This is a genomic window from Streptomyces sp. SCA2-17 (genome assembly GCF_044336695.1).
Genome location: NZ_CP117521.1, coordinates 5,067,557 through 5,125,227, shown reverse-complemented (window position 1 = coordinate 5,125,227; position 57,671 = coordinate 5,067,557). Strand labels below are relative to the sequence as shown.

At 71.0% G+C, this 57,671-nt stretch carries 46 protein-coding genes and 1 pseudogene (2 of these 47 running past the window's edge); 16 read left to right on the top strand and 31 right to left on the bottom strand.

The genetic code is table 11. From position 1 onward, the window contains the following. On the top strand, positions 1 to 88 hold the 3' end of the coding sequence (locus PS271_RS23165) for a PIN domain-containing protein (protein WP_398387016.1). It extends 293 nt beyond the left edge of the window; only the last 88 of its 381 coding nucleotides appear in the window; the start codon falls outside the window, past its left edge; the stop codon is at positions 86 to 88. Positions 89 to 132: 44 nt separating this feature from the next. On the opposite strand, the gene PS271_RS23160 is transcribed toward PS271_RS23165, so the two are convergent. From PS271_RS23160 to PS271_RS23135, 6 genes and pseudogenes are all read right to left on the bottom strand, one after another. Further along, positions 133 to 1,635, bottom strand: coding sequence for an amino acid permease (locus tag PS271_RS23160; RefSeq protein ID WP_398384272.1), 1,503 nt, complete (start codon positions 1,633 to 1,635; stop codon positions 133 to 135). Between the two features lie 275 nt (positions 1,636 to 1,910). After that, positions 1,911 to 3,863, bottom strand: a complete 1,953-nt coding sequence (gene dxs / locus PS271_RS23155) for a 1-deoxy-D-xylulose-5-phosphate synthase (protein ID WP_398384271.1) — start codon at positions 3,861 to 3,863, stop codon at positions 1,911 to 1,913. Between the two features lie 635 nt (positions 3,864 to 4,498). Continuing rightward, positions 4,499 to 5,785, bottom strand: coding sequence for a sugar ABC transporter permease (locus tag PS271_RS23150; RefSeq protein WP_398384269.1), 1,287 nt, complete (start codon positions 5,783 to 5,785; stop codon positions 4,499 to 4,501). A gap of 176 nt (positions 5,786 to 5,961) precedes the next feature. After that, positions 5,962 to 6,771: pseudogene (locus tag PS271_RS23145) on the bottom strand (ATP-binding cassette domain-containing protein); the annotation flags it as partial. A gap of 11 nt (positions 6,772 to 6,782) precedes the next feature. After that, entirely contained in the window at positions 6,783 to 7,889 is a 1,107-nt protein-coding gene (locus tag PS271_RS23140; RefSeq protein WP_398384268.1) for a substrate-binding domain-containing protein, read from the bottom strand. Positions 7,890 to 8,062: 173 nt separating this feature from the next. Continuing rightward, a complete protein-coding gene (locus tag PS271_RS23135) occupies positions 8,063 to 9,262 on the bottom strand; it encodes an ROK family transcriptional regulator (protein ID WP_398387014.1) in 1,200 nt (399 codons plus the stop codon). A 1,075-nt stretch (positions 9,263 to 10,337) separates the two neighbouring features. Between PS271_RS23135 and PS271_RS23130 the strand changes: the two genes are divergently transcribed. After that, on the top strand, positions 10,338 to 11,984 hold the full coding sequence (locus PS271_RS23130) for an FG-GAP-like repeat-containing protein (protein WP_398384266.1): 1,647 nt from the start codon (positions 10,338 to 10,340) through the stop codon (positions 11,982 to 11,984). Between the two features lie 115 nt (positions 11,985 to 12,099). Beyond that, entirely contained in the window at positions 12,100 to 13,230 is a 1,131-nt protein-coding gene (locus PS271_RS23125; protein ID WP_398384265.1) for an acyltransferase family protein, read from the top strand. A gap of 67 nt (positions 13,231 to 13,297) precedes the next feature. Here the strand turns inward: PS271_RS23125 and PS271_RS23120 are convergent, their stop codons facing one another. The 5 genes from PS271_RS23120 to ngcE form a co-directional block, all read right to left on the bottom strand. Next, entirely contained in the window at positions 13,298 to 13,771 is a 474-nt protein-coding gene (locus PS271_RS23120) for a hypothetical protein (protein WP_398384263.1), read from the bottom strand. Positions 13,772 to 13,896: 125 nt separating this feature from the next. Continuing rightward, positions 13,897 to 14,562, bottom strand: a complete 666-nt coding sequence (locus tag PS271_RS23115; protein ID WP_398384261.1) for a hypothetical protein — start codon at positions 14,560 to 14,562, stop codon at positions 13,897 to 13,899. 93 nt (positions 14,563 to 14,655) lie between these two features. Continuing rightward, positions 14,656 to 15,492, bottom strand: a complete 837-nt coding sequence (locus tag PS271_RS23110) for a carbohydrate ABC transporter permease (RefSeq protein WP_398387013.1) — start codon at positions 15,490 to 15,492, stop codon at positions 14,656 to 14,658. Between the two features lie 130 nt (positions 15,493 to 15,622). Further along, positions 15,623 to 16,540 (bottom strand): carbohydrate ABC transporter permease, encoded by a 918-nt coding sequence (locus tag PS271_RS23105; protein WP_120755849.1) that lies wholly within the window; start codon positions 16,538 to 16,540, stop codon positions 15,623 to 15,625. 179 nt (positions 16,541 to 16,719) lie between these two features. Continuing rightward, entirely contained in the window at positions 16,720 to 18,120 is a 1,401-nt protein-coding gene (ngcE, locus tag PS271_RS23100) for an N-acetylglucosamine/diacetylchitobiose ABC transporter substrate-binding protein (RefSeq protein WP_398387011.1), read from the bottom strand. A gap of 681 nt (positions 18,121 to 18,801) precedes the next feature. Here ngcE and PS271_RS23095 point away from each other — a divergent pair. Both PS271_RS23095 and PS271_RS23090 read left to right on the top strand, forming a co-directional pair. Continuing rightward, positions 18,802 to 22,668 (top strand): GH92 family glycosyl hydrolase, encoded by a 3,867-nt coding sequence (locus PS271_RS23095; RefSeq protein ID WP_398384259.1) that lies wholly within the window; start codon positions 18,802 to 18,804, stop codon positions 22,666 to 22,668. A gap of 105 nt (positions 22,669 to 22,773) precedes the next feature. Next, positions 22,774 to 23,820, top strand: coding sequence for an FG-GAP-like repeat-containing protein (locus PS271_RS23090; RefSeq protein WP_398384258.1), 1,047 nt, complete (start codon positions 22,774 to 22,776; stop codon positions 23,818 to 23,820). A gap of 55 nt (positions 23,821 to 23,875) precedes the next feature. On the opposite strand, the gene PS271_RS23085 is transcribed toward PS271_RS23090, so the two are convergent. Continuing rightward, entirely contained in the window at positions 23,876 to 24,391 is a 516-nt protein-coding gene (locus tag PS271_RS23085; protein WP_398384256.1) for an EF-hand domain-containing protein, read from the bottom strand. Between the two features lie 230 nt (positions 24,392 to 24,621). On the opposite strand from PS271_RS23085, the gene PS271_RS23080 reads away from it, so the two are divergent. Both PS271_RS23080 and PS271_RS23075 read left to right on the top strand, forming a co-directional pair. Continuing rightward, entirely contained in the window at positions 24,622 to 25,143 is a 522-nt protein-coding gene (locus tag PS271_RS23080) for a hypothetical protein (protein ID WP_398384255.1), read from the top strand. Beyond that, entirely contained in the window at positions 25,140 to 26,219 is a 1,080-nt protein-coding gene (locus tag PS271_RS23075) for a cobalamin-independent methionine synthase II family protein (RefSeq protein ID WP_398384254.1), read from the top strand. The genes PS271_RS23080 and PS271_RS23075 overlap by 4 nt, the downstream gene beginning before the upstream one ends. A gap of 118 nt (positions 26,220 to 26,337) precedes the next feature. Here PS271_RS23075 and PS271_RS23070 read toward each other — a convergent pair whose 3' ends face one another. From PS271_RS23070 to PS271_RS23050, 5 genes are all read right to left on the bottom strand, one after another. Beyond that, the gene (locus PS271_RS23070; protein ID WP_398384252.1) at positions 26,338 to 27,597 is read right to left on the bottom strand and encodes a zinc metalloprotease; all 1,260 of its coding nucleotides are present in this window, start codon (positions 27,595 to 27,597) and stop codon (positions 26,338 to 26,340) included. A 72-nt stretch (positions 27,598 to 27,669) separates the two neighbouring features. Then, positions 27,670 to 28,011: a hypothetical protein gene (locus tag PS271_RS23065; RefSeq protein ID WP_398384250.1), complete on the bottom strand. Its 342-nt coding sequence runs from the start codon at positions 28,009 to 28,011 to the stop codon at positions 27,670 to 27,672. A 40-nt stretch (positions 28,012 to 28,051) separates the two neighbouring features. Continuing rightward, the gene (locus tag PS271_RS23060) at positions 28,052 to 28,321 is read right to left on the bottom strand and encodes a hypothetical protein (RefSeq protein ID WP_398384249.1); all 270 of its coding nucleotides are present in this window, start codon (positions 28,319 to 28,321) and stop codon (positions 28,052 to 28,054) included. Positions 28,322 to 28,584: 263 nt separating this feature from the next. Further along, the gene (acnA, locus tag PS271_RS23055; protein WP_398384247.1) at positions 28,585 to 31,299 is read right to left on the bottom strand and encodes an aconitate hydratase AcnA; all 2,715 of its coding nucleotides are present in this window, start codon (positions 31,297 to 31,299) and stop codon (positions 28,585 to 28,587) included. Between the two features lie 212 nt (positions 31,300 to 31,511). Next, on the bottom strand, positions 31,512 to 32,426 hold the full coding sequence (locus PS271_RS23050) for an alpha/beta fold hydrolase (protein WP_398384246.1): 915 nt from the start codon (positions 32,424 to 32,426) through the stop codon (positions 31,512 to 31,514). A gap of 194 nt (positions 32,427 to 32,620) precedes the next feature. Between PS271_RS23050 and PS271_RS23045 the strand changes: the two genes are divergently transcribed. Beyond that, entirely contained in the window at positions 32,621 to 33,178 is a 558-nt protein-coding gene (locus PS271_RS23045) for a Uma2 family endonuclease (RefSeq protein WP_398384245.1), read from the top strand. Positions 33,179 to 33,188: 10 nt separating this feature from the next. Here the strand turns inward: PS271_RS23045 and PS271_RS23040 are convergent, their stop codons facing one another. Continuing rightward, a complete protein-coding gene (locus PS271_RS23040) occupies positions 33,189 to 33,551 on the bottom strand; it encodes a GntR family transcriptional regulator (protein WP_398384243.1) in 363 nt (120 codons plus the stop codon). A 1-nt stretch (position 33,552) separates the two neighbouring features. Then, on the bottom strand, positions 33,553 to 34,563 hold the full coding sequence (locus PS271_RS23035; protein WP_398384242.1) for a hypothetical protein: 1,011 nt from the start codon (positions 34,561 to 34,563) through the stop codon (positions 33,553 to 33,555). A 103-nt stretch (positions 34,564 to 34,666) separates the two neighbouring features. On the opposite strand from PS271_RS23035, the gene PS271_RS23030 reads away from it, so the two are divergent. The 5 genes from PS271_RS23030 to PS271_RS23010 all read left to right on the top strand — a co-directional run bounded on the left by PS271_RS23030 (position 34,667) and on the right by PS271_RS23010 (position 41,919). After that, a complete protein-coding gene (locus PS271_RS23030; RefSeq protein WP_356273962.1) occupies positions 34,667 to 36,196 on the top strand; it encodes a helix-turn-helix domain-containing protein in 1,530 nt (509 codons plus the stop codon). Between the two features lie 99 nt (positions 36,197 to 36,295). Continuing rightward, positions 36,296 to 37,519 carry an arginine deiminase gene (locus PS271_RS23025; protein WP_398384240.1) on the top strand — a complete coding sequence of 408 codons (1,224 nt, stop codon included), beginning with the start codon at positions 36,296 to 36,298 and terminating at the stop codon, positions 37,517 to 37,519. A 140-nt stretch (positions 37,520 to 37,659) separates the two neighbouring features. Further along, positions 37,660 to 38,661: an ornithine carbamoyltransferase gene (argF, locus tag PS271_RS23020; protein WP_398384239.1), complete on the top strand. Its 1,002-nt coding sequence runs from the start codon at positions 37,660 to 37,662 to the stop codon at positions 38,659 to 38,661. A gap of 163 nt (positions 38,662 to 38,824) precedes the next feature. Further along, on the top strand, positions 38,825 to 39,652 hold the full coding sequence (locus PS271_RS23015; protein WP_398384237.1) for an enoyl-CoA hydratase family protein: 828 nt from the start codon (positions 38,825 to 38,827) through the stop codon (positions 39,650 to 39,652). Further along, a complete protein-coding gene (locus tag PS271_RS23010) occupies positions 39,649 to 41,919 on the top strand; it encodes a bifunctional salicylyl-CoA 5-hydroxylase/oxidoreductase (protein WP_398384235.1) in 2,271 nt (756 codons plus the stop codon). Before PS271_RS23015 ends, PS271_RS23010 begins: the two co-directional genes overlap by 4 nt. A 110-nt stretch (positions 41,920 to 42,029) precedes the next feature. On the opposite strand, the gene PS271_RS23005 is transcribed toward PS271_RS23010, so the two are convergent. Together PS271_RS23005 and PS271_RS23000 are read right to left on the bottom strand one after the other, a co-directional pair. After that, a complete protein-coding gene (locus PS271_RS23005; protein WP_398384233.1) occupies positions 42,030 to 42,878 on the bottom strand; it encodes a PaaX family transcriptional regulator in 849 nt (282 codons plus the stop codon). A 20-nt stretch (positions 42,879 to 42,898) separates the two neighbouring features. Continuing rightward, positions 42,899 to 44,551, bottom strand: a complete 1,653-nt coding sequence (locus PS271_RS23000; protein WP_398387009.1) for an AMP-binding protein — start codon at positions 44,549 to 44,551, stop codon at positions 42,899 to 42,901. A gap of 222 nt (positions 44,552 to 44,773) precedes the next feature. Between PS271_RS23000 and PS271_RS22995 the strand changes: the two genes are divergently transcribed. Further along, entirely contained in the window at positions 44,774 to 45,967 is a 1,194-nt protein-coding gene (locus PS271_RS22995; protein ID WP_398384232.1) for an acyl-CoA dehydrogenase family protein, read from the top strand. Between the two features lie 62 nt (positions 45,968 to 46,029). Continuing rightward, positions 46,030 to 46,413, top strand: coding sequence for a RidA family protein (locus PS271_RS22990; RefSeq protein WP_398387007.1), 384 nt, complete (start codon positions 46,030 to 46,032; stop codon positions 46,411 to 46,413). 33 nt (positions 46,414 to 46,446) lie between these two features. On the opposite strand, the gene PS271_RS22985 is transcribed toward PS271_RS22990, so the two are convergent. From PS271_RS22985 to PS271_RS22955, 7 genes are all read right to left on the bottom strand, one after another. Continuing rightward, positions 46,447 to 46,917 carry a hypothetical protein gene (locus PS271_RS22985; protein ID WP_398384230.1) on the bottom strand — a complete coding sequence of 157 codons (471 nt, stop codon included), beginning with the start codon at positions 46,915 to 46,917 and terminating at the stop codon, positions 46,447 to 46,449. 304 nt (positions 46,918 to 47,221) lie between these two features. Continuing rightward, positions 47,222 to 49,816, bottom strand: a complete 2,595-nt coding sequence (locus PS271_RS22980) for a polynucleotide kinase-phosphatase (RefSeq protein ID WP_398384229.1) — start codon at positions 49,814 to 49,816, stop codon at positions 47,222 to 47,224. After that, positions 49,813 to 51,279, bottom strand: coding sequence for a 3' terminal RNA ribose 2'-O-methyltransferase Hen1 (locus PS271_RS22975; RefSeq protein WP_398384227.1), 1,467 nt, complete (start codon positions 51,277 to 51,279; stop codon positions 49,813 to 49,815). The genes PS271_RS22980 and PS271_RS22975 overlap by 4 nt, the downstream gene beginning before the upstream one ends. Before the next feature lie 34 nt (positions 51,280 to 51,313). Next, the gene (locus PS271_RS22970) at positions 51,314 to 52,039 is read right to left on the bottom strand and encodes an NUDIX hydrolase (protein ID WP_398384225.1); all 726 of its coding nucleotides are present in this window, start codon (positions 52,037 to 52,039) and stop codon (positions 51,314 to 51,316) included. 64 nt (positions 52,040 to 52,103) lie between these two features. Next, positions 52,104 to 53,630 (bottom strand): hypothetical protein, encoded by a 1,527-nt coding sequence (locus tag PS271_RS22965; RefSeq protein WP_398384223.1) that lies wholly within the window; start codon positions 53,628 to 53,630, stop codon positions 52,104 to 52,106. A 223-nt stretch (positions 53,631 to 53,853) separates the two neighbouring features. After that, positions 53,854 to 54,726, bottom strand: coding sequence for a homocysteine S-methyltransferase (gene mmuM / locus PS271_RS22960; RefSeq protein ID WP_398387005.1), 873 nt, complete (start codon positions 54,724 to 54,726; stop codon positions 53,854 to 53,856). 148 nt (positions 54,727 to 54,874) lie between these two features. Next, positions 54,875 to 55,798 (bottom strand): LLM class F420-dependent oxidoreductase, encoded by a 924-nt coding sequence (locus tag PS271_RS22955; protein ID WP_356274074.1) that lies wholly within the window; start codon positions 55,796 to 55,798, stop codon positions 54,875 to 54,877. A gap of 247 nt (positions 55,799 to 56,045) precedes the next feature. On the opposite strand from PS271_RS22955, the gene PS271_RS22950 reads away from it, so the two are divergent. Beyond that, positions 56,046 to 56,396, top strand: a complete 351-nt coding sequence (locus PS271_RS22950) for a hypothetical protein (RefSeq protein WP_398384221.1) — start codon at positions 56,046 to 56,048, stop codon at positions 56,394 to 56,396. Positions 56,397 to 56,407: 11 nt separating this feature from the next. Here PS271_RS22950 and PS271_RS22945 read toward each other — a convergent pair whose 3' ends face one another. From PS271_RS22945 to PS271_RS22935, 3 genes are all read right to left on the bottom strand, one after another. Beyond that, on the bottom strand, positions 56,408 to 56,866 hold the full coding sequence (locus tag PS271_RS22945) for a DUF6099 family protein (RefSeq protein WP_398384219.1): 459 nt from the start codon (positions 56,864 to 56,866) through the stop codon (positions 56,408 to 56,410). Positions 56,867 to 56,995: 129 nt separating this feature from the next. Next, on the bottom strand, positions 56,996 to 57,346 hold the full coding sequence (locus PS271_RS22940) for a nucleotide pyrophosphohydrolase (protein WP_398387003.1): 351 nt from the start codon (positions 57,344 to 57,346) through the stop codon (positions 56,996 to 56,998). A gap of 49 nt (positions 57,347 to 57,395) precedes the next feature. Beyond that, positions 57,396 to 57,671 carry the final stretch of an AAA family ATPase gene (locus PS271_RS22935; protein ID WP_398384218.1) on the bottom strand. It continues 939 nt past the right edge of the window, so 276 of the gene's 1,215 nt are visible here — the last part of the coding sequence; its start codon lies off the right edge, out of view; it ends in the stop codon at positions 57,396 to 57,398.

The window sequence follows — 57,671 nt, the reverse complement described above, 5'->3', positions numbered from 1 at the left end:
CGTCACGGCCGACCGCGAGCTGCGGGCACGCGTGACCGCGCTCGGCGCGGAGGTGACCGGACCGAGCGCGGTAGCGGTGGACGCCTGAGGCCCTGAAGCCCTGAAGCCGTAAGGCCTTGAAGCCCTGAGGCCTTACGGGACCCGGCTGTGCCGCTTCCCGTACACGAAGTACAGCACGCAACCGAGGACCATCCACACCGCGAACCGCAGCCACGTCTCCGCGGTCAGATTGAGCATCAACCACACCGAGGCGACGACCGACAGGACGGGCACCGCGGGCACCAGCGGGGTGCGGAAGGCGCGCGGCAGGTCGGGCCGGGTCCGGCGGAGGATGATGACGCCGAGGGCGACGACGACGAACGCGAAGAGCGTGCCGATGTTGACGAGTTCGGCGAGGACGTCGATCGAGGTGAATCCCGCCAGGACGGCGACGACCACGCCCAGCAGGATCGTGGAGCGGTAGGGCGTCCCGTACTTCGGGTGCACCCGGGAGAAGATCCGCGGCAGCAGCCCGTCGCGGCTCATCGCGAAGAACACCCGGCTCTGGCCGAGCAGCAGGATCATGCAGACGGTCGTCAGGCCGACGGCGGCGCCGAAGCTGATGAGCCCGGCCCAGAACGGGTGCCCGGTGGCCTTGAAGGCGTCGGCGAGCGGGGCGTCCGTGGACAGCTCGCTGTACTTCTGCATGCCGGTGACGACGACGGACACGGCCACGTAGAGCAGCGTGCAGATGGCGAGGGAGCCGAGGATGCCGCGCGGCACGTCGCGCTGCGGGTTGCGGGTCTCCTCGGCGGCGGTGGCGACGATGTCGAAGCCGATGAAGGCGAAGAAGACCACGGCGGCGGCCGAGAAGATGCCCATGACGCCGAAGTTCGACGGGGAGAAGCCGAAGATCAGCTGCACGAGCGGCGCCTTGATGTCACCGCCGGCCGTGGTGCTCTGGGACTTCGGGATGAACGGCTCGTAGTTGGCGCCGTTGATGAAGAAGGCCCCGACGATGATCACGATGAGGACGACGGTGACCTTGACGGCGACCACGACGGCCGTCACGCGCGAGGACAGCTTCATGCCGAGGACGAGGATCGCCGTCAGCACCAGGACGAGGATGCAGGCGAGCAGATCGAAGCCGAAGCGGCCCTCGTGCGTGCCTTGCAGGACGACGGGCAGGTGCCAGCCCGCGTTGTCGAGGAGTGAGCGGATGTAGCCCGACCAGCCGACGGAGACGACGGCGCAGCCGAGCGCCAGCTCCAGGATCAGGTCCCAGCCGATGATCCAGGCGGGCAGCTCGCCGAGGGAGGCGTACGAGAAGGTGTACGCGGAGCCGGCGACCGGCACGGTGGAGGCGAACTCGGCGTAGCACAGCGCCGCGAGCCCGCAGACGACGCCGGCGAGGACGAAGGCCAGGGCCACCGACGGGCCGGCATTCTCCTTGGCGACCTTGCCGGTGAGGACGAAGATGCCGGTGCCGATGACGACGCCGACGCCGAAGACGGTGAGGTCGAGGGCGGTGAGGGACTTCTTGAGCGCGTGCTCGGGCTCCTCCGTGTCCCGGATGGACTGCTCTACGGATTTGGTACGGAAGACCCCGCGCTTGCCGCGGCGCTCCCCGAGAGGTTGCTGTTCGCTCGTGCTCATCGGCCCACCTCCACCTGCTCGCGTCTCATGGCCGTCTGGTGCTCCTGGCCGTCGCCCACCGGGAACTGAGCGAGTGTCCGCGATGATCCGGGCCGGACAGGGGCCTGACCGGCCACCACCTCCAGGATTCACCCGATGGGACGCACCGGTCCATATGCAGACGGGCCGGTCGTACCACCCGGATAGGTGGTACGACCGGCCCGGTCTGTAAGGGGCGCGGGGAACTGCGCGATCAGCCACGTACGACGTGCAGCCGACCGGCGGAGAGCGGAAACCTAGTCGCGCACGGGCTCCACGGCAGCAGCCTCACCGGCGGCCTCCGCCGCCTCGGGCGCGTCCTCGAAGCGCCCGTCCAGCTTCGCGACAAGCCCCGTAACCTGCCGGGCGATGTCCGGCGCGGTCAGCCCGATCTCGGCCATGACCTCCTTGCGGGAGGCATGGTCGAGGAAGCGCGGCGGAATGCCGAAGTCACGCAGCGGCAGGTCGACGCCGGCGTCGCGCAGCGCCTGGGCGACGGCCGAACCGACGCCGCCGACGCGGCTGTTGTCCTCGACGGTGACGACGACGCGGTGCTCGGCGGCGAGGCCGGGCAGGGCGGGGTCGACCGGCTTGACCCAGCGCGGGTCGACGACCGTGGCGGAGATGCCCTGCTTGTCGAGGAGGTCGGCGATCTCCAGGCACATCGGGGCGAGCGCGCCGACGGAGACGAGGAGGACGTCGGGGCACTCCACGCCCTCGGCGGGCTTGCGCAGCACGTCCATGCCACCGACGCGGCCGACGGCCTCGACGGCCGGGCCGACGGTGCCCTTGGAGTAGCGCACGACGGTGGGGGCGTCCTTGACCTCGACGGCCTCGCGGAGCTGGGCGCGGACCTGGTCGGCGTCGCGCGGGGCGGCGATCCGCAGGTCGGGCACGACCTGGAGGATCGACATGTCCCACATGCCGTTGTGCGAGGCGCCGTCGTCACCGGTGACGCCGGCGCGGTCGAGGACGAACGTGACGCCGCACTTGTGCAGGGCTACGTCCATGAGCACCTGGTCGAAGGCGCGGTTGAGGAACGTGGCGTAGACGGCGAAGACCGGGTGCAGGCCGCCGGTGGCCAGGCCGGCCGCGGAGGTGGCCGCGTGCTGCTCGGCGATGCCGACGTCGTAGACGCGGTCGGGGAAGGCCTTGGCGAACTTGCCGAGGCCGACCGGCTGCATCATGGCCGCCGTGATGGCGACGATGTCCTCGCGCTCCTTGCCGAGCTCGACCATCTCGTCGGCGAAGACGGAGGTCCAGCTGGCGCCGGAGGAGGCGACCGGGAGGCCCGTGTCGGGGTGGATGGCGCCGATGCCGTGGAAGCGGTCCGCTTCGTTCTGCTCGGCGTGCTTGTAGCCGCGGCCCTTCTGGGTCAGGCAGTGCACGAGGACGGGGCCGCCGAAGCGCTTGGCGCGCTGCAGGGCGGACTCCAGGGCCTCGATGTCGTGGCCGTCGATCGGGCCGACGTACTTCAGGCCCAGGTCCTCGAACATGCCCTGCGGGGCGATGAAGTCCTTCAGGCCCTTCTTCGCGCCGTGCAGCGTCTCGTACAGCGGCTTCCCGACGACCGGGGTGCGCTCCAGGATGTCCTTGCCGCGGGCCAGGAAGCGCTCGTAGCCGTCCGTGGTGCGCAGGGTGGCGAGGTGGTTGGCGAGGCCGCCGATGGTGGGCTCGTAGGAGCGCTCGTTGTCGTTGACGACGATGACGAGCGGGCGGTCCTTGGCGACGGCGATGTTGTTCAGCGCCTCCCAGGCCATGCCGCCGGTGAGCGCGCCGTCGCCGATGACGGCGACGACGTGGTCCTTGCGGCCCCGCACCTGGTTGGCCTTGGCGAGGCCGTCGGCCCAGCCGAGCACGGTGGAGGCGTGGCTGTTCTCGATCACGTCGTGCGCGGACTCGGCGCGCGAGGGGTAGCCGGACAGGCCGTCCCTGGCGCGCAGCTTCGAGAAGTCCTGGCGGCCGGTGAGCAGCTTGTGGACGTACGCCTGGTGCCCGGTGTCGAAGAGGATCTTGTCCTTGGGCGAGTCGAAGACCCGGTGCATGGCGATGGTCAGCTCGACCACGCCGAGGTTGGGCCCGAGGTGACCGCCGGTCTTGGAGACGGCGTCGACGAGGAAGGTGCGGATCTCGGCGGCGAGCCGGTCGAGCTGCTCCGGGCTGAGCCGGTCCAGGTCGCGCGGTTCCCTGATGCGGGTCAGCAGGGCCACCCGTGCCTCCTCTTCGTCGAGCTGTCGGCTTGTAGAGCGTGTAGAAGTCTTGAGGAACCTCTAGATCCGTCGAGTCTAATGTTCCGCCCGCCGTGGCGATGAACGGGTGATGCGACCTGAGTCACCCGAGCGGACGTACGAGCGGCCTGCGGCACGGCAAAACGGCCCATAGGGCGCGGGACGGGCGGGGCGACGGTGGCTGGTCCAGCCCTATCGGGTCCGATTCGTACGTACGGCTGTACGGCGGGCGCGGCGGGCGTCCGGGCCTCGCATACCGGACCGGGCCCCCTTCGGACGTACGTCCGTATGGCGCGCGGCGACCCGACCGCGCCTTGCCATGGACGCGGGCTGCACGCCCGCGCCCCAAAGGGGCGCGGGGAACTGCGCGACCAGCCACGACGGACCGGCGGACAGCGAAGGCGAGCGGGCTGGAGCCCGTACAGGCGGGCGCACCCGTACGGCGAGAGGCCCGCACAGCGGGGGCACCCGCATGGCGAGAGGCCCATACGGCGGAGGCCCGTACGGCGGGCGCCCCCGGACACAAAGGCGCCGCCGTCCGCCGCCCCAGGCGGACGGCGGCCGGCGGCGCCCCATGAGCAGAGCGCACCCCGCAGGGCTTACGCGCCCCGCAAGGCCTACGCCCGCCCCGCGGTCTTCTGCGTCCTCCGGGACACGGAGTCAATAACGACCGCAGCCAGCAGCACCGCACCCGTGATCATGTACTGAACGGCCGAGGCGATGCCCAGCAGTGCCATCCCCGACGCGATCGACTGGATCACCAGCACGCCCAGCAGGGCGGACCAGGTCTTGCCGCGCCCGCCGAAGAGGCTCGTGCCGCCGATGACGGCCGCGGCGATCGCGTTCATCAGGAGGCTGCCGGCCCCGGAGGACTGGTTCGCGGCGTTGATCTGCGACGCGAGGAACATGCCGCCGACGGCCGCCATCGTCCCGGAGAGGGCGAAGACGGAGATCCGGACCGCGGCGACGTTGATGCCGGCGCGGCGCGCCGCCTCGACGCTGCCGCCGAGGGCGAAGACCTTCCGCCCGTACGAGGTGCGGCGCAGCACCAGGTCCAGCGCCACGACGACCCCGAGGAAGATCACCACGGCCAGGGGCAGGCCCTTGTACTGGTTGAACAGCCACGCCACCACGTACGCGGGCACGGCCAGCGCCACCGTGCGGAGCACGATCTCGCTGAGCGGCCGGCTGGGCACGCCCGCGGCCTCGCGGCGCCTGCTGTCGCGGAAGGACACCAGGAAGAACGCGGCCACGGCGACCGTCGCCAGCCCGTACGCGGCGGCGATGTCGGTGAAGTAGTGGTTGGTGAGGCCCGCGACCAGCCCTGAGTCGTCCAGGTTGATCGTTCCGTTGGAGCCGAGCACCTGGAGCATCAGGCCGTTCCAGCCCAGCAGGCCCGCCAGGGTGACGACGAACGCGGGGACGCCGATCCGGGCGAAGAAGAAGCCGTGCAGGGCGCCGATCACGGTGCCGGAGAGGATCGCCAGGACGAGCGCGAGCCACTCCGGCATGCCGTGGCTCACGTTCAGCACGGCGAAGACGGCGGCCGCGAGCCCGCTGACCGAGCCGACGGACAGGTCGATCTCGCCGAGGATCAGCACGAAGACGATGCCGACCGCGATGAGGCCGGTGCCGGCGGCGGTGACGAAGAGGTTGTTGAGGTTCTCCGCGCCGAGGAAGGCCGAGTCCCGCAGCTGGAAGACCAGGGCGATGACGATCAGGCCGACGACGACGGGGAGGGAGCCGAGCTCGCCGCTGCGCATCTTGCGGCGGAATTCGCCCCAGTAGCCGGCGAAGCCTTCCTCGCGGACGAGGAGGCGGGGGTCGACGGCGGGGAGGGCGTCGTGCGCGGGGGCCTGGCCGTTGGTGGGCTCGGTGGACGACGTGGGCAGGTCGGTGCTCATGCGCCCGCCTCCTTCTCAGGCTTGCCGGTCTTGCCGGCCGCGTCGGCGGGGTCAGCCTCGGCGACCGGGGCGACCGGGGCGACCGGGGCGGCCGGGACGGTCTGGGCGGCCGGGGTGGTCGGACCCGCCTCAGCGGCACCGGTGGCCCCCACAGCTCCAGCAGACCCCGCAGCCCCCGCAGCCCCCGCGGAGCGGTCCCGGCGCCGGGTGACAGCGTTGTCGGTGGCACCGGTGATGGCGGAGATGATCTCTTCCTGGGAGGTCGACCGGACGTCGAAGGTCCCGTTGTTCCGGCCGAGGCGCAGCACGGCGACGCGGTCGGCGACGGCCTTCACGTCGGCCATGTTGTGGCTGATGAGGATGACCCCGAGGCCGCGCTCGCGCAGCCGCTCGACCAGGTCCAGGACCTGCGCGGTCTGCTCGACGCCGAGCGCCGCGGTCGGCTCGTCCAGGATGACGATCTTGGGTTCGCCGAGCAGCGAGCGGGCGATGGCGACGGTCTGCCGCTGCCCGCCGGAGAGCGAGGCGATGGGGATCCGGACGCTGGGGATCCGGATAGACAGGGTGGAGAGCAGCTCGCGGGCGCGGCGCTCCATCTCGACCTCGTCGAGCACCCCGGCGCGAACGATCTCGCGGCCGAGGAAGAGATTGCCGACGACGTCGAGGTTGTCGCAGAGGGCGAGGTCCTGGTAGACGGTCGCGATGCCGAGTTCCTGGGCGGTGTGCGGCCGGTCGACGGTGACCGGCTTCCCCTCCCACTCGACGACGCCGTCGTCGGCGGGACCGACGCCGGCGATGGTCTTGACCAGGGTGGACTTGCCGGCGCCGTTGTCACCGACGAGGGCGACCACCTCGCCGGCGCGGATCTCCAGGTCGACGTCGGTGAGCGCCTGGACGGCACCGAAGCGCTTGGAGATGCCGCGCAGGGCGAGGACGGGGGTGGCGGACGCCCCGGGGGACGTGGTGGCGGACTGGGTTTCGGGCATCTGCGGAATCCCTACTTGATCCCGGCGGAGTCGCACTGGGACTTGTACTTGTCCGTGCAGATCTCGTTGCGGTTGAAGAAGCCTTCCTGACCGACGTACTTCGCGATGTCGCCCTTGGTGAGCGCGAAGGGGGTGACGATGATGGAAGGGATCTTCTTCTGCGTGCCGCTGTCGACGGTGGACTTGGCGATGCCGTCGAGCTTCTTGCCCTGGGCGAGCGCGACGGCCATCTCGGCGGCGGCGTCGGCCTCGGGCTTGTACGGCTTGTAGACGCTCATGAACTGCTCGTCGGAAAGGATCCGCTGGACGGCGGAGAGCTCGGCGTCCTGGCCGGTGACGGGCGGGAGCTTGTCGAAGCCGGCGCTCTTGAGGGCGGTGATGATGCCGCCGGCCATGCCGTCGTTGGCGGAGTAGACGCCGACGATGTTGTCCTTGCCCAGCGAGGAGATCGCGCCCTTCATGTTCTCGTTGGCGTTCTCCGGCTTCCACTCCTTGGTGTCGTACTCCTTCCCGATCTTGACCTTGCCGTCGAGGACGGAGTGGGCACCGTCCTTGTACATCTTGGCGTTCGGGTCGGTGACGGAGCCGTTCATCATGACGATCTGACCCTTGGAAGCGTTGTCGCCGAGCTCCTTGAGCAGCGACTCGCCCTGGATCTTGCCGACGCGCTCGTTGTCGACGGAGGTGTACGCCTTGACCGGCCCCTCGGCCAGCCGGTCGTACGCGACGACGGGAATTCCCTTGTCGTTCGCCTTCTTCACCGAAGAAGCTATCGACTTCGCGTCCACCGAGTCGACGATCAGCGCGTCGACCTTCTTGGTGATCATCGTGTCGACCTGCTGCTGCTGGACGGAGGCGTCCTGCTTGGCGTTCTCGTAAAGGACGACGGTGTCGGCCCCCGCCAATTCCTTGATCTTCTTCTCGATCAGCGGCTTGTCGAAGCGCTCGTAACGCGCGGTCTGGTTCTCCGGGAGGAGGAGCCCGATGGTGAGCGGGCCCTTCTTCTCCTTCGTGGAGTCCCCGCCGCCGGCTTCCTTGGCGCTGCCGCAGGCGGCGAGCCCGGCGGCCATCGACACGGCCGCCACGGCCACGGCTGCACGACGCATATGCGTGTTCACTTGCAGAAACCTCCCTGACGAGGCCGCGTCATTGCGGCCGAGGTGGCTGGAAGTCAACTCGGCCGCCAAGGGGCCGTCAAGAAGTAAATCCTTAACGAGATGGCAACGGTGCCATTCGTTATCTACGTGAACTCAAGGGGGCAGGCTCATCCCCCATGGGGGTAGCACGGGGATCAAGCAGGCAACGAAGCCCCGACCGGAGCATGCCCGTCGAGCAGTGTGGAATCACCCATCTCGCTCAGTACGAGCGCGAGCGCCCCGAGCACCTCCGCCCGTCCGCCGAGCGCACCGGGGACGACCTCCAACTGCCGGGCGGCGCTGGGGATGGCGTACCGGGAGACGGATTCGCGGATGGGCCCGAGGATGAGCTCACCGGACGGCGCAAGATCGCCACCCAGTACGACCCGGCGAGGATTGAGCAGATTGCACAGGTTGGCTACACCACTACCGATGTGCCGCCCGACATCCGAAATGACCCGTCGGCAGCCGGGGTCACCTTCGCGCGCGAGCTGGACCATACGGGCGACGGTGAGATCGGCACCGTGGGCCGAATGGAGCAAAGGCAGGACATACCGGGCAGCCGTAAAGGTTTCAAGGCAACCGCGGTTGCCGCAGCGGCACACAGGCCCCGACTCGTCGAGAGTGATGTGCCCGATCTCACCGGCGGTGCCCCCGGGCCCCCGGTAGATCTGCCCGTTGATGACCAGCCCGGCGCCGACACCGCTGGCGACCTTGATGTACGCAAGATCGGCAGCCCCGCGCCCGGCCCCCCACACGAGCTCACCGAGCGCGCCGAGGTTCGCGTCGTTGTCGACGTGCACGGGCACGCTCAGCCGGGCGGCCAGCTCGTCACGGGGATTGGCGCCGGCCCATCCCGGCAGAATCGCGGTCGACCCGAGGGTGCCGGTCTCGACGTCGATGGGCCCGGGCACGCCGAGCCCCACCCCGATGATCTTCCCGGGATCGATCCCGGCATCCCCGATCAGCCGCCTGACCAGCTGCTCGGCCCGGTCGAGCCCCTGCGCGGCGGAGGCGTCCACGTCGAGCGGCTCGGCGTCCTCGGCGAGAACGCGCTGCGCGAGGTTCCCGATGGCGACCCGCAGATGGGTGTGCCCGAAATCCACCCCGACGACGACCCCGGCATCCCCGGACAGCGACACGCTCCGCGCCCGCCGCCCCCCGGACGAGGTGGGCGTGACCTCCACGGTCCCGCCGTCCTTGAGCTCCCGCACGATGTTGGAGACCGTGGCGGCCGACAGCCCGGTGGACCGGGCGATCTCCGCCTGCGTCAGCGACCCCGCCCTGCGCACCGCACGCACGACCCGCTCAAGGTTGGCCCGGTGCAGCGACGACTGCGACCCCGGAGTCTCCACGCCCATCCACTCCCGCCTAGCCGGACACGGCACGACCACCGTCCCCGTACCGGACCACAGCTCTGGAGCCCGGCATCCATACAACATATGAACTCTAAGCTGAGCCGCCCGGCGGATCCCCCGTCAAGGCCTTGAACCACATCGGGGCCGCCATGGTACGGAAGGCGCCGTACGCGGGCGGCCGGAACGACCGAGACGCGAGGGCGCCCGTCCGGCGCCGGACCCGTTCCGTCCGGAGCATGACCGACCGGCGGCTACGGAATTCGACGCGGCTCACAGGCCGCCTCCGCCGAACACCGGGCCACGAACATGCACATGACACCATTTCAGGTGCACTGACCCCCTTCGATCCATACTGATTCAGACCGTATGGTATGTTCACCCATATCACCTGTCACCCCAGGATTACTCATAGCTACCACCGCGGAAACCCGAGGTTTCCGGTGTCGGCAGACCGATCCCGAGGCCTTCTGAAAACCGACAGGTGGCTGAGCCGTCCGCGTCTTCGTGACTGCCGACGGTGAGGTCGCGGATGTCCGTCTCGGCCAGGGAGACGGCAAGCGGTCGGCCGGGGAGCAAACCCCCCGACGGCGCTGCCGTCGTGGAGGAAGATCAGCATGCCTGCCATATGTCCACGTACCGCGTGGATGACAGGGTCAGCAGTAGCGCGGACGGGCGCAGGAGAGTTCGCCGGTAAAGAAGCGGCAGACCTGCTGGTCCGGCGAACAGGCAGCCCGGCAGGTATTCACCGGGGCTTCAGCGCCTCCCGGCCATTCGAGGACGAGACCAAGCTCCGCCCGGAGAGGCCCGCCCGGCGATTCACCCGAGCCCTCACAGCCGGGGCGTTCGTCGACGGCTTCGTCGGCAACGGGGACGCGAACGGCGCGCACGGTGAAGAGGGCTTCCCCACGTAACGCCCGGGCCGCCGCGATACGGCGGAACTGAAGGGCCTGCCGCCATCAAGGTTGCGGAGGCCGTGCACGACGTGCCCAGCCATGGTTGCCACGAGGTGCCCACTCGCACGGCGAGGAAGTACTCGGGTCCCTTGAAACAGATGTGATAGAGAGTCATCCCTTTGAAGAGAAGAACCCGTATCAGACCGTCGTCGGCGCGACCGGTCGCACTCGCGCTGACTGCCGCCCTCGCGGCCGGCCTGATGGCCACCGCTGCCGTGGCCGCCGACAAGCGGCAGGCGTACTCCTCCGCCGGCAGTCACTCGGTCGTGCCCGCCGTCGCCGCAAAGAACTGGAATCTGCCGCGGCTCGCCGTGATGCCCCTGGGCGACTCGATCACGCACGGCGCCGGCAGTTCGACCGAGTCCGGATACCGCGCCGAATTGTGGAACCAGTTGGCCTCGCACACGGATCACCTGGACTTCGTGGGTTCCAAGCAGAACGGCCGGCTCCCCGATCTCGACCACGAAGGACACTGGGGCTGGAAGATCGGCGGCCTGTCCTACAACATCGACCGGTGGCTGCCGGCAGCACAGCCCAACGTGGTGCTGCTGCACATCGGCACCAACGACATGCACGACCCCTACCAGCCGGACACGGCCCCACAACGCCTCGGTGAACTCGTCGACAAAATCATGTCGGCCGCTCCTGAGATGACGGTGCTGGTCTCTTCCCTGGTCCCCTCCACGGATGCAGACACCCAGAAACGCATCGAGAAGTTCAATGCCGCGGTGCCGGAACTGGTGGCGGCACGGCAGAAGAAGGGCCTGCACGTCGGCTACGTCGACATGGGGGCGGTGACCACTCAGGATCTCGCGGACGACCTGCATCCCAAGGACAGCGGCTACGTCAAGATGGCGGACGCCTTCTACAACGGTGTCGCCCGTGCGGCTGCCGACGGCTGGATCCGGCAGCGTGTCGACGTCAAGCCCGCTCCCCCGGAACTCAAGTCGCCCGCCGGCGACTACCGCGTCGACATCAACGCCGACGGCAGGGCCGACTACCTGGTCGTGCAGGACAACGGCAGTGTCAAAGCCTGGCTCAACAAGGGCGGCGACGGCCGTGGCGGCTGGGAGGCGTTCGGTACGTTCGCCACCGGAGTCGGCGAACCCGGAAGCAGAGTCCGCTTCGCCGACATCAACGCCGACGGCAAAGCCGACTACCTCACCGTCCAGGACAACGGCGTCGTCAAAGCCTGGATCAACAACGGCGGCACCGGCCACGGCGGCTGGACCGAATTCGGCACCTTCGCCACCGGAGTCGGCGAACCCGGAGACAGAGTCCGCTTCGCCGACATCAACGCCGACGGCAAAGCCGACTACCTCACCGTCCAGGACAACGGCGTCGTCAAAGCCTGGATCAACAACGGCGGCACCGGCCACGGCGGCTGGACCGAATTCGGCACCTTCGCCACCGGAGTCGGCGAACCCGGAGACAGAGTCCGCTTCGCCGACATCAACGCCGACGGCAAAGCCGACTACCTCACCGTCCAAGACGACGGCGTCGTCAAAGCCTGGATCAACAACGGCGGCACCGGCCACGGCGGCTGGACCGAATTCGGCATCATCACCACCGGAGTCGGCCAGTCCGGCAGCAGGGTCCGCTTCGCTGACGTCGATGGCGACGGCAGCGCCGACTACCTCACCCTCCACGACGACGGCGCGCTGGAAGCCTGGATCAACAAGGGCGGACGCGGACACGGCGGATGGGAATATTTCGGCATCTTCGCTACCGGTGTCGGCGAACCCGGAAGTAAAGTACGAATCTAGCGCTTGTGCGGGCCCTGGAGTGCACTGTTCCAGGGCCCGCACAGCGCTCTTGTAAGGCTCTGCGGCGCAACAGGTGTCGCAGCACTCGCCTGGTCTTCATTTGGGATAACCGACAGTGAGCCTGACCTCTTCCATAACCACCAAGCCGTCTGTCGCGTCCCCCGTCTCACGGGTGCGGCTGGACTCGCTCACGGGCCTCCGGTGGTACGCGGCGCTGCTCGTCGCTTGTTTTCACTTCGCCTACGAGGAGGCGTCGACCGGCACCTCCCTGCATGTCTTCCGGCTGAAAGAGGTCGTCTACGCCGGGCCCTCGGCGGTGTCGTTCTTCTTCATCCTCTCCGGGTTCGTACTCGCCTGGTCGGCCCGTCCCCGCGACACCGTCACCGGGTTCTGGCGGCGTCGCTTCGCCCGCATCTACCCGAGCCATCTGGCGACCTTCGCCGTCGCCGTCCTGACGATGCTCTGGATGGGCAAGGCCCTCGACGCCCGCATCGGGCTGGTGAACCTGAGCCTGACTCAGTCCTGGATACCCAACCGCAAGGGCTGGTGGTTCGGGTACAACGGCGTCTCGTGGTCGCTCAGCTGCGAATTCCTCTTCTACCTGACGTTCCCCTTCGTGGTGAAGGTCATCAGGCGGTTCTCCACCCGCGGCCTGTGGACGACGGTGGTTATCGGCAACCTGTGCGTGGTCCTGGCGCCGCTGGCCGCGAGCCACATCGCGAAGGCGAGCGGCTGGGACCCCAAGTTCATGCTCTACATCTTCCCGCCGGTGCGCCTGCTCGAGTTCGTGATCGGCATCGCCGTCGCACTGCTGGTGAAGAGCGGATCCTGGCGCGGACCGGGCCTGACCGCCAGTCTCGCCCTTTCGGTCTTCGCCGTCCTCGGGCCGTCCCACCTCCTGCCCTTCGACTACCACTGGGCCGCCGACACGGTCATCCCGTACACCCTCACCATTGCCGCGGCCGCCGGCGCCGACGTCCGTGGAGAGCCCTCCCCCTTCAGGAACCGGATCAACGTCTACCTGGGTGAAGTCTCCTTCGCTTTCTACCTGGTGCACGAGATCGTCATCTTCAGCGTCGACCACTTCCTCACGACGCACCACTTCACCATTCCTCTGACCCTGCACTTGGGCTTGGTCCTATCGATCTCGTTCATCGGCGCGGTGCTCCTGCACGAATACGTGGAGAAGCCCGGTGTGAAACTCCTGTCCAGCAGCCGGCGAAAGTCGCGGCCTGCCACTTCCTGACCGCCGGGCCTGAGCCCCCGGCCTGCCGTCCGAGGCCGGTCGGGGGCTCAATGCTGCTGGGGTGCTTTCAGACCGGGACGGGCAGGCCCTGGCGGCGGAGGTTGTCCAGCATGGGGGTGAAGCAGTTCTCGGCGTAGGTGCCGTCAGCGCGCAGGAACTCGGTCAGCGGTCCGCCCTCGGGCGTGAAGAAGGTCCAGCCGGGAATGGGCCGCTCGCCGTCCGCTTTGAGGAAGACGCTCACCCCCTGCTCCACCAGCCAGTCCAGGACCAGCATTCCTATCCCCTCCATGCTGTCCTCCGGCTCGAGATCCGGCGCCCATGGGCTCTCGTCCATGGGCAGCCCCGCGCCCCTCAGCCGGGGCAGGACAACGCGCATGCACTCCGCCACGGTGGCCTCCTCGGCCGTGACGCTCTGCCGCAAATCCGTGGAGACGCTGAGGCCCGGGGAGACCCGGAACGTCCACTGCGGTGTGTGGGCGGGTGATTGCCGGCCACTGGCCGAGATCGTGACGACCGCTCCCCGCTCGGCCAGCCACTGCATCAGAAGTAATGTTTCGTCCTTGTCGAAGCCCGGAGCTGTTTCCGGTAATTGCCGGCACGTAGGCCACGGTCGTTTCCTCCGGCGGTCACCCATGTGCCGCGCTCCCCTCATCCCCTGCTGACCACTCATACACATATGGCGTATAGCGCACCAGAATACGCATTCGTGTGGTTTGGTATTGATACGTCACAGACGACCGCCTTTCCTTCGACATCGTGGGTCATCCAGGGTCGCAGGATGGCGCGGCCCATCAATGAAGGGCGATCCGAATGCGAAATGTTGTGCGTGCAGCGCTGGTGGTTCTCTGCGCGACCGGGGCCGCGCTGCCTGTCCTCCCGGTGGCGCAGGCGGCCGCTCCCTCGACCCCCGCCGACTGCCGGTACGTCTATACGAACGGGCGTCCCGGGCCGAACGGGGAGAACAGAGGCAGTGGCGTCTACGACGAGGGGGACCGTGACGCCGAGGGCCGCGTCTGCCGCAACGGCTGGTGGGTGCATCCGTACGAGGTCCACCACCACGACGACGACCGCCGGGATGACGACCACGGCCGGGACGATCACGGCCGGGACGACCACCGGCGCGATGACGACCACCGCCGGGACGATGATCACCGCCGTGATGACGACCACCGGCGTGACGACGACCACGGCCGGGGCGACGACCACGGTCGCGGTGATCACCGCCACGACGATGATCACTGGCGGGACGACGACCACCGCCGCGACGACAACCACCATCGCGACGACGACCGCCATGACCACGACCATGACCACGATCGCGACCACGATCACGACCGGGACCACAACCACGGGCGCCGCCCGTAGAACGGTGCCACGGGCTGAAGGAGAAGCCTCCCCGGTGCCCCTCCGGAGGGTGCCGGGGAGCTACTTCAGGGCCCCCGCCGTCAGGCCCGCCTGGACCTGCCTCTGGAAGACAATGTACGCCGCCAGGACCGGGAGCATGGCGATGACCAGGCCCGCGAAGAGGCCCGACCAGTCGCCCTTGTAGCCCTGGCTGACGGCCAGGGCCACCAGGCCCTGGGGCAGCAGCTTCTTGTCCTCATCGCCCACGTTCAGGACCGCGGGCAACAAGTACTGGTTCCACTGGCCCAGGAAGTTGAAGATCCCGACGCTGATCAGGCCCGGCTTGGCCATCGGCAGCATCACCTGGAAGAACGTACGGGTGTGCGAAGCCCCGTCGATCAGGGCCGCCTCCGCGACCGACGACGGGAGCGTGCGGAAGAAACCGCTCAGGAAGAAGATCGTGAACGGGAGCGAGTACGCGATGTAGACCAGGATCAGCCCGTGGTACGTGTCCAGCAGCTGCATGTTCTTCATGACGAAGAACAGGGGGACCAGGGCCAGGATCACCGGGAAGCTCATCCCGCCCACGAACAAGTAATAGATGAAGCGGTTCCCCGGGAATTCGAACCTCGCCAGGACGTACGCCGCCATCGAGCCCAGCAGCATCGTGCCCAGCAGCGAACCCGCCACCACCACGACCGAGTTGAAGAAGTACTCGCTCATGTGCGCCTGCGACCACGCCCTCGACCAGTTGTCGAAGTGCAGGCTCGTGGGCAGCGCCCAGGGCGACGTGAAAATGGACTTGTCGTCCTTGAGCGCGCTCATCACCGCCCACAGCAGCGGCAGCGTGACCATCAGGGCCCACAGGATCAGCACCCCGTGCGAGAAGACGTTGAGGACCTTTCCCTCGGTGCCCATGCGCCCTTCGGGGGAATCCACCACGGGGGGCCCCGGGACCACCGGGGACGGGGACGCCGCCTTGGTCCCCGCATCGTCCGCCACGCCGTCCACCGCGCCGCTCTCCGCGCTCTTCTCCGCGCCGCCCATCTCAGAACTCCAGCCGTTCGCGCCGGCCCAGCTTCATCACGATGCCGGCGAAGATCATGGTGACGATGAGCAGGGCGACCCCGAGCGTGGTCGCGTATCCGGCCTGCCCGTCCCGGAACGCCTTGGTGTAGAGGAGATAGGCGAGCACTTCGGTCGAGTAGTCCGGACCGCCGGGGCCCACCGTCATGATCTGCACGACCGCGAATCCGTCGAGCGCCATGATGCCCATGTAGACCCAGCCGGTCTGGACCGTGTCCCACAGCAGGGGAAGCGTGATCCTGAAGAATGTCTGGATGCGGTTCGCGCCGTCCAGCAGCGCCGCCTCGTAGAAGTCCTTCGGAATCGAGCTCATGCCCGCCGAGAACAGGACGACGTAGAAGCCGACGTTGCTCCACACCATCACCGCCATCACGCACCACAGCGCGAGATCCGGGTCACCGAGCCAGTTCGGCTGTACGGAGTCCAGGCCAACGGCGCTCAGGAAGGAGTTCAGCGCGCCGCTGTTGGGGTTGTACGCGAACTGGAACAGCAGGGCCACGATGGCGATCGACAGAACCTGCGGGAAGAAGTACACGACCTTGTAGAAGCCCGAGCCACGGACGCCCGCCACCGCCGCGTTCTTCCGCCTCCGCCCGCCCACGTTGAGCATGAAGGCGAAGAAGAGCCCCAGTCCGAGCGTCACCAGCGGCAGCACCAGCAGCAACAGGACGTTGTGGCCGACCGACGTCCAGAAGACGTCGTCGGCGAACATCTTCCGGTAGTTCGCGACCCCGACCATCTTGAAGTCGGGACTCAGGCCCGTCCAGTCCGTGAACGAGTAGTAGATCGCCTGGAGGAACGGCGAGATCACGAACACCGCGTAGATCGCCAGGGGTACGGCCAGGAACCCCACGATGAAACGGTACTTACCGTGCTGCATTGCCTTTCGACCCCGATCTCCCGCGGGCGCGGAGCGGCGGACGCGGGGCCATCCCGTTCCCGCAGCGCCGCCGCCGGTGACGTGCCTCAGAGCGGCCCTCAGTGCCTCAGTGCGTAGCCGCAGTGCCTCAGCACGTGCCTCAGTGCGTGCCCTCAGCCCATGCTGCCGCTCGCCTGCTCCTACTTGTGGCGGTACTTCTTGATCGAGTCATCCGCGCGCACACCGTCCGCGAATTTCTGGATTTTGGCGATCGTCTCGTCCGGGGTCATACGGCCGGCCATCATCTCGCCCAGCGCCGCCACGCCGATCTTCTCCTTCTGGAGGGCGACGTACCAGTCCTGGATCCGCGGATTGACCACGTTCTCCCCCGCCTTGGCGAGCGCCTCCTGCGAGGAGCTGAGGCCCGGCGGCAGCGTGAGCCCTTCCGTCCCGCCGTTCAGCGACGTCAGCGACGAGACCTGCTTGATGAAGTTCTGCGACGACTTCTTGCCGAGCATGATGCGCAGCAATTCCATGCCGCCCTGCGGGTTCTTCGCGTTCTTCGGCACGATGAACGGCTCGCCGCCCGAGGCCCAGATCGTGCCGAACGGCATCTTGTCGCGCTTCGCGTCCAGACTCGACGGCGCGCCGACCGCCATCTTGAAGTCGGCCGGCGTGGTCTTCTTCGACTCGTTCTCCACCCACGACCCGTTGGGGATGAACAGCGCCTTGCCCTGGTTCCAGGCCGTCTGCGACTCGATGTGGGTGAGGCCGGGAGTGCCCTGGAGGATGTAGCCCTTCTTGTAGAGCTCGTAGTACGCCTCGAAGGCCGCCTTGACGGCCGGGTCCTTCCAGGCGTTCGGCTCCAGGTTGTCGATCCGGTCGAGGACCTCCCGGCCGCCGATCTTGGCGATGAAGGGGTAGAGGCTGAACGGCAGGTAGTACGGGAACTTGCCGGGGTAGGTCCAGCCGGCGATGCCCTTCTTCTTCGCCTTCTCGCAGACGGCGAGCATCTCGTCCCACGTCTCCGGATACTGCGCGTCCAGCTTCTCCAGCGCCGTCTTCGAATACCAGACGCCGTAGACGGTGTACGCGTAGTAGAGGATCCAGGTCTCCTCGCCCTCGAACCGGCCCATTTCGACGACGCCCGGCCGCAGCGTGTCCCGCACCTTCTTCGACGGGTCGTCGATGGACGGCGCGTCCAGCAGCGCATTGAGGTCGGTCAGCTGCTTCTTCCCCACCAGGGTGCCCATGTCCATTTGCTTGGCACCGGAGTTGTCGATCAGGTCCGGCGGTGTGCCGCCGTTGAAGCGGGGCTGGAGCTGGGTCTGGATCTCCTGGGTGGCCGCGTGCTTGATGTCGGCCTTGGGATACGCCGCCTTGTACTCGGCCTCGGCGTCCTTGGCGTACTGCTGGCCGAAACCGCCGTCGAAGATGACGACGTCGAGCTGCGCGGACTCGTTGACCGCGAGCGGGTTCTTCTCGCTCTTCGTCCCCTTGTCGACCTTGTTGTCGTCGCTGCCGCCACCCGACGCACAGGCGCTCAGCACGCCCATCGACGGCACCGCGATCAGGCCGATCGCGGCCGCTCTCCTGATCAGGTCGCGCCGGCCGAATCCGCTGATCTCCCCGGTCTGCCCGGACCCCCTGAACGCCCTGAACGCCCCGGACTCGCCGGACTCCCCGGACTCCCTGAATTCCCCTGTGGATCCCATGCTCAAGGCCTCGCCTTCTCCAGGACTCGGGCGGTGGACCGGTTACTCCCCTTGTGCACAAGAATCGACGAAGGGCCCGACACCGCTGGTCGGTTGAAGCTTGGTGTGGTGCTTGGTGTGCTGGGCGTGCTGGGTCTACTGGATGTGCCTGACGTGCCTGATGTGCGTGCCGGGAGCGGTGACTTGCCCGCGGCGTTCCCCTCCTTGCCGCGATCCCCCGGATCCGCCGCGGCGGCCCCTCGGAGCCTCCCCGGTCGCCGACAGGTATAGTCCATTTCTCACCAACTGGGCAAGATCGGGAGCAGCTTCCGCCCTCAGTCTTTCTCTACTTGAGACCTGCCCGTCGCCCCCGTGGTGACGACACCAACCCCGAGACCCTTGACACCATCCGTCTCTCAAGTCCTACTTATCTCTGCGCGGCTCACTTGACAACGTTGTCTGCACGTTGCGAGACATGGGAGACAAGCGATGCGACAGGGACGGCGGTATCGGCTCAGATCCCGGCCCCGGCGACACCGATGGCCTAATCCCACCCGCCCCCTCGTACTCCTTCTGGCCGTCACCCTTATGACGGCCATTCAGATTCCTCAAGCCACCACCAGCGCAGCCACCCCCACCGCAGCCACCTCCACCACAGCCGCCCCCACCACCCCCACCGACCATTTCTCCTCCTCCTTCGAACGCGGCGACCCCCAGCCCGACTGGCGCAACACCGTCGACACCGCCCCCGACGGCCGCAAGCGCGCCGCAGGCGTGGACGGCAACGACACGCGCGGCATCCCCGGCAACGTCAGCGACTCCGTCACCGACGTCCGGGCGAGCGGCGAGAACGCCGGCTCGGGCGAAGTCAAGGAGAACCTCGTCGACGGCGAGAGCACGACCAAATGGCTCACCTTCGAGAAGGCGGGAGCCTGGCTGGAGTTCGACCTCGAAGAGCCGGTCACCGCCGTCCGCTACGCCCTGACGTCCGCCAACGACGCCCCCGGCCGCGACCCGCGCGACTGGGTCCTCCAGGGCTCGCAGGACGGCAAGAACTGGACGCCGCTGGACACCCGCAAGGGCGAGACCTTCGACAAGCGCTTCCAGACCCGCGAGTTCACCTTCACCAACACCACCCCCTACGGCCACTACCGGCTCGACTTAACCCGCAACAGCGGCGAGGACATCACGCAGCTCGCCGAGGTGCAGCTGGCGCCGGACTACACCGGTCCGCCGCCGCCCTCCGACATGCGCAGCTACGTCGACGGCGGCCCCAAGGGCTCCCCCACCGCCAAGGCGCGCGCCGGCTTCTCCGGGCGCCGCGCCCTGCGCTACGGCGGCGTCCACCAGGCCACGGGCCGCGCCTACTCCTCCAACAAGCTGTTTTCGGTCAGCCTCCGCGTCACCCCGCGCACGGTCCTCTCGTACAAGGTCTTCCCCTCCATGCCCGAGGTCGACCTGCGCTATCCGGCCACCCACGTGTCCCTGGACCTCGCCTTCACGGACGGCACCTATCTGAGTGACCTCGGGGCGGTGGACCAGCACGGCGCGCCCCTCTCGCCCCGCGGCCAGGCCGACTCCCGCACGCTCTACGCCAACCAGTGGAACAACAAGGAATCGCGCATCGGGGCCGTGGCCGCGGGGAAGACGGTGGCCCGGATCCTCGTCGCGTACGACTCCCCCGCCGGGCCGGCGCCGTTCCGCGGCTGGGTGGACGACGTCTCCCTCGCCCCCGCGCCCGCCGAGAAACCCCTGGCGCACCTGGCCGACTACGCCGTGACGACGCGCGGCACCCACTCCAGCGCGAGCTTCTCCCGGGGCAACACCTTCCCCGCGACCGCCGTCCCCCACGGCTTCAACTTCTGGACGCCGGTCACGAACGCGGGCGCCATGGACTGGCTCTACCAGTACGCCGCCGCCAACAACGCCGACAACCTCCCCACCATCCAGGCGTTCAGCACGAGCCACCAGCCGAGCCCCTGGATGGGCGACCGGCAGACCTTTCAGGTGATGCCGGCCCTCGCCCCCGGGAGCGGCCCCCCGGACACGAGCCGCACGGCCCGCGCCCTCCCCTTCCACCACGCCGGCGAGACGGCCCGCCCCCACTACTACGGCGTCACCTTCGACAACGGCCTCAAGGCGGAGATCGCCCCCACCGACCACGCCGCGATCATGCGCTTCACCTATCCAGATGACGGCACAGCCGGCGGGGCGGCCGACCGGGCCCCTGACAATGCCGCCCTCATCCTCGACAACGTCCGCAACCAGGGCGGCCTCACCCTCGACCCCGAGAGCCGCTCCTTCACCGCCTACTCGGACGTGCGCAGCGGCCTGTCCGTCGGTGCGGGCCGCATGTTCGTCTACGGCGTCCTCGACACGCCCGTCACGGCGAGCGGCGTGCCGAGCAGCGACACCAAGTCCGGCACCACCGGCTACCTCCGCCTCGCCCCCGGCCGCGACCGCACCGTCACCCTCCGCATCGCGACCTCCCTCATCGGCACCGAGCAGGCCAAGGCCAACCTGGAGCAGGAGATCCCCGAAGGCACCTCCTTCGGCCGGGTCCACGACCGCGCCCGCGCCGCCTGGGACGCCCTCCTCGGCCGGGTCGAGGTCGAGGGCGCGAGCCGCGACCAGCTCACCACCCTCTACTCCAGCCTCTACCGCCTCTACCTCTATCCGAACTCCGGCTCCGAGAACACCGGCACCCGCGCCCGCCCGCGCCGGCGCTACGCCAGTCCCTTCTCCCGCCCCGAGGGGGAGAACACCCCCACCCGTACGGGCGCGCGGATCGCCGACGGCGAGGTCTACGTCAACAACGGCTTCTGGGACACCTACCGCACCACCTGGCCCGCCTACTCGCTCCTCACTCCCCAGCAAGCCGGGCGCCTCGTCGACGGCTTCGTGCAGCAGTACAAGGACGGCGGCTGGATCTCGCGCTGGTCCTCCCCCGGCTACGCCGACCTGATGACGGGCACGAGCTCCGACGTGGCCTTCGCCGACGCCTACGCCAAGGGCGTCTCCTTCGACGCGGAGGCCGCGTACGAGGCCGCGCTCAAGAACGCGACCGTCGTGCCGACGCAGCCCGGCGTGGGCCGCAAGGGCATGGAGACCTCCCCCTTCCTCGGCTGGACGAGCACGACCACCCGCGAGGGCATGTCCTGGGCCCTGGAGGGCTACCTCAACGACTACGGCCTCGCGACGATGGGCAAGGTCCTCTACGAGCGCACGCACAAGGCGCGCTACCGCGACGAGTCCGCGTACTTCCTCAACCGTGCCCGCAACTACGTCAAGCTCTTCGACCCCGCCGTCGGCTTCTTCCAGGGCCGCAACGCCGACGGCTCGCGGCGCCTGCCGCCCGGCCGCTACGACCCGCGCGTCTGGGGCAACGACTACACCGAGACCAACGGCTGGAACTTCGCCTTCCACGCCCCGCAGGACACCCGCGGCCTGGCCGGGCTGTACGGCGGCCGCGAGGGCCTGGCCAAGAAGCTCGACCAGTTCTTCGGCACGCCGGAGACGGGGGCGCCCGAGTTCGCCGGCTCGTACGGCGGGGTCATCCACGAGATGACCGAGGCGCGGGACGTGCGGATGGGCATGTACGGCCACAGCAACCAGGTCTCGCACCACATCGCGTACCTCTACGACGCCGCCGGGCAGCCGTGGAAGACGCAGGAGAAGGTGCGCGAGGTGCTGTCCCGCCTCTACCTCGGCAGCGAGATCGGGCAGGGTTACCCGGGCGACGACGACAACGGCGAGATGTCGGCGTGGTACCTGTTCAGCGCGCTGGGCTTCTACCCGCTGGTGATGGGCGGCGGCGAGTACGCGATCGGCTCCCCGCTCTTCCGGAAGGCCACGCTCCATCTGGAGGGCGGCCATGACGTGGTCGTGAAGGCCCCGCGCAACAGCGCCCGCAACGTGTACGTGCAGGGCCTGCGGGTCAACGGCAAGGCCTGGCGGTCGACGGCGCTCCCGCACGCGGTCCTCGCCAAGGGCGCGACCCTGGAGTTCGACATGGGCCCGAAGCCGTCGTCCTGGGGCAGCGGCCGCAACGACGGCCCGGCGTCCATCAGCAAGGACTTCACGGCCCCCGTCCCGGACGCGGACCTGACCGCGCCGGGCGCCTCTCCCCTCACCGACGACACGTCGGTCACGGACGTCTCCTTCAGCACGGCCCTGCTCCAGGTGCCGTCGGGCGGGCGCGTGACCTCGTACACCCTGACCTCGGCGGACCGGGCCAAGGCCCCGGACGGCTGGGTGCTGGAGGGCTCGCGGGACGGCACCGGCGAGTGGGCGGAGGTCGACCGGCGTACGGGCGAGGCCTTCGCCTGGGACCGGCAGACGCGCGTCTTCTCGGTGGCACGGCCCGGCACGTACCGGCACTACCGGCTGCGGGCGGCGGACGGCGGCGACCACGTCCTCGCCGAGATCGAACTATTGGGGGCGAGGTCCGCATAAAGCCTCTTGACCCGTAAAGGAAGTGTGAAACGATCGCGAGGATCCAGTGGCGTGCCCCTGACAGGGGCACGCCGCTTTTCACTGAGACCTCCTTGGAGAACCCACGTGGCTCACCTCCCCGGCCGCCCGCGCGCTCGCGCGGTGCAGCGCATCGCCACCGCGGCGATAGCCGCCGCCCTGGTCGGCACCACCGCCGGCACCGCCCTGGCCGACGGCCCGAAGCCCCCCTCCGCCGGGCGTGCCGCCACCGCGGCCGAGCGCGCGGCGAAGCTGCCCGCCGGCACCTCGTTCCAGCACCGCTCCGAGGCGCTGCGCGGCGAGGCGAAGTCCGGCGACTACCCGAAGACCGGCGCGGTCGCCCCGAAGGCCCCGCGCCTCGCGGCCCCCCGCAAGGGCGTCAAGGCCGACGGCCCCACCGCCGAGGCCCCGTTCCTCCCGCTGAGCGCCGTCAACAACGACGACCTGTACTTCTACTGGCCCGACGGCAAGGGCGGCATCACGCCCAAGGAGTTCGTCACCAACGGCTGGAGCGCGATCAACTCCGCCGCCCGCGTCGACCACGACCGGGACGGCATCGCCGACGGCCTGTACGTCCGCGACAACGCGCAGAACATCATCTACGCCCCGGCCGGCGGGAACACGAGCATCGTGGCGGACGACTGGGGTCAGTACGACCAGTTCATGTCCCCCGGCAACCTCGGCGGCGGCAAGGAGTCGGACATCCTCGTCCGCGACCGCGAGGGCGTCCTGTGGCTCTACCTCGCCTACCCGGACGGCACGCTCACCGGCCGCAAGAAGGTCGGCCCCGGCTGGAACCAGTTCACCGAGATCGCCGGCCGCGGCGACCTCACCGGTGACGGCAAGGCCGACATCGTCGCCCGCGACAAGGACGGCGTCCTGTGGCTGTACAAGGGCACCGGCGACTACACGAAGCCGTTCGAGTACAAGCAGCGGATCGGCGGCGGCTGGAACCAGTTCAACAAGCTGGTCGGCACGGGCGACGTCGACCTGGACGGCAAGGCCGACCTCGTCGCGCGCGACAAGGACGGCGCGCTGTGGCTGTACCGCGGCACGGGCCGCACGGACCAGCCGTACGACTACAAGGTGAAGATCGGCAACTCCGGCTGGAACCAGTACAGCCTGATGTTCTGACGTAGCGACACTTCACAGCACGCGCGAGCGCTGCTCCTGCCCCGGGCGTCCGGCCTCACGCAGGGGCAGCCCGGGCGTACAAGGCTTCTCCCGCGGGGGAGTCCTCCCCCGCGACGTGCGCGCGGACCGAGGCCAGGTAGTCCGCACGGACGACCCGGCCGTCACCGTCACCGTCCAGCGCGGCGAAGGCCGATTCGATGTTGCCGGCCGGGTTCCCCAGGGCCGTGCGCAGCGTCGTGAACTCCTTCAGGTCCAGGGCGCCGTCCCCGTCGGTGTCGGCGAGGTCGAAGAGGCCTCCGAGCACGGGCTCGCAGACGGTGTCGAAGGCCTCGGCGCCGGCCCAGGCCGCGTACTCGTCGAAGGTCACTCCCCCGTCGCCGTCCGCGTCCATCGCCGCCCACGCCCGCGCACCGTTCGCGCGTGCGGCGATGACCAGGGGGTCGTCGTCGGACCGTCCGGTCGCCAGGGTCACGCGCTCGACCCGCGCCGCGTACTCGGCTTTGGAGATGACTCCGTCGCCGTCCGCGTCCAGCATGGCGAAGACGAGTCGCTTGGCAGCAGTTCCGTCCATCGGAGCACCTTCTGTCAGGTCGTGTTCCCGGTCGGCTGTCGGCTGTCCCTACCCGGAACACCGTGGTCCGACTCCGCCGGGGTGGCGCGCACGCCCCGCGCGCAGGGCGGAGCGTGCGCGGCCGGGCCGCTGCGAGAGCCGGGGACGGCGGAGGCGTGCGGGGGTAGTCACAAGGCCGGCAGTGCAACCGGTTCCCTGGAGGGCTCGTGGTCGGCGGACGTGGTGCGGCAGTGGCATGGAGTGTTCTGGCCCTGGTGGGGTCGTCGTTGGTGTGGTCCCCGGCCGGGCAGGCGGATGCGGACCGGCACAGAGAGGGCGTGGTGCTGTGCACGGGCAGCAGTGACAGCACCTACGATCCGCCGCTGACCCTCGCGCCACGCGCGACGCACGTCTCCGTCAACGCCCGCTACACGTGCAGTGTCGCGCCGGGCCGGAACGTGACGGCCACCGGGACGCTGGACGGGGTCTCGCCGTCGGCCTCCTGCCTGACCCTGGGCAACGCCGCCCGCCTCACGGAGACCGTCCAGTACGCCGACGGTGAACGGTCGCTGATCGCCTACGACGGCGGCGGCACCTACCGCGTCGCCGGCGGACAGGTCCTCAGGCTGACGGGCCGGGTCGTCAAGGGGCGCGGGAAGGGGCAGCAAGCGGAGCGGACGGTCTCCGCCGTGTCCTCCACGCTCCCCACCGAATGCCTCTCTTCCGGCCTCCCGGGAAGCAGCGGCCGAGCGCAGCTGGAGATCCGGCCATGACCCACGCCTCCGCGACGATTCCCACCGAGCCCATCGGCAGCGTTCCCCGCCCCGCCGAGCTGCTCGCGTCCATGGCCGCCCATGCCGCCGGCCGGATCGGCGACGAGGAACTCGCCTCCGTCCAGGACCGGGCGGTCCGCGACACCATCCACCGCCTGGAGGAGATCGGCTCGCCGGTGGTCACCGACGGCGAGCAGGCGAAGCCCAGCTTCGCCACGTACCCCCTGGCGGGGCTGGACCGGCTGGCACCCGACGGCGTCGTCATCCCCTTCGCCGACGGCCACCAGCGGCAGCTGCCCCGGCTGACGGCAGGGCCGCTGCGCTACGGCGTGCACGCCGAGCGCTATCTGCGCGCCGCGCTCCGGCACGCGACGGTCCCGGTCAAACAGGCCGTCATCGCCCCTTCGGCACTCAGCCTGCTCTACCCGCCCACCCCCGTCGACGGGTATCCGCGCGAGGCGTTCCTCGACGATCTCACCGCCGAAGCCGAGGCTGACATCCGCGGCTGCCTGGACGCCGGGGCCCACGTCGTCCAGCTCGACTTCACCGAGGCCCGTCTCGCCCTGAAGCTGGATCCGTCAGGGGGCCTTCTGGAGGATTTCATCGCGCTCAACAACCGTGTCCTGGAACGTTTCTCCGCCACCGAGCGGGCCAGGATCGGCGTACACACCTGCCCCGGGGGCGATCAGGACTCCACGCACAGCCTCGACGTGGACTACGCCGGTCTCCTGCCCGCTCTGATGCGGCTCAGGGCAGGGGTGTTCTACGTCCAGCTGGCCAGTGAGCCGGATCCGGACAAGGTCCTCGGCGTCCTCGCCGACCATCTGCCCGGCCACGCCCGCGTGTTCATCGGGGTGACCGACCCGGTCGACCCGTGCGTCGAGACCGCCGAGCAGGTCCGCGACCGGGTCCTGGCCGCGGCCCGGCACCTGCCCGTCGACCGCCTGGGCACCTGCGACGACTGCGGCTTCTCGCCCTTCGCCGACGACACCTCCACCTCGCGCGACACCGCCTTCGCCAAGATCCGCGCCCGGATCGAGGGCACCGCCCTGGCCGCCCGCGAGCTGAACGGCTGACCGCGCCGGGCGGCGGGCGGCGGGCGGCTCGTCCCGGGCGACCGCCGCCCGCCGCCGGGCCCGCAAGGGCGAGCTCCGCGGCCCGGAGCGGGAGACCGGTTCTCCGCGCCTTTCCCCGCTACCCGCGCCGCTCTCCGGGCCGGCACCGGCTCCGGGCCGCGCGGACGAGCGAGCGCACCGGCCGCCACAGGGCCAGTGCCAGACCCGCCACGGGCAGCGTGAGCAGCACGACCTGCAGGCTTGCCGCGACCGTGCCGAGGACCGGGTAGCCGGAGGCGCCCGCGTGCTCGGCCAGGAGCCGGATCGTCTGCCAGTCCGCACGGAGCAGCTGGGGCAGGTTGGCGACCACCATGCCCAGTTGGAGAAGCAGCGCGGGCACCAGGAACAGGACCCACGCCGCGACCACGATCTGCGGCCATCGCTTGAGCGCGCGGAGCCGCTCGTCCTCCGGGCGCCGCAGGACGACCCGCTTGAGGATCGGGGCGATGTACTTGAACAGGTCGGGGATGCCGACCAGGTCGGCGATGATGTAGTAGCCGTCGAACCGCAGCGTGGGCAGGAGCTGCTGGATCATCTCCAGGTGGACGGAGAGGACGGCCACGAGCAGCAGCGGGCTCCCGTTCGCCCCGTACAGCGCCAGCAGGCCGAGCACGAAGAGCGCGTTGAAGTAGACGCCGCCCAGGTCCGCGCGGATGCGCCCGCCGCGGCCGAGCCGGTACGAGTTGGTGATGTCGGTGTAGAACGCGGGCCACACCAGGTAGATGCCGCAGCCCATCCGGCCGGGCCGGACGCCTCCGTAGCGGCAGGCCGCGCCGTGGCCCAGTTCGTGAAAGACGCACGAGGCGATGGCCAGGGCCAGGACGAGCAGGACGTCGGCGGGCGACGACAGGACGGACTGGAGCGCCGTACCGGTGTCCTGCGTCGTCCACAGCCATGCCTCGCCGCACACGAACGCGACGAGCATTCCGGCCACGAGCGCCGGGCGGAACAGCCAGGCGAAGACGCCGGAGAGGAACCAGGTGACGTCCTCCGGGACGACCGCGAGGCGGAACCGGAAGGCGAGGAACGGGTCGTTCTTGCGCGTCGGCGGGGGCGGGGAGCCGTCGCTGTAGGTCGTGATGCCGAGCGGGGCGAGCTTCTTGTCGAGGAGGAAGACGATGTGGTCCGCCGTGAACCGCCGCCCGGTCTCGCGGCTGAGCTGTTCGGCCACGCGCGCCACGGGTCGGCCGTCCAGTGCCCGCGCGACCTGGTAGAGCAGCGGGGGGAGCCGGACGATCTGCCCGTCGGGGCGGCAGACGAGATGCGGCGGTTCGCGGTAGCCGGAGTCCTCGAACTCGCCGACCAGCTCGGTGCCGGCCACCAGCGCGGGCAGTGTCATTCTGCGCTCTCCGTAGGGGGCGGAAGTACGGGGAAGGGCCGGACGCGTCCGGCCCTTCCCCTCGTACGTGCGTCAGTGGCTGGCGACGGCCGCCGGGATGCAGGTCAGGTCGTTGCTCGGAGCCGTGGAGGGCAGGCCGAGCGAGCCGAACAGACCCGGCGTGCCCGGGTGGGACGAGGACTGGCACGCCGACATCGCCACGGTGCCGTGGTCGTGCGGCTGCGGGGCGAACACGCCGCCGCCCGTGGCCGCCGCGGAGCTGCTGCTGGAGCTGCCGGCGCCGGCCCCGGAGCCTCCGTCGCCGTCCCCGGCGCCGAGGGCGAGCGGGGTGGCCAGGATGCCCATGACCGTGCGCTCGGGCAGCAGCTCGCCCGCGACGCCGTCGAGTTCCTCGAAGCTGATGGCGTTGTCCATTCCGTTCCCCTTTTCTGATTCGCTGATTACGGGTCAGTGCTCATCGGGTGGAGATGGCCGCGGGAATGCACGTCGTCGTATAGCCGGGGTCCTGGGACGCGAGCCCCAGGAAGACGAGGAGCGGAGGACTTCCCGCGTTCTGCCGGTACTGGCAGGCGTAGGCGACCGTCGTGCCGTGGTCGGACTTCACCATGACCGGGTGGACCGGCTGGTCGGTGCCCGCCGGCAGCACGCTCGACAGCGCGAGCCGCGGGGGAAGCTCCTCGCCCGAAAGGCGTTCGAGTTCCCCGAAAGTGACGGCGGATTCCATAAGTGTTCCCTCCCTGGGGGACGACATCGTCCCGGCGTCGATCCCCGCCGGAGCCTAACCGGGAGTGGAATGCCCGACACTTCGCCAATCCCCTGATCACCCTGTCGGGTTGGGATTTGCCCCAGGGGAGTGCAGGGGCGAACGCCCGTGCCGCGCGAGGCCCTGTAGACGCGCGAGGCCCGCATCCGTAAACGCGCGAAGGCCGCACCCCGTACGAGACGGGGTGCGGCCTTCAACCGCTACAACTGCGTTGCCGGAACCGCTTACTTGCGGATCAGGTTGCGCAGCACGTACTGCATGATGCCGCCGTTGCGGTAGTAGTCGGCCTCACCGGGGGTGTCGATGCGGACGACCGCGTCGAACTCGACACCGGTGTCGGTGGTGACCTTGACCGTGCTCGGCGTGCGGCCCTCGTTGAGCTCGGTGACGCCCGCGATGGAGAAGGTCTCCTCGCCGGTCAGGCCGAGCGAGTCGGCCGACTGGCCGGCCGGGAACTGGAGCGGCAGGACGCCCATGCCGATGAGGTTCGAGCGGTGGATGCGCTCGTACGACTCGGTGATGACGGCCTTGACGCCGAGCAGCGCGGTGCCCTTGGCGGCCCAGTCGCGGGACGAGCCGGAGCCGTACTCCTTGCCGCCCAGGATGACCAGCGGGGTGCCCTGCGCCTGGTAGTTCTGCGAGGCGTCGTAGATGAACGACACCGGGCCGCCCTCGACGGTGAAGTCGCGGGTGAAGCCGCCCTCCGTGCCCGGCGCGATCTGGTTGCGCAGGCGGATGTTGGCGAACGTGCCGCGGATCATGACCTCGTGGTTGCCGCGGCGCGAGCCGTAGCTGTTGAAGTCACGGCGCTCGACACCGTGCTCGGTGAGGTACTTGCCGGCGGGGGTGTCGGCCTTGATGGCACCGGCCGGGGAGATGTGGTCGGTGGTGACCGAGTCGCCGAGCTTCGCCAGCACGCGGGCGCCGGTGATGTCGGTGACCGGGGTGGTCTCCATCGTCATGCCCTCGAAGTACGGGGGCTTGCGGACGTAGGTGGACTCGCTGTCCCACTCGAAGGTGTTGCCGGTCGGGATCGGCAGGGCCTGCCACTGGGCGTCGCCCGCGAAGACGTCCTGGTAGGACTTGTTGAACATGTCCTCGCCGATGGCGTTGGCCACGACGTCGTTGACCTCGGCCTCGGAGGGCCAGATGTCCTTGAGGAAGACCGGGTTGCCGTCCTGGTCGGTGCCCAGGGCGTCGCGCGTGATGTCCACCTTCATGGAGCCCGCGATGGCGTACGCGACGACCAGCGGCGGGGAGGCCAGGTAGTTCATCTTGACGTCGGGGTTGATCCGGCCCTCGAAGTTGCGGTTGCCGGAGAGCACCGAGGTGACGGCGAGGTCGTGGTCGTTGACGGCCTTGGAGACCTCCTCCGGCAGCGGGCCGGAGTTGCCGATGCAGGTGGTGCAGCCGTAGCCGACGAGGTTGAAGCCGACCTTGTCGAGGTACGGGGTCAGGCCCGCCTTGTCGAAGTAGTCGGTGACGACCTTCGAGCCCGGGGCGAGGGTGGTCTTGACCCACGGCTTGCGGGTCAGGCCCTTCTCGACGGCCTTCTTCGCGACGAGGGCCGCGGCCACCATCACGTACGGGTTCGAGGTGTTGGTGCAGGAGGTGATCGCGGCGACGGTGACGGCGCCGTGGTCGATCTCGTAGGTGCTGCCGTCGGGGGCGGTGACGGTGACCGGGTTCGACGGGACGCCGTTGGCGGCGGCCGGGGAGTCGGAGGCCGGGAAGGACTCCTCGCCGGCCTCGTCCGCGGTGGAGACGTAGTTGAGGACGTCGCGCTCGAACTGGGTGGCGGCCTCGGCGAGGACGATGCGGTCCTGCGGGCGCTTCGGGCCGGCGATGGAGGGGACGACCGTCGACAGGTCGAGCTCCAGCTTCTCGGAGAAGTCCGGCTCGGCGGCCGGGTCCAGCCAGAGGCCCTGCTCCTTGGCGTACGCCTCGACGAGCGCGACCTGCTGCTCGGAGCGGCCGGTGAGCTTGAGGTAGTTCAGGGTCTCGCCGTCGATCGGGAAGATCGCGGCGGTGGAGCCGAACTCGGGCGACATGTTGCCGATGGTGGCGCGGTTGGCGAGGCTCGTGGCCGCGACGCCCTCGCCGTAGAACTCGACGAACTTGCCGACGACGCCGTGCTTGCGCAGCATCTCGGTGATCGTGAGGACGAGGTCGGTGGCGGTGGTGCCGGCCGGGAGCTCACCGGTCAGCTTGAAGCCGACGACGCGCGGGATGAGCATGGAGACCGGCTGGCCGAGCATCGCGGCCTCGGCCTCGATGCCGCCGACGCCCCAGCCGAGCACGCCCAGGCCGTTGACCATGGTGGTGTGCGAGTCGGTGCCGACCAGCGTGTCGGGGTAGGCCTGGCCGTTGCGGACCATGACCGTACGGGCCAGGTGCTCGATGTTCACCTGGTGGACGATGCCGGTGCCCGGGGGGACGACCTTGAAGTCGTCGAAGGCGGTCTGGCCCCAGCGCAGGAACTGGTAGCGCTCCTTGTTGCGGCCGTACTCCAGCTCGACGTTCTGGCCGAAGGCGTCCTTCGTGCCGAACTTGTCGGCGATGACGGAGTGGTCGATGACCAGCTCGGCCGGGGACAGCGGGTTGACCTTCGCCGGGTCGCCGCCGAGCTCCTTGACGGCCTCACGCATGGTGGCGAGGTCGACGACGCAGGGGACGCCGGTGAAGTCCTGCATGATCACGCGGGCCGGCGTGAACTGGATCTCCTGGCTGGGCTGGGCCTGCGAGTCCCAGCTGCCCAGCGCGCGGATGTGATCGGCGGTGATGTTCGCGCCGTCCTCCGTGCGGAGCAGGTTCTCCAGCAGCACCTTCAGGCTGTAGGGAAGGCGCGCGGAGCCCTCGACCTTGTCCAGCCGGAAGATCTCGTACGACTCGTCGCCCACGCGCAGCGTGCTGCGGGCGTCGAAGCTGTTCGCCGACACGACAGTCTCCTTCATGCATGAATTCGCGTACTGCGGCCATCCTGCCGCCCCGCGGTCCCGCCGTTCCGATAAGGTGTGCCTTAGTTAGGTACGCCTTACTAGCGCGACAGCGGTACGCCTCTCGGTAGATATCTCGATGTCGAGATAACTCTAGTACATCGGCGGGGAACGGTCATGTCCTGACGGCCCCGAGCGGCTTTCGCCTGCCCGGCTCACGCGCGTGCGGCCGCCGCGTCCACCTCGTCCAGGAACGCCGGCACGCGGCTGTTCAGCACGTTCACCGGCATGCCGTGCCCGGCGCCGGGCACGGTCTCCGCCCGGACGCCCGGAATCAGCCGCCTGACCCGCTCCCCGGCGCGCCGCGCGTCCACGACCCGGCCGGCCCCGCCGAGCAGGATCAGGGCGGGGACGGTCACGGAGCGCAGTTCCTCGCCGGTCATGCGCTGCGGTTGCGGAAGCCGGATGCGGAAGCCCCGGATCGCCTGGAGGGAGAGCTGCGCCTGCGCCTCGGCCTCCGCCGGAGCGGCGCCCGTGTCGCCGATCATCCGGGTGAACCAGCGGTGCTGGAGCTTCTCTGAGCCGCTGAGGAACGCGGCGGCCGCGCCCAGGACGAAGCCGGGCTTGAGCGGGGCCAGGGCGCGGGGCGGCTCGTAGACGGCCACCGAGGCGACCCGGGCTGGCCGGCGGGCAGCGTGCTGGAGCGCGACACCGCCGCCGTACGAGTGACCGACGAGGTGCGCCCGTTCCAGGCCGAGACCCGCAAGGACCTCTTCCAGCCAGTCGGCGGTGCGGTCCGCGGTGCGGATGGGGGCCGTCTGGGTGCTGGACCCCGGCTCACCCACCCGGTCGACGGCGAACACGGGACGCCCGCCGGCGGCGAGGGCGGCGACGTGCGGTGCCCATTCGGCGGGCGTGGCGCTCTGACCGTGCAACAGGACGACCGGGGTGCCGGCGCCGCCGCCGAACGTGTGCACGCGGGTGCTCCCGAACGACGTCACGACGTCCTGCTGCCCCCGCGGCTCGGGCCAGAAGGCCATCGCCTTGTCGTAGGCGGCGAGGATGCGCGCACGGGCGGCCTCGTTCGCGAAGGAGCTGATCTGCGCGGCTGTCTCCGCCTTGCCTGCCATGGGCGTTCTCCCCCTGCGGCGGCACGTTCGGCCGCCGCGTGTTCGATCATGACAGGGGGTGGATTCCGCAACTCACGGGGATCTAGTTCGCCAGTACGAGTGACCGTTGGGCCGAATGGGCGGGTCACCGACGCCGGTCGCTGTAGACCTTGGAGAGTCGTCATGCTGCAGTCACGATGTCCGTAGGAGGACTGATGAGCGCACAACCTCACTCTTACGCAGCCGACGACCCCGAAACCGCACTGAAGTATGCGATCCAGCACATCCGGGGGGACGACCGGGCGCAGATCGTGGAGGGGGTCATCGAACGGGCCGTGCCGACATGGGACCACGAAAACGTAACGGATCTTATTCGCGAACAGATCGGCCCTGTGCTGCGGAAGCTCGGCTGCAGGGCAGGGGCGGGAAACCTCGATTTGCCGGGCAGCCCGAACTGGTACGTCCCGGACCTGGCGGTGGTGCCTCGGGAGCTCGCAAAGGGCGGTGACGCCCTGGTCCCCGATCAGACCCTTCTCATCGTCGAAGTCACCTCCGACTCCAACGGAGACACGGACAGAGTCACGAAACGTCGCCGCTACGCCGAATACGGCGCACCGCTGTATCTACTGGTGGACCACCAGGAACGCACCTGCACGCTCTTCAGCGAGCCCGGAGAGCTCGGCTACACCCGCACGGAAGGCCCTCACCCCTTCGGCACACCCCTCCGGCTCCCGGAGCCCTTCAACCTCGAACTCGACACCACCGGGTTCTGACCCGCGGTTCCTACCTCCCCGCCAGCCCGCCCCGTACGAGTTGGACCAGTTCCTCGTCCGAGACGCCCAGGGCGCGGGCGTCGGCCACCAAGGCGCGGACGCCGTCGGTGAGGCGGGCTCGGCCGGGGGCCGCCGGGTCGGGGGTGACCACGGCGCCGCGGCCGCGGCGGAGTTCGATGAGGCCCTCCTCCCGCAGGCGCTGGTAGCCGCGGAGGACCGTGTGGACGTTGACGCCGAGGGAGTCGGCGAGAGCGCGGGCGGCGGGGAGGCGTTCGCCCGGGAGGACGGTGGCGTCGGCTATGGCGCCGCGCACGGCGGCGGCGATCTGGTCGCCGAGCGGCACCGGGGAGCCGTGGTCGAGGCGGACGAGCATCTCAGCCTCCAGCCGTGGTGCCGGTCGTCGTGCGGTCGCGTGCGGCCAGGGCGTCGAGGAGCGCGGCGGCCGTGGCGGCGTCGTCGACGGTGACGACGAACTCGCTGCCGGTCGTCAGCCGGACCACCACGGCGGGGCCGGAGCGCAGGGCGAACCCGCTGCGGCCGGGGACGGCGCGGTAGCCCCAGCCGCCGAGGTCGCGCAGCGGCTCCACGTCACGGTGGCCGGCCTCCGCTATCCGGTCGAGGGGGATGCGGACGCGGGGGCGGGGCAGGCCGAGCACGTTCACGGTGAGGCCGTGCCGGTCGACGGTGACGCGGACGGCGAAGCAGGCGCACAGCACCACTCCCCCGACCGCGAGCCCCAGGCCCGAGACCCAGCCGGCAAGCGGGACCAGGACCGCGCCGGCCGCCAGGAGCGCCCCGCCGCCGACGAGCACGGGGCGCGAGCCGGCCCTGCGGGTCCAGAGCACGCTCTCGCCCTCGCGGAGCACGAAGCGGGGCGCCGGTTCCGCGGCGGCGTCCGGCTCCGCCCGCGGCGTCGCGGGGCGGCGCCCGCCGGCCGGCACGCCGAGGCCCGCAGCCACGGCGGCGACCGCCACGGCGATGCCGAGCGCCCCGGGGCCGAGCCGGGCCCCGTCGGCCGTATCCGCCCCGGCATTGCTCGCGACGACGGTCACGGCCAGCGCGCCGAGGAGGCCCGCGACGCCGCAGCCGAGGCCGACGAGCAACCGGTGGGCGCGCGACGCGTACATGAGGCCCGTCGCGTACACGAGGCCCGTACAGAGCAGCGCCGTGACGAGGAGCATGCCGAGCATCTCGTACGGGAAGGCGCCGAGCGTCGTGAAGCCGTCGGCGCCGCCGGAGCCGGAGAAGTGGGTGGCGACGAGGTCGGGCAGGGCGTCGCGGCGGACGAGAAAGGCCGTCAGGAAGGCGGCGCAGGCCAGCAGATGGGCGGCGGCCACGACGAGGGGCGCGCGCAGACCGCTCACCGGCCGCGGGGACACAGGCATGGCACCTCCGTGGCACCTCCGAGTTGTACGCATCGTAATAGAACAACCAATGGCCAGAACCGCCATGCGGATGAAATCTCATATGTGAGATAACGTCTACGGCATGACCGACGCATACCTCGCCCGTATCGGCAAGCTGATCCGTGACGCCCGGCAGCACCGAGGCTGGACCCAGTCGCAGCTCGCGGAAGCCCTCGGCACCAGCCAGAGCGCCGTGAACCGCATTGAGCGAGGAAATCAGAACATCAGCCTTGATATGATCGCCCGCATCGGTGAGGCGCTGGACAGCGAAATCGTCTCCCTCGGTTACGCCGGCCCCATGCACCTCAGGGTGGTCGGCGGCCGCCGCCTCTCCGGCTCGATCGACGTCAAGACCAGCAAGAACGCGTGCGTCGCCCTGCTCTGCGCCACGCTCCTCAACGCGGGCCGCACCACCCTGCGCCGGGTCGCCCGGATCGAGGAGGTCTACCGGATCCTGGAAGTGCTGGGCAGCATCGGCGTCCGCACCCGCTGGATCAACGACGGCAACGACCTGGAGATCGTGCCGCCCGCGGAGCTCGACCTGGCCGCGATGGACACCGAGGCCGCCCGCCGCACGCGCAGCGTCATCATGTTCCTCGGCCCGCTCCTGCACCGCATGGACCACTTCAAGATCCCGTACGCGGGCGGCTGCGACCTCGGCACCCGCACCGTCCAGCCGCACATGACGGCCCTGCGCCACTTCGGCCTGGAGGTCACGGCGACGGACGGCACGTACCACGCGCAGGTCGACCGTTCGGTCGCACCCACCCGGGCGATTGTGCTGACCGAGCGCGGCGACACCGTGACCGAGAACGCCCTCCTGGCGGCCGCCCGGCACGACGGCGTCACCGTCATCCGGAACGCCAGTTCGAACTACATGGTCCAGGACCTCTGCTTCTTCCTGGAGGAGCTCGGCGTCCGCGTCGAGGGCATCGGCACCACCACCCTCACCGTGCACGGCGTCGCCACCATCGACCGCGACGTGGACTACGCGCCCTCCGAGGACCCGGTCGAGGCCATGAGCCTGCTGGCCGCCGCCGTCGTCACCGAGTCCGAACTGACCATCCGGCGCGTACCGGTGGAGTTCCTGGAGATCGAGCTCGCCGTCCTGGAGGAGATGGGCCTCGACCACGAGCGCAGCCCGGAGTACCCGGCGAACAACGGCCGCACGCGCCTGCTCGACCTGACCGTGCGCCCCTCCAAGCTGCGGGCGCCGATCGACAAGATCCACCCGATGCCGTTCCCCGGCCTCAACATCGACAACGTGCCGTTCTTCGCGGCCATCGCCGCGACCGCCCAGGGCCAGACCCTCATCCACGACTGGGTCTACGACAACCGCGCCATCTACCTCACCGACCTCAACCGCCTCGGCGCCGACGTCAAGCTCCTCGACCCGCACCGCGTCCTCGTCGAGGGCCCCACGCGCTGGCGCTCGGCGGAGATGATGTGCCCGCCGGCCCTGCGCCCCGCCGTGGTCGTCCTCCTGGCCATGATGGCCGCCGAGGGCACGTCGGTGCTCCGCAACGTGTATGTCATCAACCGCGGTTACGAGGACCTCGCCGAGCGCCTCAACTCCATCGGCGCCCAGATCGAGATCTTCCGCGACATCTGACCCCGGCACCCCGGCCGCCGGGGCCCCCGGCCCCGGCCCGGTGAACGTTTCGTCGTGGTGAACCGGACCATCGCGGGTGATCGGGGCCAGGATGGTGGTATGGGATTCCATGTCGATTCCGAGGCCGGGCGGCTGCGCCGCGTCATACTGCACCGCCCCGGCCTGGAACTGAAGCGGCTCACGCCCTCCAACAAGGACGCTCTGCTCTTCGACGACGTGCTGTGGGTGCGCAGGGCGCGCGCCGAGCACGACGGGTTCGCGGACGTGCTGCGCGAGCGCGGGGTCGAGGTGCACTTCTTCCAGGACCTGCTGGAGGAGAGCCTGACGGTGCCGGAGGCGCGGGAGCTCGTGCTGGACCGGGTCTTCGACGAGAAGGAGTACGGGCCGCTGGCCACGGGCCACCTGCGGGCCGCGTTCGCCCGCATGCCGGCGGCGCAGCTGGGCGAGTGGCTGGTCGGCGGGATGACCAAGCGGGAGTTCCTGGAGCGGCACAGCGAGCCGGTCTCGGTGCGCTTCCACGCCATGGAGCTGGACGACTTCCTGATCAACCCGCTGCCCAACCACCTGTTCACCCGCGACACCTCCGCCTGGATCTACGACGGCGTGTGCGTCAACGCGATGCGCTGGCCCGCACGTTGGCACGAGACCGTGCACTACGAGGCCCTGTACCGCTACCACCCGCTGTTCTCGGACGGCGGCTTCCACGTCTGGTCGGAGGGGCAGGCGGCCTACCCGTCGACGATCGAGGGCGGCGACGTGCTCGTGATCGGCGAGGGCGCCGTGCTGATCGGCATGAGCGAGCGGACCACCCCGCAGGCCGTGGAGATGCTCGCCCACCGGCTCTTCGCCACCGGCTCGGCCCGGACGATCGTGGCGCTGGACATGCCCAAGCGGCGCGCGTTCATGCACCTGGACACGGTGATGACCATGGTGGACGGGGACACCTTCACGCAGTACGCCGGGCTCGGGACGCTCCGTTCGTACACGATCGAGCCGGGCGTGGGCGAGCGCGAGCTCAAGGTCACCGACCACCCGCCGGAGCACATGCACCGCGCGATCGCGGCGGCGCTGGGCCTGGACTCGGTGCGGGTGCTGACCGCGACGCAGGACGTGCACGCGGCGGAGCGGGAGCAGTGGGACGACGGCTGCAACGTGCTGGCCATCGAGCCGGGCGTGGTGGTCGCCTACGAGCGGAACGCGACGACCAACACGCACCTGCGGAAGAACGGCATCGAGGTGATCACCATCCCGGGCAGCGAGCTGGGGCGGGGGCGCGGCGGTCCGCGGTGCATGAGCTGCCCGATCGAGCGGGACGCGGTCTGAGAGCGTGAACCTGAGAGCCTCAGCCTGAGAGCCTCAGCCTGAGATGCGTCGCCCGCGCGATTGCATAGTGATACATGTGTTCGTATAGTTTCACTTTTCCGCAGTCGTGAGCACCCGCGAGCAAGCTAGGAGTCCACCCCATGGCGACAGACCTCAAGGGCCGTCACTTCCTCAAGGAGACGGACTTCACCGCCGAGGAGTTCCACAGCCTCGTCGAGCTCGCCGCCGAGCTCAAGGCCGCCCGGCAGACCGGCGCCGAGGAGCAGCGGCTCCTCGGCCGCCACATCGCCCTCGTCTTCGAGAAGACCTCGACCCGGACCCGCTGCGCCTTCGAGGTCGCGGCGGGCGACCAGGGGGCCCGTACGACCTTCCTCGACCCCGCGGGCTCGCAGATCGGGCACAAGGAGTCGGTGAAGGACACCGCCCGGGTGCTCGGCCGGATGTTCGACGCCATCGAGTACCGGGGGCACGGGCAGGAGGTGGTCGAGGAGCTCGCCGCGCACGCGGGGGTGCCCGTCTACAACGGCCTGTCGGACGAATGGCACCCCACGCAGATGCTCGCCGACGTGCTCACCATGTCCGAGCACACGGCCAAGTCCCTGGACCACGTCACCTTCGCCTACCTCGGCGACGCCCGCTACAACATGGGCAACTCCTACCTCATCACGGGCGCCCTCCTCGGCATGGACGTGCGCATCGTGGCACCGGAGGAGCTGTGGCCCGCCCCCGAGGTCATCGCGCAGGCGCGGCTCCTCGCCGAGGCGAGCGGGGCGCGGATCAAGCTCACGGAGGACATCGCCGAGGGCGTGAAGAGCGCCGACTTCATCGCCACCGACGTGTGGGTGTCGATGGGCGAGCCCAAGGAGGTGTGGGACGCCCGGATCGCCCTGCTCGGGCCGTACGCCGTGACCATGGACGTGCTGCGCGCCACCGGCAATCCGGCGGTGAAGTTCCTGCACTGCCTGCCCGCCTTCCACGACCTGGAGACGAGCGTCGCCCGCGAGATCCACGAGCGGCACGGGCTGACCTCCCTGGAGGTCACCGACGAGGTCTTCGAGTCGCCGCACTCGATCGTCTTCGACCAGGCGGAGAACCGGATGCACACGATCAAGGCCGTGATGGTCGCGACGCTGGCCGGGTGACCGGGCCCGGACCGCCCCGGACGACGAACCCCGGTACGGGGCGGTCCGGGGCGGTCCGGAGCAACTCCCGTTCTATCGCGTACTCGTGACGACAGTCACGACCCGGTGATAACTTCACAGCGCAGGCACGTACCAGCCCCCCGGCTGAAGGAGGCCGCGCTCCATGAGTCCGTTCACCGGCTCCGCGTCCCGTACCGAGGAGTGGCGGCACCTGCGCCTGAGCCTCGACGCCGGCGTCGCGACCGTCACCCTCGCCCGCCCGGACAAGCTCAACGCCCTCACCTTCGGCGCCTACGCCGACCTGCGCGACCTGCTGCCCGAGCTGGCCCGCGACGGCTCCGTGCGCGCCCTCGTGCTCGGCGGCGAGGGTCGCGGCTTCTGCTCCGGCGGCGACGTCGACGAGATCATCGGCGCGACGCTGGCCATGGACACCGGGCAGCTCCTCGACTTCAACCGGATGACCGGCCAGACCGTACGGGCCCTGCGCGAGTGCCCGTTCCCCGTGGTCGCCGCCGTCCACGGGGTCGCCGCGGGCGCCGGCGCCGTGCTCGCGCTCGCCGCCGACTTCCGCGTGGCCGACCCGACGGCCCGCTTCGCGTTCCTCTTCACCCGGGTCGGCCTCTCCGGCGGCGACATGGGCGCCGCCTACCTCCTCCCCCGCGTCGTCGGCCTCGGCCACGCGACGCGGCTGCTGATGCTCGGCGAGCCCGTACGCGCCGCCGAGGCGGAACGCATCGGCCTGATCAGCGTGATGTCGGAGGAGGGGCAGGCGGGCGACGCGGCGCGGGCCCTCGCCCGCCGCCTCGCCGAGGGGCCCGCCCTCGCGCACGCCCAGACCAAGGCCCTGCTCACCGCCGAGCTCGACATGCCGCTCGCCGCGGCCGTCGAGCTCGACGCCGCCACCCAGGCCCTGCTGATGAACAGCGCCGACTACGCCGAGTTCCACGCCGCCTTCACCGAGAAGCGGCCGCCGAAGTGGCGGGGACGATGACGCCCGCCGGAACCCCGGCACCCACCGCCCCGCGGGTCGCCGTCATCGGCGGCGGCCCCGGCGGCCTCTACGCCGCGGCCCTGCTGAAACGTCTCGCCCCGGAGCGCGACGTCACCCTCTGGGAGCGCAACGCCCCCGACGACACGTTCGGCTTCGGCGTCGTCCTCTCGGACGAGACCCTCGGCGGCATCGAGAGCGCCGACGCGGACGTCCACGCCGCCCTGTGCCGCGAGTTCGTCCGCTGGGACGACATCGACGTCGTCCACCGCGGCACCACCTTGCGCTCCGGCGGCCACGGCTTCGCCGCCCTCGGCCGCCGCCGGCTCCTGGAGATCCTCCACGAGCGCTGCCACGGCCTCGGCGTCCGCCTCCGCTTCCGCACGGAGGCGCCGCCCGCCGCCGAGCTGGCCCGTACCCACGACCTCGTCATCGCCGCCGACGGCGTCCACAGCCGCACGCGCGAGGCCCACGCGGACCACTTCCGGCCCGTCCTCACCACGCACCGCTGCCGCTACATCTGGCTCTCCGCCGACTTCGCCTTCGACGCGTTCCGCTTCGAGATCGCCGAGACCGAGCACGGTCTGATGCAGCTGCACGGCTACCCGTACCGGCAGGACGCCAGCACCGTCATCGTCGAGATGCGCGAGGAGGTCTGGCGCCGGGCCGGCCTCGACCGCTGCGACGAAGAGGGCACGCTCGCGGCGTGCGGCAAGTACTTCGCCGACGCCCTCGGCGGGCGCCCCCTGAGCTCCAACCGCTCCGCCTGGACGGCCTTCCGCACGGTCGTCAACGAACGCTGGCACCACGGCCGTACGGTCCTGCTCGGCGACGCCGCCCACACGGCGCACTTCTCCATCGGCTCCGGCACGAAGCTCGCCGTCGAGGACGCCCTCGCGCTCGCGCAGGCCCTGGAGCGGCACCCGGACGTTGCCGGCGCGCTCGCCGCCTACGAGGCCGAGCGGCGCCCGACCGTCGCCTCCACGCAGCGCGCCGCCCGCGCGAGCCTGGAGTGGTTCGAGGACCTCGCCGTGCACGCGGACCAGCCGCCCCGCCGGTTCGCCTTCAACCTGCTCACCCGCAGCCGCCGCGTCACCCACGGCAACCTGCGGCTGCGCGACCCGGGGTTCGTCGCCTCCGTCGAGGACGAGGCCGGCGTGCCGCCCGGCACGCCCCCCATGTTCACGCCCTTCCGGCTGCGCGGCCTGACCTTGCGCAACCGCGTCGTGGTCTCCCCCATGGACATGTACTCCGCCGTCGACGGCACCCCCGGCGACTTCCACCTCGTCCACCTCGGCGCGCGTGCCCTGGGCGGGGCGGGCCTCGTCATGGCCGAAATGGTGTGCGTCAGCGAACAGGGCCGGATCACGCCCGGCTGCACGGGCATGTACGCGCCCGAGCACGAGCGGGCCTGGAGCCGCATCACCGGCTTCGTCCACGACCAGGCGCCCGGCACGGCGATCGGCCTCCAGCTGGGGCACGCGGGGCGCAAGGGCTCCACGCGGCGGATGTGGGAGGGCATCGACCAACCGCTCCCGGACGGCAACTGGCCGGTCGTCGCGCCGTCGGCGCTCCCGTACCGGGCCGGCGTCAACCAGACCCCGCGTGCCTTGTCGGTGGCCGAGATGGACTCCATACGGGAAGAGTTCGTACGCTCGGCGGAGGCCGCCGCCCGCGCCGGGTTCGACCTCCTGGAGCTCCACTGCGCGCACGGCTACCTGCTGTCCGGCTTCCTCTCCCCGCTGACGAACCAGCGCGACGACGCGTACGGCGGCGGGCTGGAGGGGCGCCTGCGCTACCCGCTTGAGGTGTTCGACGCGGTACGCGCCGTATGGCCCGCCGACCGGCCCATGACCGTGCGCATCTCCGCCACGGACTGGGCCGACGGCGGCACGACGGCCGAGGACGCCGTGGCCGTCGCCCGCGCCTTCGCCGCCCACGGGGCGGACGCGCTCGACGTCTCGACCGGCCAGGTCGTCGCCGACGAGCGGCCCGCGTTCGGCCGCTCGTACCAGACGCCGTTCGCGGACCGGATCCGCCACGAGGTGGGTGTCCCCGTGATCGCCGTCGGCGCGATCTCGTCGTGGGACGACGTCAACTCCCTCGTCCTGGCGGGCCGCGCCGACCTCTGCGCGCTCGGGCGTCCCCACCTGTACGACCCCCACTGGACGCTCCACGCGGCGGCGGAACAGGAGTACGCGGGCCCGGGGGCGGTGTGGGCGGCGCCGTACCGGGCGGGAAGCCGCCGCCCGCCCACGGGCCGGGGCTGAACGCCGGGCCGGGGCCGGCCGGCCCTCCCCCGCCGCAACGGCGGCGCGCCACGGCAGGCCTGTCCGGCGGTGCCGCACGAGCCGAAGCCCGTCCGGCACCGCCGGCGGTGTCATGTGAGTTCCGCGCTCACGAAGCGCGCCCCCGCCTCCCTCAGCCGCGCGTGCAGCGCGCCGAAGACGCGTGCTGAGCGTGCCCCCGGCCAGTCTTCGGGCAGGAGGCCGCCCGGGAGACCGGGATCCGCGTACGGGAGGTGGCGCCAGGAGTCCAGGGCGAGGAGGTAGTCCCGGTACGCCTCGCGCGGCGGTACGACCCGCCGCCGCGCCCACCGCCGCAGCACCGGCTCGTGCGCGGTCAGGAACGCGCGGTGCTGCGCGGCCAGGGCGTCGAGGTCCCACCAGCGGCCCACCGCCTCCGCGGTCGGTTCGAAGCCGAGGTGGGAGCCCTTGAACAGGTCGACGTACGGGGCGAGCCCGAGCCGCTGGAGCGTGTGCCGCGTCTCGTCGTGCACGTGCGCCGGGGCGATCCACACCCCCGGCGCCGCCGTGCCGAAGCCGAGCCGCGCGAGCCGGGAGCGCAGCAGGTGCCGCTTGTGCCGCTCCTCCTCGGGCACGGAGAAGACCGCGAGCAGCCAGCCGCCGGCCGTCCGCCCGGGGGCGCGGCCGTAGACGCGGCGGTCGCCGTCGTCGAGCAGCTGCCGGGCGGCGTCCGAGAGCCCGTACCCCGCGGCGCCGCCGGCCGTGCGGCCCGCGACGAGCAGCCCGCGCCGTTTGAGCCGCGAGACGGCCGACCGCACCGAGGGCGAGTCCACGCCGACGGCACCCAGCAACCGGATCAGGGCCGCGATCGGCACGGGGCGGCCGGGCGCGTGGCGGGCGCCGCCGCGGCCGTACGCGCCGTAGAACGTGACGATGAGGGACCGGGGAGTGTGGAGAGGAGGGAGTGGTTGCTGGTCAGTCACGGGGAAACTGTAAAGCTCCGTCAAGAGCCGTCACGCAGCCGGAATCGCTGCAACTTGCCGGTGGGCGTGCGGGGCAGGGCGGCCAGGAACTCGATCTCGCGAGGGCACTTGTAGGGAACGATCTCCTTTTTGGTGAACTCCCGCAGCTCCGCGACCGTTTCCGCCGTCGCCGGCACCCCGTCCCGGAGCACGACGAAGGCGACGACGATCTCGCCGCGCCGCTCGTCGGGGCGCCCGACGACGGCCGCCTCCAGGACGTCGGGATGGCGCAGCAGGGCCTCCTCGACCTCGGGCCCCGCGATGTTGTACCCGGCCGAGATGATCATGTCGTCGGCGCGGGCCACGTAGCGGTAGTGGCCCGTGGTCTCGCGGACGTACGTGTCGCCGGTGAGGTTCCAGCCGTCACGCACGTAGTCGCGCTGCCGCTCGTCGGCGAGGTAGCGGCAGCCGGTGGGGCCGCGCACGGCGAGCAGCCCGGGTTCGCCGTCCGGGAGGGGGCGGCCGTCGGGGCCGAGGACGCGCGCCTCGTAGCCGGGGACGGGCAGGCCGGTGGTGCCGGGGCGGATCGCGTCGTCGGCGGCGGAGATGAAGATGTGCAGCATTTCGGTGGCGCCTATGCCGTTGATGACGCGCAGCCCGGTGGCCCGGCGCCAGGCGTCCCAGAGGGCCGCGGGGAGGTGTTCGCCTGCGGAGACGCAGCGGCGGAGCGAGGAGATGTCGTACGAGCCCGGGGCACCGGACCGTTCCTCCAGCCGCTCCAGCATCGAGCGGTAGGCGGTGGGGGCGGTGAAGAGCACGGAGACGCGGTGGCTCCGGATGTCGGCGAGGAGCTGTTCCGGGCCGCGCCAGTCGGTGAGGAGCGTGGCGGCGCCCGCGCGGAGCGGGAAGACGACGAGGCCGCCGAGGCCGAAGGTGAAGCCCAGGGGCGGGCTGCCGGCGAACACGTCGTCGGGGCCGGGCCGCAGGACGTGGGCGGAGAACGTGTCGGCTATGGCGAGCACGTCGCGGTGGAAGTGCATGCAGCCCTTGGGGCGTCCGGTGGTGCCGGAGGTGAAGGCGATGAGGGCGACGTCGTCGGCGGCGGTGTCGGCGGCCGCATACGATGAGGGTTTGTCCGCGGCCAGGCGCAGCAGGTCGCCGGGGGTGTCGCCGCCGTAGGGGGTGACACGGAGGCCCTGGCCCGGCGCCGATCGGAGGTCGTGGAGGCCGTCGAGCGAGCGGGCGTCGCACAAGGCGTGCCGGATGTCGGCGAGTTCGCAGATCGTGGCGAGTTCGTGCGGGCGCTGGGAGGCCAGGACGGTGACGGCCACGGCTCCGGCCTTCATCACGGCGAGCCAGCAGGCCGCGAGCCAGGGGCTGGTGGGGCCGCGCAGCAGGACGCGGTTGCCGGGAACGACGCCGAGGTCGTCGGTGAGGGTGCGGGCGATCCGGGCGACGTGGGCGGCGAGTTGCCCGTACGTCCAGAGGCCGCCGTGGCCGTCGTGCACGGCGGGGCGGTCCGGGCCCAGCCGGGCGATGGTGGCGTCGAGCAGCTCCGCACCGCAGTTGAGCCGGTCCGGGTAGGCCGGGAGGACGCCGTCCCGCGGGCCGAGGAGGAGATCGGGCCACTGGCCGGCGGGCGGGAGGTGGTCGCGCGGGAAGGTGTCGGCATGGACCGAGGGCTGAAGCTCCATCGCTGCCATCGCTGTGCGCCCCCTCGCGCCGGTGACATGGAGGTGAACGGGGGTCTTGCCAGCTGTACGGATCCGCTGTCAGCGTAGCGACTTGGTGACGGCAGTCAACAGAGCGCGATAGGCGCGATAGGTACGCGACAGCAGCGCGACAGGTGCGCGGCAGCAGAGACAGAGAAGCGGCAGCAGAGACAGATCAGCCTCAGCGACCAGAAAGGGCCGCCCATGGCCACCCCGTTCGCCCTCGATCCGCAACAACGCGCCTGGAGCGAGGCGTTGCGCACCCTCGCGGCGGAGAAGTTGCGCCCGCTCGCGGCGGCGGGCGAGCCGGGCCGCGTCAACCGGCCCCTCGTCGCCTCCCTCGGCGAACTCGGCCTGCTGGCCCGCCTCTTCCCGGCGGCGGGATCGGCGGCGGGGCCGGCTTCGGGGGCGGTGACGGGGCCGGCTGCGGGAGCGGCGGGCGCCGTGCGCGCCATGGACCTGTGCCTGCTGCGGGAGTCCCTCGCGCGCGAGTGCACGGAGGCCGAGACCGCGCTGGCCCTCCAGGGTCTCGGCGCATACCCGATCGTGCAGTCGGGCAGCGCGCGGCAGCGCGCCCGCTGGATGCCGGAGGTGATCGCGGGGCGGGCCGTGGCCGCGTTCGCGCTGAGCGAGCCGGCGGCCGGTTCCGACGCGGCGGCGCTGGAGCTGTGCGCCGAGCCGGACCCGTCCGGCGCCGGGGACGGCTGGCGCCTGACAGGCGAGAAGACGTGGATCTCCAACGCCCCCGAGGCCGACGTGTACACGGTCTTCGCCCGTACGGGACAGGCGCCCGGCTCGCGCGGCGTGACGGCCTTCCTCGTACCGGGCGACAGCGCAGGACTGTCCGGCCGCGGCCTGGACATGCTCAGCCCGCACCCCATCGGCACGCTGACGTTCGACGGCGTGCCGGTCGGCGCCGGGGACGTGCTCGGCGTGCCGGGGGGCGGCTTCCGCGTCGCCATGCGCACGCTCGACCTCTTCCGGCCCAGCGTGGGCGCGTTCGCGGTGGGCATGGCGCGGGCCGCGCTCGCCGCCGCCGTCGCCCACGCCGGGGAGCGCCGGGCCTTCGGCGGGCCCCTGAAGGACCTCCAGGCCGTCTCCCACCAGCTCGCCGAGATGGCCACCCGGACGGAGGCGGCGGCGCTGCTGGTGTACGCGGCGGCAGCGGCGTACGACGCGGGCGAGCCGGGCATCGCGGCCCGCTCGGCCATGGCCAAGCTCTTCGCGACCGAGACCGCGCAGTACGTCGTGGACGCCGCCGTCCAGCTCCACGGCGCCCGCGCCCTGCGCCGGGGGCACCTGCTGGAACACCTGTACAGGGAAGTGCGCGCGCCACGGATCTACGAGGGCGCGAGCGAGGTCCAGCGCACGATCATCGCGAAGGAGCTGTACCGGTGAGGGGGGCGGCGGCGGAGGGCGGCGGCACCTCAGCAGCCGGGTCCGGGCCGGAGCTCCGGCGGATCAATCCCCCGGAGCTCTCGCCTCCGGCGGGCTTCTCGCACGCCGTGACCCTCACCGGCGGCCGCCTCGTCCTCCTCGCCGGGCAGACCGCGCTCGACGCCGCGGGCCGCGTCGTGCCCGGCGGCCTGCCCGAACAGTTCGAACGGGCGCTGAGCAACCTGCTCAGCGCCCTCCGCGCGGCGGGCGGCGGCCCGGAGCACCTCGCGCGCGTCACCGTCTACGCCACCGATGTCGCCGGCTACCGGGAACACGCCCGGGAACTGGGCGCCGTCTGGCGGCGGCTGGCCGGGCGGGACTACCCGGCCATGGCCGTCGTCGGCGTCGTACGGCTGTGGGACGAGGAGGCGCTGGTGGAACTGGACGGGATAGCGATGCTGCCGTGACGTGACGCCGTGGGACGGCGGCCTCCGTTGCGCTCAGAAACCCGTACACGTCGCCGTCACGTCCGGGCCGGACGCGGTCGCGGTCCTCGGCCGGCCGTCGTTCACCGTCACCGAGCAGGCGACCGTACCGCCGCCCTTCCCGGTCGTGACGGCCAGCAGGCCGCCCTTCACGAAGCCCTTCGTCACCAGCTCCTTGCGCCAGGGCAGGTCCCGGTGACTCTCCTTCTGCGTCACGAGGCCCCCGTCGTTCCAGGTGGTGTACGCGACGGCCACGTCCTTCGCGGTGCCGGTCACCTCGTACCGCACCCGGACCGTCTTGCCGGTCTCCTCGTCGAGCCCGACGACGAGCGCCGCGCACCCGCCGGCCAGCAGGAGCACGACGGCGAGCAGCACCCACGGCCACTTGCGGCGGTGCCCCTTGCCGGCATGAGCATGGGCATGGGCAGGGGGCGGCACCCACTGGCCGTGCCCGGGGCCGCCGCCGCCCGGATGCGGGGTACTCATGCGGCCAGCATGCCGGTGCCCCTGCGGGGCGGCGACCGGAGACGGCCCGTACGGGCGGCGGGAGCGGGCCTCCGGCCCGTCCGGGGGCGTCACGCGTTGCGGCCCGGCACGGCACCGCCGGTCACCACCGTCGTGGCGCGTCGCCGTTGCGGTGGGAGGAAAGGTGCCGGTCACCTTTCCTCCCACCGCATGGGGCACCGAAAAGGAGAGCCCGCCGCAACGGCGAGTCACCCCAACGGTGCGAGTCCGGCGGAATCCGCAGCCACCCGCACCCGTACGGGCAAGGCAACCCGGCCCGCGGCCCCTACAGCCGCGGGTCGACCGGTTCCGACTCCAGCGCGAGCACCCCGAAGACCGCCTCGTGCACCCGCCACAGCGGCTCGCCCTCCGCCAGCCGGTCCAGCGCCTCCAGGCCGAGCGCGTACTCGCGCAGGGCGAGCGAGCGCTTGTGGCCGAGGTGGCGGGCGCGCAGCCGGGTCAGGTTGTCCGGGCGGGTGTACTCGGGGCCGTAGATGATCCGCAGGTACTCCCGGCCGCGGCACTTGACGCCCGGCTGGACCAGCCGGCCGCCCTCGGTCCGTACGAGCGCCTGCAACGGCTTGACGACCATGCCCTCGCCGCCGGCACCCGTCAGGTCCAGCCACCACTGCACGCCGGCGGCGACCGACGCCTCGTCCTCGGTGTCGACGACCAGGCGGCGGGTGGGCGCGAGGATCCCCGCCCCGGACCCGGCCGGCCGCCCGGCCCGCTGGTCGGCCGCGACGAGGCGGTCGATCAGGGCGAGCTGCCGGTCGTGCGGCAGCCCGGCGAGGCTGCGCCCCTGGGCGGCCAGGATCTGGAACGGGGCCAGACGTACGCCGTCCAGCCCGTCGACGGGCCAGCAGTAGCGCCGGTACGCCTCCGTGAACGCCGCCGCGTCCGCCGCCCGCTCGCGCTGGCGGTCCAGCAGCCCGGCCACGTCCACGCCCCGGCCGGCCGCCGCTTCCAGCGCGGCGAGCGCCGGCGGGAAGACCGCGCCGGACGCGGCCCCCACCGCCGCGTACTGGTGGCGCAGCAGCCCCTGCGCCTTGAGCGACCAGGGCATGAGCTCGGCGTCCAGCAGCAGCCAGTCGGTCTCCAGCTCGTCCCAGAGCCCGGCCGCGCCGACGGCCGCGCCCAGCCGCTGCAAGATGCCCTCGGTCAGCGCCGGGGCGTCGAAGAACGGCCGGCCGGTACGGGTGTACAGCGCGCCGCTCGCGCCGCCGGCCGCGCCGAAGCGCTCCCTGGCGGCGTCCGCGTCGCGGCACACCAGCACCACAGCCCGCGAGCCCATGTGCTTCTCCTCGCACACCACCTGCCGCACCCCGTCGGCGCGGTAGGCGGCGAACGCCTCCGCCGGGTGCTCCAGGTAGCCCTCTTCCTGGGAGGTCGCGCACGGCGCCATGGTCGGCGGGAGGTAGGGCAGCAGCCGCGGGTCGACGGCGAAGCGGCTCATGACCTCCAGCGCGGCCGCGGCGTTCTCCTCCTTCACGGCGACCCGGCCCATGTGCCGGGTCTCGACGACGCGGCGGCCCGTGACGTCGGTCAGGTCGAGCGGACGGCCGTCCGCGCCGCCGGGGGCGTCGCTCGCCAGCGGCCGGGTCGGCTCGTACCAGACCCGCTCGGCCGGTACGTCCACCAGCTCGCGCTCGGGCCAGCGCAGCGCGGTCATCTTCCCGCCGAACACGGCGCCGGTGTCGAGGCAGATGGTGTTGTTCAGCCATGTGGCTGACGGGTTCGGGGTGTGGCCGTAGACCACGGCGGCGCGGCCGCGGTAGTCCTCGGCCCACGGGTAGCGCACGGGCAGGCCGAACTCGTCGGTCTCGCCGGTCGTGTCCCCGTACAGCGCGTGCGAGCGCACGCGGCCCGAGGTGCGGCCGTGGTACTTCTCCGGCAGGCCGGCGTGGCAGACCACCAGCTTGCCGTCGTCGAGGACGTAGTGGCTGACGAGCCCGTCGATGAACTCCCGCACCTGCGCGCGGAAGGCGGGGTCGCGGGCGTCCTCGCGCTCCAGCTGCTCGATGGTCTCGGCCAGCCCGTGGGTCGGCTGGACCTTCTTGCCCGTGAGCCAGCGGCCGAGCTTGTTCTCGTGGTTGCCCGGCACGCACAGGGCGTTGCCCGCGGCGACCATGCCCATGACGCGGCGCAGCACGCCCGGGCTGTCGGGGCCGCGGTCGACGAGGTCGCCGACGAAGACGGCCGTACGGCCGGCGGGGTGGACGCCGTCCTCGTACCCCAGCTTCGCGAGGAGGGTCTCGAGCTCGGAGCTGCACCCGTGGATGTCACCGATGATGTCGAAGGGGCCGGTGAGGTGCCGCAGGTCGTTGAAGCGGCGCTCCAGCACGACCTCGGCGGCCTCGGCCTCCTCCGCGCTGCGCAGCACGTGCACCTTGCGGAAGCCCTCGCGCTCCAGGCCGCGCAGCGAGCGGCGCAGCTCGCGGCGGTGGCGCTGGATGACGTGGCGGGGCAGGCCGGCCCGGTCGGAGCGGCCGGCGTTGCGCGCGGCGCACACCTCCTCGGGCAGGTCGAGGACGATGGCGATGGGCAGCACGTCGTGCTCGCGGGCGACCCGCACCAGCTGCCTGCGGGCCTCGGCCTGGACGTTGGTCGCGTCGACGACCGTGAGGCGGCCGGCGGCGAGGCGCTTGCCCGCGATGTAGTGCAGGACGTCGAAGGCGTCGCCGCTGGCGCTCTGGTCGTTCTCGTCGTCGGCGACGAGGCCGCGGCAGAAGTCCGAGGAGAGCACTTCGGTGGGCTTGAAGTGCTTGCGGGCGAAGGTGGACTTGCCGGAGCCGGTCGCGCCGATCAGGACCACGAGGGAGAGGTCGGTGACGGCGAGGGTGCGCTTCGCCGGTGCCTCGGCGGTCGTTGCTGTGGTCATGCGGCCTTCTCCTGCTCCGGCTCTTTTTCCTTACGGGTGAAGACACCCATCTGGGTGGGCGGTCCGACCTCCGGGTCGTCCGGCCCCACGGGCACGTACGCGACCTCGTAGCCGTAGCGCTCCGCGACCCCCGCCGCCCACGTGCGGAACTCCTCGCGCGTCCACTCGAAGCGGTGGTCGGCGTGCCGCACATGCCCGGCGGGCAGGGTCTCCCAGCGCACGTTGTACTCGGCGTTCGGGGTGGTGACGACGACGGTCGCGGGGCGGGCCGCGCCGAACACCGCGTGCTCCAGCGCGGGCAGACGGGGCAGGTCGAGGTGCTCGATGACCTCGCTGAGCACGGTCGCGTCGTACCCGGCCAGCCTGCGGTCGGTGTACGCGAGCGAGCCCTGGAACAGCCTGACCCGCGCCGCCTGCCGCTCGGTCATCCGGTCCAGCCGCAGCCGCCGCGCGGCCACCGCGAGGGCGCGCGGCGAGACGTCCATGCCGGCCACCTCGGTGAACCGCGGGTCCTTCAGCAGCTCTCCCACGAGCTGGCCCTGGCCGCAGCCGAGGTCGAGGACGCGCGCGGCACCGGCGGCGCGCAGGGCGTCGAGGATCGCCGCGCGGCGCTGCACGGCCAGCGGCACGGGCCGCTCCTCGGTGTCCGACTCCTCGTCGACGGCGTTGTCGAGCGCTTCGGGCTCGGTGTCGTCGGACTCGGCGAGGCGGGCGAGGGCCAGCCGCTCCAGGGCGTCGCGGGTCAGCGACCAGCGGCGGCCCAGGTAGCGGCCGGCGATCAGGCGCTGTTCGGGGTGGCCCTCCAGCCAGCCCTCGCCGGCCCGCAGCAGCTTCTCGACCTCATCGGACGCCACCCAGTAGTGCTTGGCGTCGTCGAGGACCGGCAGGAGGACGTAGAGGTGGCGCAGGGCGTCCGCGAGCCGCTGCTCGCCCTCCAGCACCAGGCGTACGTAGCGCGAGTCGCCCCACTGCGGGAACTTCTCGTCCAGCGCGACCGGCTCGGCGACGACCGTCCAGCCCAGCGGCGCGAACAGCCGCTCCACCAGCGCCGCGCCGCCGCGGGCGGGCAGCACCGGCACCTCGATGCGCAGCGGGCGCGCTGCTCCCGGCAGCTCCGGCCGGGCGGCGCACTGGCCCTTCAGCGCGGTGGAGAAGACGCTGCCGATGGCGACCGCGAGCAGCGAGGACGCCGCGTACGGGCGGTCGTTGACGTACTGGGCGAGGGCGGAGTCGGGCGCTCCGCCGCGGTTCCTGTCCTTCGCCCGCCGCACCAGCGCGACCGGATCGATCTCCAGCAGGAGCGCGGCGGTGCAGCGCTCCGCGCCGGCCTCGGGGTAGAGGACGTGCGCGGTGCCGTGGGAGGTGGAAAAACGCTGCGCCTTGTCAGGGTGTTTGTGCAGCAGGAATCCGAGATCGGTCGCGGGGGATCCGGTCGTGCCGGTGGTGGATATCGTCAGGAACACGCGGTCGAGTATCGCCCGGGACGGGTGATTTCCCCTAACTCTTTTCGCCGGCGACTTGTTTCAAGAGGCCGTTCAGCAGGGCGCGGGTGAGGACCGCGATGGTGAATCCACAGGTGATCTCCCCGGCCGCCACCATCCTTGAGACCTCAGGCCAGGGGCGGGTGACGATCCGCCGGATGCCTTCGGAGGTCTCGGGTGGGCCGAAACCCTCGATACGGGCCGCGAACAGTTCGACGTGATCGCCGAGCAGGCCGCTGTCGGGGTGCATCCGGCCCAGGGAAATCAGTTCGGTGGCTTCCGCGCCGATTTCCTCCGCGAGTTCCCGGACGGCGCTTTCCGCGCCGGTGGCGCCCGGCGCTCCCATGCCGCGGGGCACTTCCCAGTGCCAGGAGCGGGTGGCGTGGCGGTAGTGCTCGACGAGGACGACGTCATCCGTGGTGGTGAGGGGGAGGATGACGGCGCCGGGGCTCGCGGTGGTGGAGAGCATGCGGACGTAGAGCCCGAGGGCGCCGCCGGGGAAACGGACGGCGTCCCGTACGAGGGTGACGAAGCGGTCGGCGTAGACGACGCCGACGGAGGCGGACGCATCGGCCGCCGGACCGGCGCCCGCACCGCCTGCCGTGCCTTCCGCCGCGCGCCGGGCCTCCTCGACGTCGGCGGGATCGAGGAGGATGTCGATCCCGCCCGGGCTGTTGCCGAACAGCTCGGGGCGGGTGTCGCGCAGCCGGTCGTACGGGGTGGCGTCGGTCTCTTCTCGCACAGGCTCGGTACTCCGCTCGGTACTCCGGCCGGCAGTCGGGTCAATAGCCCTGTCAGGGGGCTCGTCAGTAGTCCGGGATGTCGTCCTGCACGGTGGCGGAACCGGTGGCGGCCGGGGAGCCGCCCTCCTCCCGGTAGCCGGGCAGTCTGCTCACCATGCCGTGGAACCTTTCCCACTCCCGGGTGCTGTCGAACCGGACCGTGGCCATTTCCCGGGCGAACTTCTGCTCGCGCCGCCCCTCCAGCCGGTTGCGGAGCACCAGCTGTACGGAGCCGCCGTACTTGGCCGAGATGCCGCCGAGGCTGCCGGCGACGCTCCAGGACTCGTCGCCGGTGATCGCCGTGAAGACGGCACCGCCGACGGTGACGACGACCTCGATGACGGGCAGCCACTTGTTGGCCCCCGCCTGCCGGCCGCCACGGGCCTCGGCGAGGCGGACGATCTCGGAGTTGAGCCGGACGTAGCGGTCGAAGACCGGCCCCACCCGCTCCTGGAAGGCCGCCGGGTCGGCCGTCAGCTCGTCGAAGGCGCGGATGTACGCGTTCCAGGCGTCGCTCTGGCGCAGGCTGCAGATGTCCTCCAGGGCGAGCGCGTCGACGGCGGAGGGGGTCAGGGCGAGCCGGTCCTGGACCGCCGAGAACGCCTGGCGCTTGAGGAAGAGCAGCAGTTGCTCGGGGTCGGTGACCGTACCCGTACCGCCCGTGGACGTACGGACGTCCCGCCACTCCTGGAGGGCGACCCGGCGCAGGCTGCCGGCCGGGGTGAGCGGATACATGCCGAGGGCGTCGGCGAGATTCACGCTGTAGATGAGGTCCAGGAGCTGTTTGACCTCCGCGGCGAACGGCTTGGCCCGGTCGTACCGTCCCTCGGAGACCGGAGAGCCCGGCACCGTCACGAACTCCTCGTAGAGCAGGTTGCGCGTGACGAAGTCCCCGTGGGTGCTGCGCTCGTTGCTCCACCGGACCACCTCGCCGATCCGCTCCGCGAACGCCCGGTGCTGCCGTTCCGGGACGCCGACCTGGCGGGCGAGGAGGGGAATGTCCTTCGCGGTGAGCGCCTGCACCCGCGCGGCGAACGCGTTGAACAGCGCGGTCCGCGTCGCGTCCCGGTTCTCCTGGTCCTCCCAGGAGAACCGGACGCACTTCACGCGCTCGCCGGCCGGCATCCCTTCGAGGGTTTCCTGCCAGGCGGCGAACGCCCTCGCGTCGTAGTCCAGGCCGGGGCGCGGGGGCTCGGCGGGGTCGCGCTCGTTGAGGAGGTAGGGCACCAGGGCCTCCTGCGCCAGCAGCTTCTGGTGCGCGCGGCGGGCCGCGCCGCCCTCCAGGAGATCGCAGCTCACGGCCGCGTTGTTGTAGAAGAACACCCGGTTGGCCACCACCTGCCGGGTATTGATCAGGCTGCGGAAGTACTCGGCCCGCACCTCCTTGTCCCGCGCGCTCCCGACGTCCTGGAGCGACTTCCCGCGCGCGACCATGTCCCTGGTCAGCTCCGCGGTCACCCACTGGTTGTCCAGGGACTGCGCGATCACCGCGCCCGGCGCGAGATCCGCCGGTCTCACCCTGACTGCCGCCTCGGTGGATTGCTGGGCCATCCCTCCACACCCCCGGTCCTCGCGCCCCCGGTGACGCTGTGTTCACGTCCGTATCCACGCTAGCCGTGAACCGGTGGCCCGCACCCGCGGTTGCGTCAACTGGACTGGTGTGCATGAGAATTGGCGGATACTCCTTCCGGCTCTGCATCTACGGAATCTACGGAACGCGCTTGGGCGAGGCCGGCGGAACGGAGCCGGCCGCAGACCTGCCGTGCGTCGAGGTTCAGTTCAGGGCGCGGGCCAAGGCCGCGATCTCGCCCGGCCCCACGCGGCAGCAGCCGCCCAGGAGGCGGGCGCCCGCCGCGCGCCAGGTGGTGACGCGGTCGGGTGTGAAGGCCGGCCACCCCGTCCAGGACCGGGCGGCGGCGTCCCACTCCTCGCCGCTGTTGGGGTAGACCACGACAGGCTTACGGGCCGCCTCCGCCGCTATCCCGACCGCCCGGTCGGCGTCGGCGGGAGTGCAGCAGTTGACCCCCACGGCGACGACCTGGTCGTTCCCGGCGGCCAGGGCGAAGGCCTCGCGCAGCGGCTGCCCCGCGCGGGTGTGCTCCCCCGCCGCGCTGTAGGAGAGCCATACGGGCACGCCGCAGCCCGCCACGGCCCGCAGCAGCGCTTCCGCCTCGGCCACGTCCGGCACGGTCTCCAGCGCGAGCACGTCCGGCTCCGCTTCCACCAGCGTCTCGATCCGCGGCCGGTGGAAGCGCTCCAGCTCCGCGACGCTCAGCCCGTAACGGCCGCGGTACTCGCTGCCGTCCGCCAGGAAGGCACCGTACGGACCGACGGACGCGGCGACCCACACCTCCTTCCCCGGGGCCTCCTTCTCCGCGGCGCTCCGGGCCAGCTCGACGCTGTGCCGCAGCAGCTCCGCCGCCTGCCGCCGGCCCAGGCCGCGGCGCGCGAAGCCCTCGAACGTGGCCTGGTAGCTGGCGGTGATGAGGACCTGTGCTCCCGCCCGCACGTAGGCGGCGTGCGCCTGCTCGATCTGCCCGGGGTCGTCGGCGAGCAGCCGGGCCGACCACAGCGCGTCGGACAAATCGCAGCCCTGCGCCGCCAGCTGGTTGGACAGCCCGCCGTCGAGCACGAGCGGACCGCGCATCAGCGCATCGGCGAAGGGGAGGGTGGGGGCGGGCGTCACAGGGGGACTCCTCGGCGGGGGCGGGGGCGGGGGCAGGGATCCGGCCCGGGACCCGGGGGTCCCGGCTCAGGCCGGGGGCAGGGACTTCCGGCCCAGGCCGGGGCCGGCGTCAGCCCAGCTGGGACTGGACCTCGGAGGCGATCAGCTCCAGGTGGTCGAGGTCATCCAGGTCCAGGATCTGGAAGTAGATCCGGGACGAGCCGATGGCCGCGTACCGCCCGATCTTGTCGACCACCTCGGCCGGGGAGCCGGCCAGGCCGTTCTCCTTGAGCTCGGCCACCTCGCGCCCGATGACCGCCGCCCGCCGCGCGACCTCCGCGTCGTCCTTGCCGACGCAGGCGACGAGCACATTGGAGTACACGAGGTCACCACCCTTGCGGCCGGCCTCCTCCGCGGCCGCCCGCACCCGGCCGAACTGCCGCTCACTGTCCTCGACCGAGGCGAACGGGATGTTGAACTCGTCGGCATACTTCGCGGCGAGGCGCGGCGTACGCTTCGCGCCGTGCCCGCCGATGAGCACGGGCAGCTTCTCCTGCGCCGGCTTGGGCAGCGCCGGGCTGTCGGTGAGGCGGTAGTACGTGCCGTCGAAGTCGAAGGTCTTGCCCACCTCCGTCTCCCACAGGCCCGTGACGATGGCGAGCTGCTCCTCCAGGCGCCCGAACTTCTCCTTCGGGAAGGGGATGCCGTAGGCCTTGTGCTCCTCCTCGAACCAGCCCGCCCCCAGGCCCAGCTCGACGCGCCCGCCGGACATCTGGTCCACCTGCGCCACCTGGATGGCCAGCACGCCGGGCAGCCGGAACGTCCCCGCGGTCATCAGGGTGCCGAGCCGGATGCGGCGCGTCTCACGGGCGAGGCCGGCGAGGGTGATCCAGGCGTCGGTCGGCCCGGGCAGGCCGTCCGCGGATCCCATGGCCAGGTAGTGGTCGGAGCGGAAGAAGGCGTCGAAGCCGAGGTCCTCGGTGGCCTTGGCGACCGTCAGCAGCGTGTCGTAGCTCGCCCCTTGCTGGGGCTCGGTGAAGATTCGCAGATCCATGCCTCCATCCTGCACTGCCGAACAGGCGTCAACCGACTGCGCCCTGCGCCGGTACACCCTCCCCGGTCGGGTGAAATTCCGCCGCCCCCGCCGAGCGGGTGAGCTCCGGCCAGTGTCCGCCGCGGCCGGTGGTCGTTGGCTCGGGCGGAGCCGGACCGCCCGGCCCGCGCACCGGTGCACCCTGCCGGAGGCGACGACCGCAACACCGCTCTCCCGCACCGGGAGGGCCGGGGCCGAGGAGGCCGCCATGACCCAGGAAGCCGTGCCCGACGAAACGGTGCCCGCGAAGCCCGCCGCCGGGCAGCCCGGCGCGCCCAAGGGCCTGCTGCAGCAGATGGAGGAGCTGATGGCCGCGCTCAACGCCGACCTGTCGCAGCTCGACGCGGACCTCCAGCCGCGTGACGGGCGCCCGGCGCCTGCCGGTACTCCTGCTGGTACGCCTGCCGGTGCCTCCGCCGGCGCGTCCAGCGGCACATCCGCCGGAGCGTCCACCGGCACGTCCGTCGGAGCGTCCGTCGGCACATCCGTCGATGCGCCCACTGAGGTGCCCGTCGAAATGCCCGTCGACGCGTCCGTCGACGGAGGGGATGCCCGCTGACCGCCCGCGCCTCACGCGGCACCGCCTTCCCGCTCGCGCGACGCGAGCCGTCTCTGTAACCAGCGCACTCTGTCGCTCGTCTCGTCGGCAGCGTCTATCGCTTCTATGCACTGCCAGTACATGGCGTCCTCGTCGGAGGAGCAGGCGACCCCCACGAGGGCGATGCCCACTTCCCCGAGAAGCCCGCAGAGCCCGGCCAACGCGCTCCAGGGATCGCGGACTTCGGTGAGCTGCCCGGCCCGTATCGCTCCGGCGCGCAGCGTCTGACGCAGCGAGCCGGACGCGCGGGCCCCGGCCTCGCTCAGGCTCCCCGCGGCGGCGCGGGCCTCGAAGGGCCCGTGGACCGCAAGGTGGCCGCCGACCGCTCCCGCCAGCGCCTGGGTCTGCCATGCCTCGGTGACGATGTCGTGGACGGCCCTGGCCTGCGCCAGGGCCGTCCGGGTGGCTCCGATGAGCCGCACTGCGTCCATGAACGGTCCCCCAACTTCCCGACTGTGCCGTGCCCACACCTTCTCACTACCCAGAGTGATGACTAACCGCCGGAAACGCCAGGGGAATTCAGAAATCTGTGGATACCAGATGGGGTGTGGATAACTCAATCACTCCGGAGAGTGACGATCCGGCGAATCCGGAATGTCCCCGTCCGGCACCGGGAACCGCTTCTCGTTGCGCTCGATCTTCGCGGCGAGCGCGGCGGCCGCGTCGATGCCCAGCACCTCGCAGAACTGCAACAGGTACGACAGGACGTCGGCGACCTCGTCCTCGACCCTCTCCGCCGTCCCCGGCCGGTCCATCACCCGCGCCGACTCCTCCGGAGTCAACCACTGGAAGATCTCGACCAGTTCCGACGCCTCGACGCTGAGCGCCGCGACCAGGTTCTTGGGGGTGTGGTACGGCTGCCAGTGGCGCGCGGCCGCGAAGTCCGCGAGACGCCGCTGCAACACCCGCAGTTCGCTGCGGCTCTCGCCGGCGCGCTCATCTCCGGGTTCATCTCCGTGTTCAGCATTCACCCCCAAGATCTACCACCGAGACCCCCTCCGGCGGAGCACCCCCGTCACCCGTCCCCCGCACCGCCCCCACCAGCCGCACATGCCCCCGCTCCCCCATCCGTACCGCCAGGGCGAGCAGCTCGCGCGCCTGCCGGGCGTCCAGGCAGCGGTCGAAGCCGTCCGCGAGGACGGTGAGCGCCTGCCGCGCCTGAAGCACCTCGCCGACGGGGTCCATGTCCAGCACTCCGGGGCCGGTCATCAGCACCAGACAGAGCGCGAGGTAGCG

Excerpts from the sequence above, each read along its gene's own strand:
- PS271_RS23070 (WP_398384252.1), bottom strand. The coding sequence starts at position 27,597 with ATGACACTGCCCGCGCTGGTGGCCGGCACCGAGCTGGTCGGCGAGTTC.
- PS271_RS22945 (WP_398384219.1), bottom strand. The coding sequence starts at position 56,866 with ATGGACGCAGTGCGGCTCATCGGAGCCACCCGGACGGCCCTGGCGCAG.
- PS271_RS23095 (WP_398384259.1), top strand. The coding sequence starts at position 18,802 with ATGACGGCCATTCAGATTCCTCAAGCCACCACCAGCGCAGCCACCCCC.
- PS271_RS22955 (WP_356274074.1), bottom strand. The coding sequence starts at position 55,798 with ATGGATCTGCGAATCTTCACCGAGCCCCAGCAAGGGGCGAGCTACGAC.
- PS271_RS23010 (WP_398384235.1), top strand. The coding sequence starts at position 39,649 with ATGACGCCCGCCGGAACCCCGGCACCCACCGCCCCGCGGGTCGCCGTC.
- PS271_RS23105 (WP_120755849.1), bottom strand. The coding sequence starts at position 16,540 with ATGCAGCACGGTAAGTACCGTTTCATCGTGGGGTTCCTGGCCGTACCC.
- PS271_RS22950 (WP_398384221.1), top strand. The coding sequence starts at position 56,046 with ATGACCCAGGAAGCCGTGCCCGACGAAACGGTGCCCGCGAAGCCCGCC.
- argF (WP_398384239.1), top strand. The coding sequence starts at position 37,660 with ATGGCGACAGACCTCAAGGGCCGTCACTTCCTCAAGGAGACGGACTTC.
- PS271_RS23015 (WP_398384237.1), top strand. The coding sequence starts at position 38,825 with ATGAGTCCGTTCACCGGCTCCGCGTCCCGTACCGAGGAGTGGCGGCAC.
- PS271_RS23065 (WP_398384250.1), bottom strand. The coding sequence starts at position 28,011 with ATGGACAACGCCATCAGCTTCGAGGAACTCGACGGCGTCGCGGGCGAG.
- PS271_RS23085 (WP_398384256.1), bottom strand. The coding sequence starts at position 24,391 with ATGGACGGAACTGCTGCCAAGCGACTCGTCTTCGCCATGCTGGACGCG.
- PS271_RS23120 (WP_398384263.1), bottom strand. The coding sequence starts at position 13,771 with ATGCAGTGGCTGGCCGAGCGGGGAGCGGTCGTCACGATCTCGGCCAGT.
- PS271_RS23160 (WP_398384272.1), bottom strand. The coding sequence starts at position 1,635 with ATGAGCACGAGCGAACAGCAACCTCTCGGGGAGCGCCGCGGCAAGCGC.
- PS271_RS22985 (WP_398384230.1), bottom strand. The coding sequence starts at position 46,917 with ATGAGTACCCCGCATCCGGGCGGCGGCGGCCCCGGGCACGGCCAGTGG.
- PS271_RS23110 (WP_398387013.1), bottom strand. The coding sequence starts at position 15,492 with ATGGGCACCGAGGGAAAGGTCCTCAACGTCTTCTCGCACGGGGTGCTG.
- PS271_RS23075 (WP_398384254.1), top strand. The coding sequence starts at position 25,140 with ATGACCCACGCCTCCGCGACGATTCCCACCGAGCCCATCGGCAGCGTT.
- mmuM (WP_398387005.1), bottom strand. The coding sequence starts at position 54,726 with ATGCGCGGTCCGCTCGTGCTCGACGGCGGGCTGTCCAACCAGCTGGCG.
- PS271_RS22980 (WP_398384229.1), bottom strand. The coding sequence starts at position 49,816 with ATGACCACAGCAACGACCGCCGAGGCACCGGCGAAGCGCACCCTCGCC.
- PS271_RS23040 (WP_398384243.1), bottom strand. The coding sequence starts at position 33,551 with ATGCTCGTCCGCCTCGACCACGGCTCCCCGGTGCCGCTCGGCGACCAG.
- PS271_RS23050 (WP_398384246.1), bottom strand. The coding sequence starts at position 32,426 with ATGGCAGGCAAGGCGGAGACAGCCGCGCAGATCAGCTCCTTCGCGAAC.
- PS271_RS23060 (WP_398384249.1), bottom strand. The coding sequence starts at position 28,321 with ATGGAATCCGCCGTCACTTTCGGGGAACTCGAACGCCTTTCGGGCGAG.
- PS271_RS22965 (WP_398384223.1), bottom strand. The coding sequence starts at position 53,630 with ATGGCCCAGCAATCCACCGAGGCGGCAGTCAGGGTGAGACCGGCGGAT.
- PS271_RS23025 (WP_398384240.1), top strand. The coding sequence starts at position 36,296 with ATGGGATTCCATGTCGATTCCGAGGCCGGGCGGCTGCGCCGCGTCATA.
- PS271_RS22995 (WP_398384232.1), top strand. The coding sequence starts at position 44,774 with ATGGCCACCCCGTTCGCCCTCGATCCGCAACAACGCGCCTGGAGCGAG.
- PS271_RS23030 (WP_356273962.1), top strand. The coding sequence starts at position 34,667 with ATGACCGACGCATACCTCGCCCGTATCGGCAAGCTGATCCGTGACGCC.
- PS271_RS23035 (WP_398384242.1), bottom strand. The coding sequence starts at position 34,563 with ATGCCTGTGTCCCCGCGGCCGGTGAGCGGTCTGCGCGCGCCCCTCGTC.
- PS271_RS23150 (WP_398384269.1), bottom strand. The coding sequence starts at position 5,785 with ATGAGCACCGACCTGCCCACGTCGTCCACCGAGCCCACCAACGGCCAG.
- PS271_RS23000 (WP_398387009.1), bottom strand. The coding sequence starts at position 44,551 with ATGGAGCTTCAGCCCTCGGTCCATGCCGACACCTTCCCGCGCGACCAC.
- PS271_RS23045 (WP_398384245.1), top strand. The coding sequence starts at position 32,621 with ATGAGCGCACAACCTCACTCTTACGCAGCCGACGACCCCGAAACCGCA.